General features: G+C 70.6%; 53 protein-coding genes and 1 tRNA gene (1 of these 54 running past the window's edge). 17 read left to right on the top strand and 37 right to left on the bottom strand.

Features of this window, described 5'->3' with window-relative positions; genetic code table 11:
- From Q9G87_RS41320 to Q9G87_RS41305, 4 genes are all read left to right on the top strand, one after another.
- Nucleotides 1-196, top strand: the 3' end of a protein-coding gene (locus Q9G87_RS41320) for a branched-chain amino acid ABC transporter permease (protein ID WP_305922055.1). Its footprint begins 803 nt before the window's first position; 196 of the gene's 999 nt are visible here — the last part of the coding sequence; its start codon lies beyond the left edge, outside the window; its stop codon occupies nt 194-196.
- Nucleotides 197-200: 4 nt separating this feature from the next.
- Entirely contained in the window at nt 201-1,124 is a 924-nt protein-coding gene (locus Q9G87_RS41315; RefSeq protein ID WP_305922054.1) for an ABC transporter ATP-binding protein, read from the top strand.
- Complete coding sequence (locus tag Q9G87_RS41310) at nt 1,121-1,915, top strand: ABC transporter ATP-binding protein (RefSeq protein ID WP_371825905.1); 795 nt, start codon at nt 1,121-1,123, stop codon at nt 1,913-1,915. Before Q9G87_RS41315 ends, Q9G87_RS41310 begins: the two co-directional genes overlap by 4 nt.
- Nucleotides 1,916-1,977: 62 nt before the next feature.
- Nucleotides 1,978-2,394, top strand: a complete 417-nt coding sequence (locus Q9G87_RS41305) for a hypothetical protein (protein ID WP_305922053.1) — start codon at nt 1,978-1,980, stop codon at nt 2,392-2,394.
- A 51-nt stretch (nt 2,395-2,445) separates the two neighbouring features.
- Here Q9G87_RS41305 and Q9G87_RS41300 read toward each other — a convergent pair whose 3' ends face one another.
- Nucleotides 2,446-3,744 (bottom strand): ABC transporter substrate-binding protein, encoded by a 1,299-nt coding sequence (locus Q9G87_RS41300; protein WP_305922052.1) that lies wholly within the window; start codon nt 3,742-3,744, stop codon nt 2,446-2,448.
- A 185-nt stretch (nt 3,745-3,929) separates the two neighbouring features.
- Here Q9G87_RS41300 and Q9G87_RS41295 point away from each other — a divergent pair, with 185 nt between their 5' ends.
- Entirely contained in the window at nt 3,930-4,772 is an 843-nt protein-coding gene (locus Q9G87_RS41295) for a hypothetical protein (RefSeq protein ID WP_305922051.1), read from the top strand.
- A 69-nt stretch (nt 4,773-4,841) separates the two neighbouring features.
- On the opposite strand, the gene Q9G87_RS41290 is transcribed toward Q9G87_RS41295, so the two are convergent.
- Entirely contained in the window at nt 4,842-5,426 is a 585-nt protein-coding gene (locus Q9G87_RS41290) for an ANTAR domain-containing response regulator (RefSeq protein ID WP_305922050.1), read from the bottom strand.
- A gap of 109 nt (nt 5,427-5,535) precedes the next feature.
- On the opposite strand from Q9G87_RS41290, the gene Q9G87_RS41285 reads away from it, so the two are divergent.
- Nucleotides 5,536-5,618 (top strand) — tRNA-Leu (locus Q9G87_RS41285).
- A gap of 30 nt (nt 5,619-5,648) precedes the next feature.
- Here the strand turns inward: Q9G87_RS41285 and Q9G87_RS41280 are convergent.
- Nucleotides 5,649-6,377 carry an SDR family NAD(P)-dependent oxidoreductase gene (locus Q9G87_RS41280; protein WP_305922049.1) on the bottom strand — a complete coding sequence of 243 codons (729 nt, stop codon included), beginning with the start codon at nt 6,375-6,377 and terminating at the stop codon, nt 5,649-5,651.
- A 71-nt stretch (nt 6,378-6,448) separates the two neighbouring features.
- Between Q9G87_RS41280 and Q9G87_RS41275 the strand changes: the two genes are divergently transcribed.
- The 3 genes from Q9G87_RS41275 to dapD all read left to right on the top strand — a co-directional run bounded on the left by Q9G87_RS41275 (nt 6,449) and on the right by dapD (nt 8,802).
- The gene (locus Q9G87_RS41275) at nt 6,449-7,282 is read left to right on the top strand and encodes a LysR family transcriptional regulator (RefSeq protein ID WP_305922048.1); all 834 of its coding nucleotides are present in this window, start codon (nt 6,449-6,451) and stop codon (nt 7,280-7,282) included.
- Between the two features lie 77 nt (nt 7,283-7,359).
- Nucleotides 7,360-7,782, top strand: a complete 423-nt coding sequence (locus tag Q9G87_RS41270; RefSeq protein ID WP_305922047.1) for a pyridoxamine 5'-phosphate oxidase family protein — start codon at nt 7,360-7,362, stop codon at nt 7,780-7,782.
- 54 nt (nt 7,783-7,836) lie between these two features.
- Nucleotides 7,837-8,802 (top strand): 2,3,4,5-tetrahydropyridine-2,6-dicarboxylate N-succinyltransferase, encoded by a 966-nt coding sequence (dapD, locus tag Q9G87_RS41265; RefSeq protein ID WP_305922046.1) that lies wholly within the window; start codon nt 7,837-7,839, stop codon nt 8,800-8,802.
- A 774-nt stretch (nt 8,803-9,576) separates the two neighbouring features.
- On the opposite strand, the gene pyk is transcribed toward dapD, so the two are convergent.
- From pyk to Q9G87_RS41245, 4 genes are all read right to left on the bottom strand, one after another.
- Complete coding sequence (pyk, locus tag Q9G87_RS41260) at nt 9,577-11,007, bottom strand: pyruvate kinase (RefSeq protein WP_305922045.1); 1,431 nt, start codon at nt 11,005-11,007, stop codon at nt 9,577-9,579.
- A gap of 35 nt (nt 11,008-11,042) precedes the next feature.
- Nucleotides 11,043-11,393 carry a DUF2784 domain-containing protein gene (locus tag Q9G87_RS41255; RefSeq protein WP_305922044.1) on the bottom strand — a complete coding sequence of 117 codons (351 nt, stop codon included), beginning with the start codon at nt 11,391-11,393 and terminating at the stop codon, nt 11,043-11,045.
- Nucleotides 11,390-13,066, bottom strand: a complete 1,677-nt coding sequence (locus Q9G87_RS41250) for a S8 family peptidase (protein ID WP_305922043.1) — start codon at nt 13,064-13,066, stop codon at nt 11,390-11,392. The genes Q9G87_RS41255 and Q9G87_RS41250 overlap by 4 nt, the downstream gene beginning before the upstream one ends.
- A gap of 144 nt (nt 13,067-13,210) precedes the next feature.
- Nucleotides 13,211-14,275, bottom strand: a complete 1,065-nt coding sequence (locus tag Q9G87_RS41245) for an aldo/keto reductase (protein WP_305922042.1) — start codon at nt 14,273-14,275, stop codon at nt 13,211-13,213.
- Nucleotides 14,276-14,359: 84 nt separating this feature from the next.
- Here Q9G87_RS41245 and Q9G87_RS41240 point away from each other — a divergent pair, with 84 nt between their 5' ends.
- Nucleotides 14,360-15,253, top strand: coding sequence for a helix-turn-helix domain-containing protein (locus Q9G87_RS41240; protein ID WP_305922041.1), 894 nt, complete (start codon nt 14,360-14,362; stop codon nt 15,251-15,253).
- Between the two features lie 33 nt (nt 15,254-15,286).
- On the opposite strand, the gene Q9G87_RS41235 is transcribed toward Q9G87_RS41240, so the two are convergent.
- Nucleotides 15,287-16,765 (bottom strand): glutamate synthase subunit beta, encoded by a 1,479-nt coding sequence (locus tag Q9G87_RS41235; protein WP_305922040.1) that lies wholly within the window; start codon nt 16,763-16,765, stop codon nt 15,287-15,289.
- A 12-nt stretch (nt 16,766-16,777) separates the two neighbouring features.
- Nucleotides 16,778-21,283, bottom strand: coding sequence for a glutamate synthase large subunit (gene gltB, locus Q9G87_RS41230; protein WP_305922039.1), 4,506 nt, complete (start codon nt 21,281-21,283; stop codon nt 16,778-16,780).
- Between the two features lie 483 nt (nt 21,284-21,766).
- Here gltB and Q9G87_RS41225 point away from each other — a divergent pair, with 483 nt between their 5' ends.
- Nucleotides 21,767-23,386 carry a bis-aminopropyl spermidine synthase family protein gene (locus tag Q9G87_RS41225; RefSeq protein WP_305922038.1) on the top strand — a complete coding sequence of 540 codons (1,620 nt, stop codon included), beginning with the start codon at nt 21,767-21,769 and terminating at the stop codon, nt 23,384-23,386.
- A 21-nt stretch (nt 23,387-23,407) separates the two neighbouring features.
- Here Q9G87_RS41225 and Q9G87_RS41220 read toward each other — a convergent pair whose 3' ends face one another.
- The 16 genes from Q9G87_RS41220 to Q9G87_RS41145 all read right to left on the bottom strand — a co-directional run bounded on the left by Q9G87_RS41220 (nt 23,408) and on the right by Q9G87_RS41145 (nt 40,033).
- Nucleotides 23,408-23,995 carry a hypothetical protein gene (locus Q9G87_RS41220; protein ID WP_305922037.1) on the bottom strand — a complete coding sequence of 196 codons (588 nt, stop codon included), beginning with the start codon at nt 23,993-23,995 and terminating at the stop codon, nt 23,408-23,410.
- 127 nt (nt 23,996-24,122) lie between these two features.
- Nucleotides 24,123-25,811, bottom strand: a complete 1,689-nt coding sequence (locus Q9G87_RS41215; protein WP_305922036.1) for a hypothetical protein — start codon at nt 25,809-25,811, stop codon at nt 24,123-24,125.
- A gap of 170 nt (nt 25,812-25,981) precedes the next feature.
- A complete protein-coding gene (locus Q9G87_RS41210) occupies nt 25,982-26,686 on the bottom strand; it encodes a VIT1/CCC1 transporter family protein (protein WP_305922035.1) in 705 nt (234 codons plus the stop codon).
- A complete protein-coding gene (lgt, locus tag Q9G87_RS60940; protein ID WP_371825904.1) occupies nt 26,683-27,984 on the bottom strand; it encodes a prolipoprotein diacylglyceryl transferase in 1,302 nt (433 codons plus the stop codon). The genes Q9G87_RS41210 and lgt overlap by 4 nt, the downstream gene beginning before the upstream one ends.
- Before the next feature lie 26 nt (nt 27,985-28,010).
- Nucleotides 28,011-28,763: a DsbA family protein gene (locus tag Q9G87_RS41200; RefSeq protein WP_305922034.1), complete on the bottom strand. Its 753-nt coding sequence runs from the start codon at nt 28,761-28,763 to the stop codon at nt 28,011-28,013.
- On the bottom strand, nt 28,760-29,236 hold the full coding sequence (locus Q9G87_RS41195; RefSeq protein WP_305922033.1) for a MauE/DoxX family redox-associated membrane protein: 477 nt from the start codon (nt 29,234-29,236) through the stop codon (nt 28,760-28,762). Before Q9G87_RS41195 ends, Q9G87_RS41200 begins: the two co-directional genes overlap by 4 nt.
- Before the next feature lie 179 nt (nt 29,237-29,415).
- The gene (locus Q9G87_RS41190; protein WP_305922032.1) at nt 29,416-33,345 is read right to left on the bottom strand and encodes an endo-alpha-N-acetylgalactosaminidase family protein; all 3,930 of its coding nucleotides are present in this window, start codon (nt 33,343-33,345) and stop codon (nt 29,416-29,418) included.
- A gap of 152 nt (nt 33,346-33,497) precedes the next feature.
- Nucleotides 33,498-34,292, bottom strand: a complete 795-nt coding sequence (trpA, locus tag Q9G87_RS41185; RefSeq protein WP_305922031.1) for a tryptophan synthase subunit alpha — start codon at nt 34,290-34,292, stop codon at nt 33,498-33,500.
- A gap of 253 nt (nt 34,293-34,545) precedes the next feature.
- Nucleotides 34,546-35,751: a tryptophan synthase subunit beta gene (trpB, locus tag Q9G87_RS41180; protein WP_305922231.1), complete on the bottom strand. Its 1,206-nt coding sequence runs from the start codon at nt 35,749-35,751 to the stop codon at nt 34,546-34,548.
- A gap of 38 nt (nt 35,752-35,789) precedes the next feature.
- Complete coding sequence (gene trpC, locus Q9G87_RS41175) at nt 35,790-36,629, bottom strand: indole-3-glycerol phosphate synthase TrpC (protein WP_305922030.1); 840 nt, start codon at nt 36,627-36,629, stop codon at nt 35,790-35,792.
- A gap of 152 nt (nt 36,630-36,781) precedes the next feature.
- Nucleotides 36,782-37,213 (bottom strand): DUF2752 domain-containing protein, encoded by a 432-nt coding sequence (locus tag Q9G87_RS41170; RefSeq protein ID WP_305922029.1) that lies wholly within the window; start codon nt 37,211-37,213, stop codon nt 36,782-36,784.
- A 48-nt stretch (nt 37,214-37,261) separates the two neighbouring features.
- Nucleotides 37,262-37,780, bottom strand: a complete 519-nt coding sequence (locus Q9G87_RS41165) for a CD225/dispanin family protein (protein ID WP_305922028.1) — start codon at nt 37,778-37,780, stop codon at nt 37,262-37,264.
- 154 nt (nt 37,781-37,934) lie between these two features.
- Nucleotides 37,935-38,582, bottom strand: a complete 648-nt coding sequence (locus Q9G87_RS41160) for a DUF4190 domain-containing protein (protein WP_305922027.1) — start codon at nt 38,580-38,582, stop codon at nt 37,935-37,937.
- A 116-nt stretch (nt 38,583-38,698) separates the two neighbouring features.
- Complete coding sequence (locus Q9G87_RS41155; RefSeq protein ID WP_305922026.1) at nt 38,699-39,277, bottom strand: Trp biosynthesis-associated membrane protein; 579 nt, start codon at nt 39,275-39,277, stop codon at nt 38,699-38,701.
- Nucleotides 39,278-39,286: 9 nt separating this feature from the next.
- The gene (gene hisI / locus Q9G87_RS41150; protein WP_305922025.1) at nt 39,287-39,643 is read right to left on the bottom strand and encodes a phosphoribosyl-AMP cyclohydrolase; all 357 of its coding nucleotides are present in this window, start codon (nt 39,641-39,643) and stop codon (nt 39,287-39,289) included.
- A gap of 48 nt (nt 39,644-39,691) precedes the next feature.
- Nucleotides 39,692-40,033 (bottom strand): STAS domain-containing protein, encoded by a 342-nt coding sequence (locus Q9G87_RS41145; RefSeq protein ID WP_305922024.1) that lies wholly within the window; start codon nt 40,031-40,033, stop codon nt 39,692-39,694.
- A 254-nt stretch (nt 40,034-40,287) separates the two neighbouring features.
- Between Q9G87_RS41145 and Q9G87_RS41140 the strand changes: the two genes are divergently transcribed.
- Nucleotides 40,288-40,689 carry an ATP-binding protein gene (locus Q9G87_RS41140; RefSeq protein ID WP_305922023.1) on the top strand — a complete coding sequence of 134 codons (402 nt, stop codon included), beginning with the start codon at nt 40,288-40,290 and terminating at the stop codon, nt 40,687-40,689.
- A gap of 3 nt (nt 40,690-40,692) precedes the next feature.
- Here the strand turns inward: Q9G87_RS41140 and Q9G87_RS41135 are convergent, their stop codons facing one another.
- Nucleotides 40,693-42,474, bottom strand: a complete 1,782-nt coding sequence (locus Q9G87_RS41135; RefSeq protein WP_305922022.1) for an ABC transporter ATP-binding protein — start codon at nt 42,472-42,474, stop codon at nt 40,693-40,695.
- Entirely contained in the window at nt 42,471-44,300 is a 1,830-nt protein-coding gene (locus Q9G87_RS41130) for an ABC transporter ATP-binding protein (protein WP_305922230.1), read from the bottom strand. Before Q9G87_RS41130 ends, Q9G87_RS41135 begins: the two co-directional genes overlap by 4 nt.
- A 116-nt stretch (nt 44,301-44,416) precedes the next feature.
- On the opposite strand from Q9G87_RS41130, the gene Q9G87_RS41125 reads away from it, so the two are divergent.
- The 3 genes from Q9G87_RS41125 (at nt 44,417) to Q9G87_RS41115 (ending at nt 46,815) form a co-directional block, all read left to right on the top strand.
- Entirely contained in the window at nt 44,417-45,046 is a 630-nt protein-coding gene (locus Q9G87_RS41125) for a TIGR03085 family metal-binding protein (RefSeq protein WP_305922021.1), read from the top strand.
- 185 nt (nt 45,047-45,231) lie between these two features.
- A complete protein-coding gene (locus Q9G87_RS41120) occupies nt 45,232-45,393 on the top strand; it encodes a hypothetical protein (RefSeq protein ID WP_305922020.1) in 162 nt (53 codons plus the stop codon).
- A 60-nt stretch (nt 45,394-45,453) separates the two neighbouring features.
- On the top strand, nt 45,454-46,815 hold the full coding sequence (locus Q9G87_RS41115; protein WP_305922019.1) for a glutamine synthetase family protein: 1,362 nt from the start codon (nt 45,454-45,456) through the stop codon (nt 46,813-46,815).
- A gap of 23 nt (nt 46,816-46,838) precedes the next feature.
- Here Q9G87_RS41115 and hisF read toward each other — a convergent pair whose 3' ends face one another.
- The 9 genes from hisF to hisD all read right to left on the bottom strand — a co-directional run bounded on the left by hisF (nt 46,839) and on the right by hisD (nt 53,012).
- Nucleotides 46,839-47,600: an imidazole glycerol phosphate synthase subunit HisF gene (gene hisF / locus Q9G87_RS41110; RefSeq protein WP_305922018.1), complete on the bottom strand. Its 762-nt coding sequence runs from the start codon at nt 47,598-47,600 to the stop codon at nt 46,839-46,841.
- Nucleotides 47,597-48,007, bottom strand: a complete 411-nt coding sequence (locus tag Q9G87_RS41105; RefSeq protein ID WP_305922017.1) for a Rid family hydrolase — start codon at nt 48,005-48,007, stop codon at nt 47,597-47,599. Before Q9G87_RS41105 ends, hisF begins: the two co-directional genes overlap by 4 nt.
- Nucleotides 48,008-48,027: 20 nt before the next feature.
- On the bottom strand, nt 48,028-48,753 hold the full coding sequence (gene priA / locus Q9G87_RS41100; protein ID WP_305922016.1) for a bifunctional 1-(5-phosphoribosyl)-5-((5-phosphoribosylamino)methylideneamino)imidazole-4-carboxamide isomerase/phosphoribosylanthranilate isomerase PriA: 726 nt from the start codon (nt 48,751-48,753) through the stop codon (nt 48,028-48,030).
- Nucleotides 48,754-49,083: a hypothetical protein gene (locus tag Q9G87_RS41095; RefSeq protein ID WP_305922015.1), complete on the bottom strand. Its 330-nt coding sequence runs from the start codon at nt 49,081-49,083 to the stop codon at nt 48,754-48,756.
- 33 nt (nt 49,084-49,116) lie between these two features.
- Nucleotides 49,117-49,758 (bottom strand): imidazole glycerol phosphate synthase subunit HisH, encoded by a 642-nt coding sequence (hisH, locus tag Q9G87_RS41090; RefSeq protein WP_305922014.1) that lies wholly within the window; start codon nt 49,756-49,758, stop codon nt 49,117-49,119.
- Nucleotides 49,752-49,907, bottom strand: a complete 156-nt coding sequence (locus Q9G87_RS41085) for a hypothetical protein (protein ID WP_305922013.1) — start codon at nt 49,905-49,907, stop codon at nt 49,752-49,754. The genes hisH and Q9G87_RS41085 overlap by 7 nt, the downstream gene beginning before the upstream one ends.
- Nucleotides 49,904-50,497, bottom strand: coding sequence for an imidazoleglycerol-phosphate dehydratase HisB (hisB, locus tag Q9G87_RS41080; protein WP_305922012.1), 594 nt, complete (start codon nt 50,495-50,497; stop codon nt 49,904-49,906). Before hisB ends, Q9G87_RS41085 begins: the two co-directional genes overlap by 4 nt.
- A 125-nt stretch (nt 50,498-50,622) precedes the next feature.
- Nucleotides 50,623-51,723, bottom strand: a complete 1,101-nt coding sequence (locus tag Q9G87_RS41075; protein ID WP_371825907.1) for a histidinol-phosphate transaminase — start codon at nt 51,721-51,723, stop codon at nt 50,623-50,625.
- A complete protein-coding gene (hisD, locus tag Q9G87_RS41070) occupies nt 51,693-53,012 on the bottom strand; it encodes a histidinol dehydrogenase (protein ID WP_305922010.1) in 1,320 nt (439 codons plus the stop codon). The genes Q9G87_RS41075 and hisD overlap by 31 nt, the downstream gene beginning before the upstream one ends.
- A 374-nt stretch (nt 53,013-53,386) precedes the next feature.
- On the opposite strand from hisD, the gene ligD reads away from it, so the two are divergent.
- On the top strand, nt 53,387-54,397 hold the full coding sequence (ligD, locus tag Q9G87_RS41065) for a non-homologous end-joining DNA ligase (protein WP_305922009.1): 1,011 nt from the start codon (nt 53,387-53,389) through the stop codon (nt 54,395-54,397).
- Between the two features lie 26 nt (nt 54,398-54,423).
- Here ligD and Q9G87_RS41060 read toward each other — a convergent pair whose 3' ends face one another.
- Nucleotides 54,424-55,530: an MFS transporter gene (locus tag Q9G87_RS41060; protein WP_305922008.1), complete on the bottom strand. Its 1,107-nt coding sequence runs from the start codon at nt 55,528-55,530 to the stop codon at nt 54,424-54,426.
- A 53-nt stretch (nt 55,531-55,583) separates the two neighbouring features.
- Between Q9G87_RS41060 and Q9G87_RS41055 the strand changes: the two genes are divergently transcribed.
- The gene (locus tag Q9G87_RS41055; protein ID WP_305922007.1) at nt 55,584-56,333 is read left to right on the top strand and encodes an AraC family transcriptional regulator; all 750 of its coding nucleotides are present in this window, start codon (nt 55,584-55,586) and stop codon (nt 56,331-56,333) included.
- The last annotated feature ends 168 nt before the right edge of the window (nt 56,334-56,501 follow it).

The following is a 56,501-nucleotide window of genomic DNA, read 5'->3' as shown; positions in this document are numbered from 1 at the left end:
GTTCTGGGTGCTGCTCGTCCTGGTCTACGGCATCCTGACCGAGGCGGTCGCCGCCGGGTACATCACCTTCATGGACACCAGTCAGGTCGGTGCGTTCCGGTACATCTTCGTCGGTCTCGGCCTCATCCTGTTGCTCGTCTTCCGGCCACAGGGCATCTTCGGTGACAAGAGGGAGATAGCAATCGATGCACGCTGAAGCCATGACCACCGACCGCAAGGCCGCCGCGCTGGCCGTCTTCAAGGACCTGGCCCGCGAGCCCGGAGTGCCCAAGCCGGACCCGATCCTGGTGGTGGACAACGTGGTGCGCCGGTTCGGCGGCCTGACCGCCGTCGAGGTGAACCACGTCGAGATCCAACGCGGCTCCATCACCGCGCTGATCGGGCCCAACGGAGCGGGCAAGACCACGTTTTTCAACCAGCTCACCGGCTTCGACACGGCCGACTCCGGCTCGTGGACGTTCAACGGGCGCTCCATGAGCGGCGTGCCCGCGCACAAGGTGGCCCGCTCGGGCATGGTGCGCACCTTCCAGCTCACCAAGGCGCTGTCCAGGCTGACGGTGCTGGAGAACATGCGCCTGGGCGCCCAGCAGCAGAAGGGCGAGACCTTCTGGCGAGCCCTCGTGCCGAGCTTCTGGCGCGGGCAGGAGGACGAGATCACGGAGCGGGCCGAAGAACTGCTGGCCCGGTTCAAGCTCGACGCCAAGCGCGACGACTTCGCCGGATCGCTGTCCGGCGGCCAGCGCAAGCTGCTGGAGATGGCCCGCGCGCTCATGGTGCAGCCCGAGCTGGTCATGCTCGACGAGCCCATGGCCGGCGTCAACCCGGCGCTGACCCAGTCGCTGCTCGGCCACGTCAAGGACCTGCGTGAGCAGGGCATGACGGTGCTGTTCGTCGAGCACGACATGGACATGGTCCGCGACATCAGCGACTGGGTGGTCGTCATGGCGCAGGGTGCGGTCATCGCCGAGGGCCCGCCGTCGACGATCATGTCCGACGAACGTGTGATCGACGCCTACCTGGGGGCGCACCACGACGCGCCCCTGTCGGACACCGAGCTCGAGGCTCAGCTGCACGAGGCTGAGGCGGCGCTGGAGGCCGAGATCGAAGAGGAGACGCAGAAGTGAACGCCGCAGAGCCTGCCGCCCAGTCGAAGGCGGCCGTCACCGACCGCAGCGCCCACCTGGAGGGCGCCGAGAACGCCGTGCTGCGGTGCGACGAGCTGATCGCCGGCTACCTGCCGGGCGTCAACATCCTCAACGGCTCCGACCTCTACGTCAAAGACGGCGAGCTGATCGGCATCATCGGCCCCAACGGCGCCGGGAAGTCGACGCTACTCAAGGCCATGTTCGGGCTGGTCAACATCCGCAGCGGCACGGTGCTGCTCAAGGGTGAGAACATCACGAACATGAAGGCGCACTCGCTGGTCTCGCGCGGCGTCGGCTACGTCCCCCAGAACAACAACGTCTTCCCCAGCCTCACCATCGAGGAGAACCTCGAGATGGGCGCCTTCCAGGTGCCCGCGAAGTTCAAGGAGCGCTTCGAGTTCGTCGCCGAGCTGTTCCCCGCGCTCAAGGAGCGGCGCAAGCAGCGCGCCGGCTCCCTGTCCGGCGGTGAGCGGCAGATGGTCGCGATGGCCCGGGCACTCATGACCGAGCCGTCGGTGCTGCTGCTCGACGAGCCGTCCGCCGGCCTGTCCCCCAAGCTGCAGGACCTGGTGTTCCTCCAGGCCCAGCAGATCAACAAGGCGGGCGTCACGGTGATCATGGTGGAGCAGAACGCACGCCGCTGCCTGCAGATCTGCCACCGCGGCTACGTCCTCGACCAGGGCCGCAACGCCTACACCGGCACCGGGCGGCAGCTCGCCAACGACCCCAAGGTCATCGAGCTGTACCTCGGCACGCTGGCCAAGGCGTAAATCCCGATCGATACGGCGAAGGGGCTCCCCAGGGGCCCCTTCGCCGTTTTTTAATGAGCGCTGTGAAACGTTTAGCGGCAGTCGCGCTCATGTTGCCCGTCCTGCTCGTCGGCTGCCAGGACGACGAGTCCCCCCGGAAGCAGACAGGGGCGCAGCAGTACAGCACCGGCGGAGACCCCGCCGACAGCCCCTGCGCCCGCGTCGTCTCCGCCATCGGGTACGCCGGCCTCATGCTGGAGCCGAGGGGCCAGGAGGACCGGCAACACTTCGAGGACGCCCTGATCGGCCGCCTGGCGGAGGCCCGCGGCATCACGCTGCAGTTCGGCGACCGGTTGCCCGGCTCGCTCAGCGGGGCCGTGGAGACCGTCAAGACGACGACCGCGGGGCTGTCCAGGAACGACGTGCCACGTGCGCGGCAGGTGGCACTGCTGAAGCGGTACCGGGCGGCCGCCGACCGGATCGTGGCGGGCTGCGAATAGCGAAGGGCCCGGCCGTGGCGGCCGGGCCCTGTTGCTTGCTGCTGGCGTGTACTAGCCGGCGATGTTGCCGGTGCGGTACTCGAGCGCCTTGGTGGCGTACTTGTTGTCCGCGCCGTACTGGTAGATGCCGATGGTGGCGACGGCCGGGTCACCGGCGTCGTTGAACTCGACCGGGCCGCTCACGCCGTCGTAGTCGAAGTCCTTACCGGCCTTCAGCAGGTCGACGCACTCCTTGAAGCTCTTGCACTTGTCGCCGCCCTTGCTGACCTCCGCCAGCTTGGCCGCGATGTCGACGCCCGCGTCGCTCTTGGCGGCCTCGGCGGCCAGCGCGATCAGGTTGGCCGCGTCGTAGGACTCGGGGGCGTAGCTGAAGTCCTCGAGCTTGGGGTTCACCTCGCGGAGCTTCGTCTGGAAGTCCTCCGGAGCCGCGGCACCGGGGATGGTTCCCTTGACGCCGTCAAGGGTGCCCTTGGGCATCTTGAGGTAGTTGGTGTTGGACGTGTTGCCGTCAACCATGTACCACTTGTGCTTGTCGGCCGGCAGGCCCTGCTTGACCAGCTCCTGCACCACCTTGGCGGTCTCCTCGAACCCGATCAGGACGATGCCCTTGGGGTTCTTCGCCTTGAGCTTGGCCACGTCGGCCGAGAAGTCGGCGGCCTTCGGGTCGTAGTCCACGCGCTCGACCACTTCGGCGCCGCCGTCGGTGACGGTCTTCTGCACCTGGTCGGCCAGGCCCGTGCCGTAGGAGTCCTGCATCGCCATGATGCCGACCGTGTCGTTGCCGTCGGCCACGATGAGGTCACCCAGCACGCGGCCCTGCAGCTTGTCCGGCGGCGACGTGCGGAAGAACAGGTTCTTGTCCGCGACCGTAGTCAGCTCGTCGGAGGTGTTGGCCGGCGAGAAGTGCACCACGCCCGCGCCCGTGATCTTGTCGATCACCGACAGCGACACCGACGATGACGCGGCGCCGATGATGGCGTCGGCCTTCTGCGCCAGCAGCTTGTCGACCGACTGCGAGGCGATGTTCGTGGTCGTGTCGCCAGAGTCCGTGTCGAACTTGGCGACCGGCTTGCCGAGCACGCCACCGGCCTCGTTGATCTCCTTGAGCGCCAGGTCGACCCCGGCGAACTCGGGCGGGCCGAGGAAGGCGAGCGAACCGGTCTGGGGCAGCAGCGTGCCGAGGGTAAGAGTGCCATCACCCTTCGCCGCGGGTGCCGATGAGGCGGGGGCCGCAGAACTTGGCGAAGTCTGCGTGGCGGTGTCGCCGCCGCCACCGCCGCAGGCTGTCAGGGCGAGGCTGGTGGCAGCCACGACAGCCAGCGCCCGCCCCACGGGAGCAATGCGGATCATGAAGTGTCTCCTTCAATCAGTTCGGGATCCCTCAGCACCGCTGAGCGTTCCCGATCGAATAACGGAAACGTACAAAACGTTGCGTGTTCCAACCAGATCCTGGGAGGAACTGTCGGCACTTGGATGCGGAGTCGTAATCAGTCCTCAACTTACGGACCTGGGCAAGGACGCTTAAAGTGCATCGAGTGAAGCGTTTTACCCGGGCTTTTGCCGTCGCCATGCTCGCCGCCGGTTGCTCCACGTCCGAGCCACCCTCGCCGCCTCCCGCCACACCGCCCGCCGGCGTATCTGTCTCACTGGTGCAGTGGCGCTCCGACGAACCATTGCACGCGATCCACGTAGCCGTCCGCAATACGACGAACACGCCAGTGTTTTTCGCCGACCTCCAACTGGTCACGCCCTCGTTCAAAACGCTCCCCGCACAAAAAACCGACGCCATCATCAAGCGGACGGAGCGTACGGACCTGCGCATCCCCTACGGCGCCGGCAACTGCCTGCCTCAGGGCCTGCCCGAGGTGCGCCCGGCCACGGTCGTGGCCCACCTCAGCACAGGCTCAGAACAGCCGCACAAGGTGGTCTTCAACGTCCCCCACCCCGACCCGCTGCTGGCCAGACTGCTGCGTGACGAATGCTCCGAATACCTGATCAAGCAGGTGGCCGGCATCGAGTTCGGCCCGGAATGGAAGCAGTCGGGCAAAGCCATGCTGGGCACGCTGGTGATCACCCGCCGCACCCCTGGCAAGGTGACACTGAGCGACATGGGTGGCACCACCCACTACATCGTCACGCCCGAACGGCGGCCGCTCGGGACGCTCGAGGCCGGCGCGCAGCGACTGGAGGTGCCTATCACGCTCACCCCGGGCCGCTGCGACGCACACGCCTTCGCCGAGGCCAAGAAGGCCTTCCTGTTCCCCGTGCGGGCCAGCGTCGACGGAGGCCAGGAACGCGTGGTCATCGTGACGCCGCCCCAGCCGGAGCGGGATCGCCTCATCAAGTGGGCGGCCAAGGTGTGCGGCCTGGAAGGCTGACCATCGGCCGGCCCCGGAGAACCGCAGCCGGCACCCGGTAGGAGCGGATCGCGGCCGCGACGACCCCGCTCAGCTCCGCTCGGCCGCGTCGTCTATAACGATCTGGGCAACCTCACGCATGCTCAACCGCCGGTCCATGGACGCCTTCTGAATCCACCGGAACGCCTGCGGCTCCGTCCAGCCGTGCTGCGTCATCAGCTGACCCTTCGCCCGCTCCACCAGCTTCCTCGTCTCCAGCCGCTCCGACAGGCTCGACACCTCGGCCGCCAGCGCGACCATCTCCTCGTGCCTGCTGACCGCCATCTCGATGGCCGGCACCAGATCCGCCTTCGTGAACGGCTTCACCAGATAGGCCATCGCCCCCGCGTCCCGCGCCCGTTCCACCAGGTCACGCTGGGAAAAAGCGGTCAGGATCAGGCACGGGGCGATCCGCTCCGCCACGATCCGCTCCGCCGCTGAGATGCCGTCGAGCACCGGCATCTTGACGTCCAGGATGACGAGGTCGGGCCTCAGCTCGGCGGCCAGCCGGATCGCCTGCTCACCGTCCCCGGCCTCGCCCACGACGACGTAGCCGTCCTCCTGGAGCATCTCCTTGAGGTCGAGGCGGATCAGGGCCTCGTCTTCCGCGATCACTACTCGCCGCTGCGTACTCACGAGCAGAAGAGTACCGACGTCCGGTACATTGGAGCCACGCTGGCGCCCTGCGGCTGATCAACATTGGCGGTGGGGTGTGCCAACGATCCGGACAAGTCCGGATTTTTCAGCCGGAATGATGGAATGGCAGACATGGACGCCTCAAAAGCGTCTGCTCGAAAGGGCGTGCGGGTTCGAATCCCGCTTCCGGCACCGTAGCGAGCCGCTCTACGTCGGCCCCACTCACCAGGGCACCGTTCCCGCGTCGTCGAAGAAGCCGCCCGTCGGCCCGTCCGGCGGCAAGGTGGCGAGCTTGACGATGACGGCGGCGCCCTCGGCAGCCGTGCGGGTGATCGGGAACGGCAGGTCCTTGGTGAAGTCGGTGGCGCAGGCGCCCGGGGCGGCGGCGTTGACGAGGATGCCGTCCTTGCTGAGCTCCTTGGCGTACTGGACGGTGAGCTGGTTGAGCGCGGTCTTGGACACCGGGTAGGTGGCGGAGGCCGGCAGGCCGGACATGTAGTGCTCGGGGTCGGTGTGGTGGCCGAGGGAGCCGACGCCGCTGGAGACGTTGACGATGCGGCCCGCGGGTGAGCGTCTGAGCAGGGGCAGCAGAGCATTGGTGACCATGAGGACGCCGATGACGTTCGTCTCGAACACCTCCCGCACGGTCGCCGCCGTCGTCGTGCTGGGAAGTCCGAGCAGCGGGCCGGAGATGCCGGCGTTGTTGACGAGCACGTCGAGACGGGGCAGGCCGGCGGCCGCGGCTTCGATCGTGGCCGGGTCGGTGACGTCGAGCACGATCGGCCGAACGTCGCCTCCGGCCGCGCGCAGCCGGGCGGCGGCCTGTTCGCCGCGCGTGCGGTCGCGGGAGCCGAGCAGCACGGTCATGCCCTTGGCCGCGAGTCCTGCGGCGACTTCGTATCCGATTCCCTTGTTGGCCCCGGTCACCAGGGCCGTGGTGTTGTCGGTCATGTCGGGAAGCACATCACCGGAGGTCGTCGCGAGGCCAACACCGGCTGGGTCGCGGGCAATACCCTGAGGGTATGGAGACGCGCGAGCTGGTCTACTTCCTGGCGGTCGCGGAGGAGCTGCATTTCGGGCGGGCGGCCGAAAGGCTGGGGATGGCGCAGCCGCCGTTGTCGCGGGCGATCCAGAAGCTGGAGCGGCGGCTGGGGGTGAGGTTGTTCGACCGGTCCAGTCGCGGGGTCTCGCTGACCGCGGCGGGCGAGGTGCTGGCCAGGGAGGCGGCCAAGGTCCTCGACGCGGCGGCCGCCGCGGCGGCGCGCACCCAGCGGGCCAGCCGTACGGAGCCCTGCTTGGTGGTGGCGCTGAAGCCGGGCGGGGATGGCGGGCTGCTGCCGGACATCCTGGAGGCGTACCGCGCTCATCCGGACGCCGTCGAGGTGGAGCTGGTGTTGTGCGGGGTGGCGGAGCGGGCGCGGCTGGTCCGCGACGGCACGGCGGACGTGGCGTTCCTGCACATCCCGTACGAGGACCTGGCAGGGTTCGACAGCGAGCCGCTCCGGGTGGAGGGCAGCGTCGCGATCGTCCCCCGAGGGCACCGGCTGACGGGGCGGGCGTTCGTGCGCGTGGCCGAGCTCGAGGCCGATCCGGCCCCTTTGTGGCCGAGGCAGCATGCGGACATCAACGATCCCGCGACGTTGATGCAGCTGGTCGCGCTGGGCCGGTTGATCGCGATGGCGCCGGAGTCGGTGACGCCTCACCTCGGGCGCGACCTCGTAGTCGTGCCGGTCCTGGACGGTCCGCCGACGACGGTGGTGCTGGCCTGGCCGGAGCGAACGCGGTCACGGGCGCTCGCGGCCTTCGTGCGCACGGCCTCGGCCGTCGCCGAACGCCTGTCCCCCGCGCCGGCCTGACGACGGGTGGCGGCTTTTCGGGACCGCTCCCACCGGGAATAGCCGACTGGAGATCAACGAATACGGGGGTGGGCGGGATGCCGTTGAGCGTGGCGGAGCGGGAGGCCTTCCTGGCGGAGCCGCACATCGCAGGCCTGGCGGTCGAGGCGGGCGAGGGCCGGGCGCCGCTGGCGGTGCCCGTCTGGTACGACTACAGCCCCGGCGGGGAGCTCCGCTTCCTGACGGACGGCGACTCGGTCAAGGCGAAGCTGATCGCGAAGGCGGGCCGGTTCTCGATGTTGGTCCAGCGGGTCAGCCCGACGTATCGGTACGTGTCAGTGGAGGGGCCTGTCGTGCGTACCGATCCCACGACGCTGGAGGACCTGACCCGCATCTCCGCCCGATACCTGCCGCCGGACGCGGCGGCGGGTTATGTGCAGGGCGCGGACCTGCACGCGCTCGTGACATTCGTGATGCGCCCGGAACGCTGGCTCTCGGCCGACCTGGGCGCCCTTGGCTGACCCACCCCCGGCCTGGTGCTCTCGGGTGAGCCGCGTACCGGTATTTTGGGGCCCGTGACGACTGCTATCGATCCCACCTCGACCGGCGCGTTCGGCGTCGGCCTCGCGACCATCGCCGCCGACGGCACCGTACTCGACACCTGGTTCCCCGCTCCCGAGCTGGGCGAGGCGCCCCTTTCGGGCACCGCGCGGCTGTCCGCCGCCGAGGCCGGTGAGCTGGCCTCGTTGACGGGCCCCGACACGGCGCGGGGCGTGGAGGTGGTGGCGGTGCGCACCGGCATCGCCAAGCTGCCGGAGGCGCCCGTGGACGCCCACGACGTCTACCTGCGCCTGCACCTGCTCTCCGCCCGCCTGATCAAGCCGCACGGGGCCAACCTGGACGGCGTCTTCGGCCTGCTGGCGAACGTGGTGTGGACCAACTTCGGGCCGTGCCCGGTGCCGGACTTCGAGCAGACCCGCCTGCGGCTGCGGGCGAGGGGCGCGGTGACGGTCTACGGGGTGGACAAGTTCCCGCGGATGGTGGACTACGTGCTGCCGTCGGGCGTGCGGATCGCCGACGCCGACCGGGTACGCCTGGGCGCGCACCTGGCCGGCGGCACGACGGTCATGCACGAGGGTTTCGTGAACTTCAACGCCGGCACGCTGGGCTCCTCGATGGTCGAGGGCCGGATCTCGGCGGGCGTCGTGGTCGGCGACGGCTCCGACGTGGGCGGCGGCGCCTCGATCATGGGTACGCTCTCGGGCGGCGGCAAGCAGGTCATCTCGATCGGTGAGCGCTGCCTGCTGGGCGCCAACGCCGGCATCGGCATCTCGCTGGGCGACGACTGCGTGGTGGAGGCCGGCCTCTACGTGACGGCGGGCACGAAGGTCGCCCTCCCCGACGGCAAGGTGGTCAAGGCGGCCGAGCTGTCCGGCGCGAACGGGATCCTCCTGCGGCGCAACTCCCAGTCGGGCGCCGTCGAGGCGGTCCCCCGCACGGGCACCGGCATCGAGCTCAACGCCGCCCTCCACGCCAACTGAGGCGAGCCGGCCAACCCGGCCCCGGGTAGGCACGCCGGCTGCCCCGTGACCGTCTTTCCGGACCACGGCACGGCAGCCGGCCACGTGCGTAAGGCCCCGGAGCAAGGGCGTCGCCGCAAGAAGGCCCAGCCGCCACGCGCAGAGCACACCGACGCAAGGGCAAGAACCTGGCTCAGCACGCCAGGCGCGAGGACTTCGGACGCCGTTCTGTTGACGCAGGCGCCGGCGCGAGAACTTCGGGCACCGTGCTGCGGTCCAGGCGCCGGCACGAGGACTTCGGGCACCGCTCTGTGGCGCAGGCCTGCAGCGCGGCATCGGGGTCGCGCTGTGGCGCCAGGCCGACAGGACGGCACCGGGGTCGCGCCGTGGCGCAGCACGACAGAGCGGCAACGGAGTCGCGCCGTGGCGCAGCACGACAGAGCGGCAACGGAGTCGCGCCGTGGCGCAGCACGACAGAGCGGCAACGGAGTCGCGCCGTGGCGCAAGCCGACAAGACGGCAACGGAGTCCCGCTGAGGCGCAGCACGACAGCGGCGGCTCGCAGCCAGGCAACGCAGCGGAGCTCAGGACCGGCGCGTAGCGGGTAGCGCACTGCGTTGCGGCACCATGAACCGTCCCCGACGGCGCGCCACACGGCCCAGCCGCAGACCACGGTCTTGGTCAAGGTTGCGCCGTCACGGCGGCGCGGCGGTGAAGCTGGTAACCGTCCCCCTGGAGGGCCGGTCACCAGCGTCGGCGGTTGGAGCCCAGGTGGCCTGCCGTAAAAATAGAAGACCTAACTCGCGTGGGACACCGCCGAGCCGATGGTGTGGACGCGCAGGGCGTTGGTGGAGCCCGGGGTGCCGGGAGGCGAGCCGGCCACGATGACCACCTTGTCCCCCTTCTCCAGCCGCCCCAGCGACAACAACGACGCCTCGACCTGCCGCACCATGTCATCGGTGTGATGCACGAACGGCACGTGGAACGTCTCCACCCCCCACGTCAGCGACAGCTGCCCCCGCACGTGGGGGGCCGAGGTGAAGGCCAGCAGCGGGATCGGCGAGCGGTAGCGGGCCAGCCGCCGCGCCGTCTCGCCTGACATCGTGAAGGCCACCAGCGCCTTGGCGCCCACGATGGCGCCCACCTCGGCCGCGGCCCGCGCGATGGCGCCGCCTGTGGTCTCGGGCATGCGCTCCAGCGTGTGGGTGGCCCGCAGGGAGGAGGCCTCGGCGGCGCAGGCGATGCGGTCCATCGTGGAGACGGATTCGATCGGGTAGTTGCCGACCGACGTCTCGCCCGACAGCATGATCGCGTCGGCGCCATCCATGACGGCGTAGGCCACGTCGGAGGCTTCGGCGCGGGTGGGGCGCGGGGCGCTCATCATCGAGTCGAGCATCTGGGTGGCGACGATGACCGGGCGGGCCTTCTCGCGGCACAGCTCGATGATGCGCCGCTGCACGATCGGCACCTGCTCCAGGGGCAGCTCGACGCCGAGGTCGCCGCGGGCGACCATGATGCCGTCGAAGGCCTCGATGATGTCGGGGAGGCGGTCGACGGCCTGCGGCTTCTCGATCTTGGCGAGCAGCGGCAGGCGCACGGCCTCCTGCTCCATGATGTTGCGCACCACGTCGGCGTCGGACGGGCGGCGGACGAAGGACAGGGCGATCATGTCGCAGCCGGTGCGCAGCGCCCAGCGCAGGTCGGCCTCGTCCTTGTCGGTCAGCGCGGGCGCGCTGACGTTGACGCCGGGGAGGTTGAGGCCCTTGTTGTCGGAGATCATGCCGCCGATGACGACGCGGGTGACGACGCGATCGCCGTCGACCCGGGTCACCTCGAGCACGAGGCGGCCGTCGTCGACCAGGATCGTGTCACCAGACCGCACGTCGTAGGGCAGCCCCTTGTAGGTGGTGGAGACCTGCTCGCGGTCTCCCGGCACGTCTTCGGTGGTGATGGCGAAGACGTCGCCGAAGCCGAGCCTGACTGGCCCCTCTTCGAAGGTGCCCACGCGGATCTTGGGGCCCTGCAGGTCGGCAAGCACGCCTACGCCACGGCCGAGATCGGCCGCCACCCTCCTCACGCGGTCGTAGACCTCTCGGTGCAAGTCATGATTGCCGTGGCTGAGGTTGAACCGCGCCACGTCCATGCCCGCGGCGATCAGCTCGCGGAGGCGTTCTTCGGACGAAGTGGCAGGGCCTAGGGTGCAGACGATTTTCGCGCGACGAGTCACGAGTCCTACCTTAATTGGTACAGACCACTTGGCAGTCATTGACGCCGGAGAACGTACCCGACGTAGGAGAACAGCACGAGAACGGCTACCCCCAGGCGTGCCAAGTTCGTGTACTCCTCCGGGTAGATCACGCCCTCGATGTAGTGGTCGATGAAGCCGGACGCCGGCAGCCCTTGCGTCCCGGCCTGCCGCCGCCCCCAGTCCTCGGCGAGGGTCAGCGGGCACTCTACGCTGGTGACGACCGACAACACGCCCCAGGCGACCACGGCGAGGTGGGCCCAGATCGTCCGCCGCCACCGCCACGCCAGGAATCCGCCCACCGCCATGTAGGCGAGGAACAGGAAGTGCACCATCATCGCGGCGTCCGCGACGAGGCGATACATCATGGTTCGAAGGTAGCCGCCTTCCAGGCGTCCACCATGCCTCGTCCGTAGAAACCGTTACGGGATTGCTCTCCTTCGCACATGTGCGTGTCGGTCTGGCCGTAGGACTTGTAGACGTACTGGCGGGGTGTCGGGCACGGCTTCTGGACGGCGCTCTTGTAGAGGAGGTCCTCGACGGTGGCGGGGGCGAGGGACAGCGCCCCGCCGGCGCCAGGCTTGCCGAAGCGGCTGATGAGGATGGCGGCGACGCCGGTGGCGTGGGGGGCGGCCATGGAGGTGCCGTCCAGGTACTGGTAGTAGGCGCACGGTCTGCGCGTGCAGTCCCGTACGACGTCCGCGCCCTTCGGGTTGCCCGAGGCGTCGATCCGGCCGGCGGCGCGCAGCACGCGCTCGGGAGCGGCGCCCAGGATGGACCGGGTGGCCTTGGCGCCCGTGCCGTCGAGCACGTCGCCGCCCGGGGCGGACAGGTCGGTCTGCTCGACGCCGTAGTCGCTGTAGATGGCCTTGCGTCCGGAGGGGCCGATCGAGGAGACGGAGATGACACCGTTGGACTCGGCGGGCACGTTGATGCAGGAGTTGTCGACCCTGCGGACCTTCTGCTCGCCTTCGGGGTAGCCGGGACTCTTGTCGTCGACCGTGGGGCGGCCGAGGTCGGCGGCGCCGTTGCCGAGCGCGGAGACCAGGGTGACGCCCTTGCCGCGGGCGTAGTCGATGGCCCGCTGCATGCCGGTGATGATGGCCTGCTGCTCGAGCTGCTGCTTCCTGGAGTCGGATTTGTTGTTCGTGCAGTTGAACAGCCAGGGGTCGACGAAATAGCTCATGTTGGCGACGTCGACGCCGATGTCGGCGGCGTAGGTGAGCGCGTCGAGGCTGGGCTTGAGGAAGAAGAACCCGGAGTCCTGGCCGGCCCGGATGTTCACCAGCCGCACGTCCGGGGCGACGCCGGCGATGCCGATGCCGTTGATCGGGGCGGCGATGGTGCTGGCCACGTGGGTGCCGTGGCCGTCGTCGTCCTCGTCGACCGGGTCCTTGCAGTCCTTGGCCTCGCACGGGCCGTCCAGCGTCTCGCCGTTGTCGTCCTTGGGCTTGTCGGTGACGAAGTTGCGGCTGAGCTCGCGGTCGAAGTTGGCGGCGATGTCGGGGTGCTTGCCGTCGATGCCGGTGTCGATGACCCCGACCAGCACCTGCCTGCTGCCGGGCACCTTGGCGTTCGCGCGGTCGGCGCCGATCATCCGCATGTCCCACTGGAGGCCGGCGAGCGGCTCGCCGGGGCGGCTCGCGAGGAGCGCCGACGCGTCGGGAAAGGCCGCGGGTCCGGTTCGGCGGGCCGCGGGTCCGGTACGGCGGGCCGCGGTCGAGCCGATGGCCCGATCCGGGGAGACACCTACGATGGCCGGGTCGGTTCCCAGGTCCTCTGCGAAGGTCCTGCCGCCGCCGTCGGCCAGGAGGTAGCCGAGCCTGGGGTCCTCGCCCACGGTGGTGCCGCCCGCCCGCTCGACGGCCTTCAGCGCCTGCTGGTGCCGGCCCGCGGCGTAGAAGACGAGGAAGTCGGCATGCTGGACGGAGGGGCTGGTCGGCTTGCTCTGGGTGCCGCCGCCTGCGGGGGGCGTGGCTGAGCAGGCGGCGAGCGCGACCACGGCAGCCAGTGCCGTCCAGCCAGAGGCGACTCGCCGCATTGTTCCCCCATCCGCCGACTTGCCGCAGAACCTGCATCTTCCCGACAGTCATCGACTGATGCAACTTCGTAGTGAAATTCCGCTCGATCAGGGGCGAAGCGGACCACACCGAGAAGTCCGCTTCGCCCCAGCTCGCGGCCGGGGTCAGCGGGTCAGGTCGATCTCGGCACCGCCGAAGACGACCTGGCGCGGCATGGGCGAGGCGAGGAAGTCGTGCGGGAAGCCGAGCTCGACCCGGCTGGCCTCCTCCAGCGCGGCCAGCTGGCTCTCGGTGAAGCGCACGTCGAGCGCACCCAGGTTGTCCTCGAGCTGCGCCGGCGTACGCGCCCCCACGATCGGCGCCGTGACGCCGGGGTTGAGCGTCGTCCAGGCCAGCGCGACCTGCGACGGCTTCACGCCCAGCTCACCGGCGACCTGCTTGACCACGTCGGCGATGTCCAGGGCCCGCTCGGTCAGCACGCCGTTGGCCGCCGCCACGTTCTTGCGGGTTCCGGATGGGTCGGCGGTACCCTCGCCGGCGTCGAGGTCGGCCCTGGTGTACTTGCCGGTCAGCACCCCGCTGGCCAGCGGCGACCACGGGATCACGCCGAGCCCCATCTCGCGCGCCATCGGGATGAGATCGCGCTCCACCGTGCGCTGGACCAGGCTGTACTCGATCTGCAGGGCGATCAGCGGCGCCCAGCCCCGCAGGTCGGCGATGGCCTGCATGCGGGAGACCTGCCAGGCGGGCGCGTCGGAGATGCCGACATAGAGGACCTTGCCCATCCTGACGAGGTCGTCCATGGCGCGCAAGATCTCCTCGACGGGGGTGGTGAAGTCCCAGGCGTGCAAATAGAGCAGGTCGATGTAGTCGGTGTTGAGCCGGCGCAGGCTCGCCTCCACCGATTGGACCATGCTCTTGCGGTGGTTGCCGCCGGAGTTCGGATCGCCGGGGCGCCTGGCCATGGTGTATTTCGTGGCGATCACCAGCTGCTCGCGCCGGCCCGCTGCGAAGTCGCCGAGCATCGTCTCGGCGCTGCCTTCTGTGTACTGGCTGGCGGTGTCGATGAAGTTGCCGCCGCGGTCCAGGTAGATGTCGAAGATCCGGCGGGACTCGTCCTTGTCCGAGCCCCAGCCCCAATCCGTCCCGAACGTCATGGTCCCCAGGGCCAGCGGCGAGACCCGCAGGCCGGAGCGGCCGAGCAACCGGTACGTGTCAAGAGTCGTCATGGCATCCAGGCTCCTGCGCGGGCGAGCGGCGCGTAAGGGAAGGCTCTTCCTGGGACTGGCCTTCCCAGTCATAGGATTGAACCGATGAGCACCGTGGACCAGACCCGCGAACTGGCGGCCTTCCTGCGCACCCGCCGCGAACGCCTGGATCCCCGTGACGTCGCGCTGCCCGCCCGCCGCTCCCAGCGCCGCACTCCCGGCCTGCGCAGGGAAGAGGTCGCCGAGCTGGCCGGCGTCAGCGTCGACTACGTCATTCGCCTGGAGCAGGGCCGTGGCCTGCGTCCATCGCCTGAGGTGCTGGAGGCGCTGGCCGGGGCGCTGCGCCTCAACGAGGACGAGCGGGTCTACCTGTTCGACCTCGCCCAGCAGCGGCCGACCACGCGCCGCACGGCGCGCCTGCGGGCCACCGCTGACGAGGCGGGCCCGGTCTCCCGGCTCGTGCTCGACCTGTCCCCGCTGCCGGCCATGCTGCTCAACCACCGGTTCGACATCATCGCGTGGAACCCGGAGATGGCGGCTCTGGTGGTCGACTTCGGCGCGCTGCCTTCGGAGCAGCGCAACAGCATGTGGTTGTGCACGCTGCACCCGGGCCTGCGCGACTTCTACCACGATCGGGAGCGCACACTGCGCGAAGGCATCGCGGACCTGCGGGCAGCGTGGGCGGCCCACCCCGACGACACGGCCCTGTCGGAGCTGATCGACGAGCTGACCTCCGGCAGCGAGGAGGTCGCCCGCCTGTGGGCGCTGCGCGACGTCCGCGTGAACGGCCGCGGCAAGAAGCGGCTGCGGCACGCCACGGCCGGCCCGCTGACCGTCGAATACGAGGTGCTGGCCCCGCTGCAGGCTCCGGGGCAGCGGCTGGTCATCTACCGTGCCGCCGACCCGGCGTCCCAGCGCGCGCTGGACGCGGTCACGGCCACGTGCGACCGCGTCAGACCCCTCATGAGCGCCGAAGCCCCGGCGGCCGGACGCGCCTGACGGCGGCGCGCCCGGCGGCCGGGGCAGGCGATATCAGACCAGCGGCCGCGCGGTCGGCAGGATCGGGTACGGCAGCGCCGTCTCCCCGGTCAGGTAGCGGTCCACGCCCGAGGCGGCGGCACGCCCCTCGGCGATGGCCCACACGATGAGCGACTGCCCGCGCCCCATGTCACCGGCCACGAACACGCCGTCGACCTTGGACATGTACGTCTTGTCGCGCGAGACGTTGCCCCGCTTGTCGTAGAAGCCGTCGCCGCCGTCCTCGGCCAGGTCCTGCAGCAGGGCGCCCTTCTCGGGGCCGAGGAAGCCCATGGACAGGGTGACCAGCTCGGCCGGGATCTCCCGCTCGGTGCCCGGGATGGGCTTGAACCCGCTCTGCGGCCCCTCGACCTCGACCAGGCGCAGCGCCCGCACGTTGCCGTCGGCGTCGCCGGCGAACTCGGTGGTGGACACCGCGTAGACCCGCTCTCCGCCGCCGTCGGCCAGCTCCTCGTGGGCGCTCTCCATCTTGAACAGGATGGGGAACGTGGGCCACGGCTGGCTGCCGGGCCGGGAGGCCGGCGGCTGCGGCATGATCTCGAGCTGGGTGACGGACTTGGCGCCCTGCCTGATCGCCGTGCCGATGCAGTCGGCGCCGGTGTCGCCGCCGCCGATCACCACGACGTGCTTGCCCTCGGCCGAGATGGGCGGGACCGCGTAGTCGCCCTCCTGGACCTTGTTGGACAGCGGCAGGTACTCCATCGCCTGGTAGATGCCCTTGAGCTCGCGCCCGGCCACCGTCAGGTCACGCCACTGGGTGGCGCCGCCGGCCAGCACGACCGCGTCGAACTCCGCGCGCAGCTGCGCGGCCGTGACGTCCACGCCCACGTTGACGCTGGTGCGGAACTCGGTGCCCTCGGCCCGCATCTGCTCCAGGCGGCGCTCGATGTGCCGCTTCTCCATCTTGAACTCGGGGATGCCGTAGCGCAGCAGGCCGCCGATGCGGTCGGCCCGTTCGAACACCACCACGTCGTGCCCGGCCCTGGTGAGCTGCTGGGCGGCGGCCAGGCCCGCCGGGCCCGAGCCGACGACCGCGACCTTCTTGCCGGTCTTGACGGCCGGAGGCTGCGGGGTCACCCAGCCCTCGGCGAACGCCCGGTCGATGATCTCGACTTCGACCCGCTTGATCGCCACCGGGTCGGAGTTGATGCCCAGCACGCACGCCGCCTCACACGGAGCCGGGCAGAGCCTGCCGGTGAACTCCGGGAAGTTGTTCGTGGCGTGCAGCCGCTCGATCGCCTCGCGCCAGTCGGTGCGGTAGACGAGGTCGTTCCACTCGGGGATGAGGTTGCCCAGCGGGCAGCCGTTGTGGCAGAACGGGATGCCGCAGTCCATGCAGCGGGCCGCCTGCTTGGTCAGCTTCTCCTGCGAGAAGTCCTGGTAGACCTCACGCCAGTCGCTGATCCGCACATCGACGGGGCGGCGCGCCGGCAGCTCCCGGTCGTGCGTGAGAAAACCCTTGGGGTCAGCCATCGGTACGCCTCCTTAGCCCTGAACCGCGGCTGCCATGACCGCCTCGTCGATGTCTCTGCCTTCGATGCGGGCGGCCTCGGCGGCGGCCAGCACCCTCTTGTAGTCCGTCGGCATGATCTTGCCGAACCTGCCGACCGCCTGGTCCCACTCCGCCAGCAGCTGCTTGGCGACGGGGGACGCGGTCTCCGCGAAGTGCTTCTCGACGGTCTCCTTGAGGAACTCGGCGTCCTCCTCGGTGAGCGCCTCGATGGCGACCATCTCGCGGTTGACCCGCTCGGGCTTGAGGTCCAGCAGGTACGCGATGCCGCCCGACATGCCGGCCGCGAAGTTGCGCCCGGTCGGGCCGAGGACGACGGCCCGGCCGCCCGTCATGTACTCGCAGCCGTGGTCGCCCACGCCCTCGACGACCGCCGTGGCGCCGGAGTTGCGCACGCAGAACCGCTCGCCCACGACGCCGCGGACGAACGCCTCACCGGACGTGGCCCCGTACAGGGCGACGTTGCCGGCGATGATGTGCCCGTCGAGCGGGGCCTCCTCGTGCGGCCGGACGGTGATCCGCCCGCCGGACAGGCCCTTGCCGAGGTAGTCGTTGGCGTCGCCGGTCAGGCGCAGCGTGATCCCGCGCGGCATGAACGCGCCGAACGAGTTGCCCGCCGAGCCGGTGAAGGAGATGTCGATGGTGTTGTCGGGCAGGCCCGCGCCGCCGTACCGCTTGGTGACCTGGTAGCCGAGCATGGTGCCGACCGTGCGGTTCACGTTGCGGATGGGCAGCTCCAGCGTGACCGGGGTGCGCTCGTTGAGCGCGCCCTCGGCGAGCTGGATGAGCGTGTTGTCCAGCGCGTGCTGCAGCCCGTGGTCCTGCTCGATGACCTTGTGCAGCGCGGTGCCGGCGGGCAGCTCGGGCTGGTGCAGGATCGGCGACAGGTCGAGCCCGCTCGCCTTCCAGTGCTCCTCGGCCGCCGTCGTGTCGAGCAGCTCGACGTGGCCGATCGCCTCGTCGAGCGTGCGGAAGCCCAGCTCGGCCAGGTATTCGCGGATCTCCTCGGCGATGAACTCGAAGAAGTTGACCACGAACTCGGGCTTGCCGGTGAAGCGCTTGCGCAGCTCGGGGTTCTGCGTGGCGACGCCCACGGGGCAGGTGTCGAGGTGGCAGACCCGCATCATCACGCAGCCGGAGACGACGAGGGGCGCGGTGGCGAAGCCGTACTCCTCGGCGCCGAGCAGCGCGGCGATGACGACGTCGCGGCCGGTCTTGAGCTGGCCGTCGACCTGGACGACGATGCGGTCGCGCAGGTCGTTGAGCAGCAGCGTCTGCTGGGTCTCGGCCAGGCCGAGCTCCCACGGGGCGCCCGCGTGCTTGAGCGAGGTGAGCGGCGAGGCGCCGGTGCCGCCGTCGTGCCCGGAGATGAGCACCACGTCGGCGTGCGCCTTCGACACACCCGCGGCGACCGTGCCGACACCGACCTCGGCGACCAGCTTCACGTGGACCCTGGCCTCCGGGTTGGAGTTCTTCAGGTCGTGGATCAGCTGGGCCAGGTCCTCGATCGAGTAGATGTCGTGGTGCGGCGGCGGAGAGATGAGGCCGACGCCGGGCGTGGAGTGCCGGGTCTTGGCGATCCACGGGTAGACCTTGTGGCCGGGCAGCTGGCCGCCCTCGCCGGGCTTGGCGCCCTGGGCCATCTTGATCTGCAGGTCGGCGGCGTTGACCAGGTATTCGCTGGTGACGCCGAACCGGCCGGAGGCCACCTGCTTGATCGCGGACCGGCGGGCGGGGTCATAGAGCCGCTCGGGGTCCTCGCCTCCCTCGCCGGTGTTGGACTTGCCGCCGAGCTGGTTCATCGCGATGGCGAGCGTCTCGTGCGCCTCCATCGAGATGGAGCCGTACGACATCGCGCCGGTGGAGAACCGCTTGACGATGCTCTCGACGGGCTCGACCTCGTCGATGGGGATCGGGTTGCCCTTGCGCAGCTTGAACAGGCCACGCAGGGTCATCAGCCGCTCCGCCTGGGAGTCGACGAGGTTCGTGTACTCCTTGAAGATCTCGTAGCGGCGCGTCCTGGTGGCGTGCTGCAGCTTGAAGACCGTCTCGGGGTTGAACAGGTGCGGCTCGCCCTCGCGCCGCCACTGGTATTCGCCGCCGACCTGGAGCCTGCGGTGGGCGTTCTCGGCCCGCGGGTAGGCGTGCCGGTGCCGCTGCGCGACCTCCTCGGCCAGCACGTCGAAGCCGACGCCGCCCAGGCGCGAGGTGGTGCCGGTGAAGCAGGAGTCGATGACCTCCTGGCTCAGGCCGAGCGCCTCGAAGATCTGCGCGCCGGTGTAGGAGGCCACCGTCGACACGCCCATCTTGGACATGACCTTGATGACGCCCTTGCCGTACGCCTTGATCAGGTTGCGCACGGCCTTGTGCTTGTCGAGCTGCAGGACGCCGGTGTCGACCAGGTCCTCGACGGTCTCGATCGCCAGGTACGGGTTGATCGCGCCGGCGCCGTAGCCGATGAGCAGCGCCATGTGGTGGCACTCGCGGGCCTCGGCGGTCTCGACGACCAGGCCGATCTTGGTGCGGGTCTTCTCCTGGATCAGGTGGTGGTGCACCGCGCCGGTCAGCAGCAGCGACGGGATCGGCGCCAGCGTCTCGGACGAGCCGCGGTCGCTCAGCACGAGGATGCGGGCGCCGTCGGCGATCGCCTGGGACGCCTCGGCCCGGATCTCTTCCAGGCGGCGCAGCAGCGCCTCGCCGCCGCCGGCGACCTCGTACAGGCCGCTGATGACGTGCGGGTGGAAGCCGGGCAGGTCGTGCTCGTCGTTGATGTGGATGATCTTGGCGAGCTCGTCGTTGTCGAGCACCGGGTACGGCAGCACGAGCTGACGGCACGAGCTCGGACCCGGGTCGAGCAGGTTGCCCTCGGGGCCGATGGTGCTGGCCAGGGAGGTGACCAGCTCCTCACGGATGGCGTCCAGCGGCGGGTTGGTGACCTGCGCGAACAGCTGCGTGAAGTAGTCGAACAGCAGCCGCGGCTTCTCGCTCAGCACGGCGACGGGCGTGTCGGTGCCCATGGAGCCGATCGGCTCCTGGCCGGCCTTCGCCATCGGCGACAGGATGATGCGCAGCTCTTCCTCGGTGTAGCCGAAGGTCTGCTGCCGCTTGACGAGCGCCTCGTGCGTGGGGATCTCCCGCTGGCGGGCCGGCAGCTCCTCGAAGCGGACGAGGCCCGCGTGCAGCCACTCCTCGTAAGGCAGCTCGGCGGCCAGCTCGGCCTTGATCTCGTCGTCCTCGATGATCTTGCCGCGGGCGGTGTCGATGAGGAACATCTTGCCGGGCTGCAGGCGGCCCTTGCGGACGACGTCTTCGGGCTTGATGTCCAGCACGCCGGCCTCGGAGGCCAGCACGACCAGGCCGTCGGCGGTCACCCAGAAGCGTCCGGGGCGCAGGCCGTTGCGGTCGAGCACGGCGCCGGCGAGGGTGCCGTCGGTGAAGGTGATCGAGGCGGGGCCGTCCCAGGCCTCCATCATCGAGGAGTGGAACTCGTAGAAGGCCCGGCGGGCCGGGTCCATCTCGGTGTGGTTCTCCCACGCCTCGGGGATCATCATGAGCACGGCGTGCGGGAGGCTGCGGCCGCCGATGTGGAGCAGCTCCAGGGCCTCGTCGAAGCTGGCGGTGTCGCTGCCATCCGGGTCACAGATGGGGAAAAGTCGCGAAATATCGCCCGGGATGTGGGCGGAGGCCAGCATCGCCTCGCGGGCCCGCATCCAGTTGCGGTTGCCCTTGACCGTGTTGATCTCGCCGTTGTGGGCGATGTAGCGGTAGGGGTGCGCCAGCGGCCAGCTGGGGAAGGTGTTGGTGGAGAAACGCGAGTGCACCAGGGCGATCGCGGTCTCGTAGCGCTCGTCGGACAGGTCGGGGAAGAACGGCTCGACCTGGTCGGGGGTGAGCATGCCCTTGTAGACGATCGTGCGCGCCGACAGCGAGGGGAAGTAGACGTCCGCCTCGTGCTCGGCCCTCTTGCGCAGGCAGAACGCCAGCCGGTCCAGCTCCAGCCCCTCGTGCCCGTCGGGGCTCGACACGAACAGCTGGGCGAAGTGCGGCATGACGGCCCGGGCGCTCGGCCCCGGCAGCTCGCGGTCGACCGGCACCTCGCGCCAGCCGAGCACGGTGAGGCCCTCTTCGGCCGCGATCTCCTCGATCAGGCCCGTCGCGACGCTCCTGGCCTGCTCGTCGAACGGCAGGAAGGCGATGCCGGTCGCGTACGCACCCGCGGCGGGCAGCGCGAACGGCACGGTGGTGCGGAAGAAAGTGTCGGGGATCTGCGTCAGGATCCCGGCCCCGTCTCCGGTGTCCGGCTCGCTACCCTTGGCCCCCCGATGATCAAGGTTGCACAGCGCCGTCAGCGCCTTGACCACGATCCCATGCCCCCGGCGTCCCGCGACGTCGGCGACCATGGCGACACCGCAGGCATCGTGCTCGTTGGCGGGGTGGTAGAGGCCCTGGGGCTCGGGGAACCCGAGGTGGGCAGCAGGCATTGAATCCCTCCCGTCGTCATCGTCTGTCTCAAAACCGGCTACAGGCGGGGACGACGTTGGCCCTGCTGCATATCGTGGGTAGAGGTTACCGCACCCTGCCGGAATGGTGCCCGCCACGTCCGCATTGCGAACATTCGAACCCGTCCCAGCATCCGAACTCTCTATCCCAAACCTCGGGCGAGGGCGGCGAAATTCCCCAGCTGAGCTGCGATTTACGCCACAGGGAGCGATTTCTTCCCACCATCCGACCGGCCACCGCCAGGCCTCGCACCCCCTGCCCCATCGCTCCCCCTCACCACTGGAGCCATCTTCTCCTCGCTCTTCACCTACGCCCCTTCTTTCTCTTTGACCTCCAGCTCCGGGCCGGGGCGGAACCACAACGGGATGCCGGGATGACACAACCCGTCGGAAGCCGGTGGCCGGGCGGGTCCGCCTGCCCGACGCACAGCAGAGACCGCCCCGCGCCCTCGATAGGGTTGCACCATGGAGCGGGTCGGTGCGGAGCGTGACGGTGCAGGTCAGGACCGGACGGAGCGGGAGGGCCTGGAGCGCCTGCTCGACGCAGCGGGCGCGGACAGCAGGCGGCTGCGGCACGTCCTGGCGCTCCTGTGCGACGGCCAGTGGTGGACGCTGCCGGACCTGGTGAGGGCCGGCGCCACGTCGAGGCGCACCATCGAGACCCTGCTCCGCGAGCTCCACCTGGAGCAGGACGGAGACCGCTTCCGGGTGCCGCTCACCCACACCCCCGACTATCAGGACCTCCTCGCCGTGGCGCCCCCGCCCGAGGACCCGGTGGGCCACATGGTCCCCCATTACGCCCACGTGCTGGAACGCCTCACCGCACTCATCGCCGGCGCCCCACACGCCCGTCACGTGCTCGACCACGTCTCCGCCACGCCGGACACCGTGCTGCGACGCGCGCTCCTGCTCGGCGCCCGCTTCTGGCTCCCGGGCACACGCCTGCTGTGCGTCGGCGACCACGACCTCACCTCGCTGGCCGTCAAACTCGTCCACCCGGAGACGGACGTGACCGTGGTGGACCTCGACGAGCGCATCCTCGCCTACATCGACGACCAGGACCTGGGCGTCCGCACCCGCTGGGCCGACCTGCGCCTCGGCCTGCCGGCCTCGGCCAGGGACCACGACCTGGCGCTCACCGATCCCCCGTACACGCCGGAGGGCATCGGCCTGTTCGTGGCACGCGCCGTAGAGGGCTTGACCGACAACGGGCGGGTGTTGCTGGCGTACGGGGCGAGCGAGCGCACCCCGATGCTGGCCTTCAAGGTGCAGCAAGCCCTGTCCGAGCTCAACCTGACGTACGAGGCGATTTACCCCGATTTCAATCGCTATTTCGGCGCTGAAGCCATCGGCTCTGCCGCTGACCTGTACGTTCTGCGCCCCACCACCAAGACGCGCCCGGCCGTGACATCCCGCCTGAGCCGCCTGACGACCGCCATCTACACTCAGGGCCCGCAGTCCGTCGAAGCCGCCCAGACCACCCCCTCAGCCCCGCAGAAGGCCCATCCAGCCACTCCGCCCATCCCTGACCTGCCGCCGGACTTCGACGCGGACCTGCTGGTAGGCGACTGGCCGAAGGATCTGAACCGGCCCCGGGTCAAGTTTTCGACCTGGCTGGCCAAGCCCTACGCGGCCGCCGTCGACCGTGTGGCGATCGCCGTGCCACCCGGTCTGGAGGCCGCGCTCCCCCGCCTGCTCCTGGCCACCCGCGCCGCCCACGTACGCGTCCTCGGGACCTCTCTCCCGCCCGTCCCCGACGTGCTGGCCAGCGTCTACAAGCTCAGCGCCGACCTCGGTTCACTCGACGCCGTACGCCTCCCGGCACCGGAGGGCGACGCGCCTGGCGTGCTGCGCAGGATCCTGGACAACGGCCACGCCAAGCTGGCCAACACGTGGCGGGAGGGGCTCATCGCGGTGGCCCGCATGCAGGGCACGACGCTCACCAAGAACGAGGCCCGCATTCTCATCCGCGAGGCCGCCCCGTGGTCGGACGACCTCACCCCGCTGGAAGCCCCGCTCCACCGCCTGGCCGCCCTCCCGCAGGCGGTCGCAGCGACGATCTCGGCCCTCACCACGACAACCTGAGAACACTCACCACGCGCCACGTCAGGTGGCGGCGACGATCCGCCCTTGGACCACACGCCCGAGTCCGTCCAGCGCGACGAGGGCGGCCACCAGCTCCTGCGCGGGCACCGGGCCGCCGACCCAGCTCACGGTCACGTAATGACCCATGGCACGGGCCTGAGCACGGCTGCCGGCAGCCTCGAACATGAGGCCCTGCCGTACGAAGCCGTCCTTGCCCAGCGCCGCCACCAGCGCGTCGGCCGCCCGCCCGTCGCTCAGGTTGAAGATGACGAACTGGCCCGCCACCGCACTCCCCCTGTACGTGCCCTGCAGCGCTTGCGTGCACCCCAGGGCGGAGGTGCCCCAGAGGACCTCGTCACAGTCGCTGAACTCCTGCGTGGAGTCCAGGCGCATGGTGCCCAGGGTCTGGGCGGCGGGGGTGAAGACCTCTTGTCTGGTCAGCGGCTCGGAGTCGTTCTGCCGGGTGTCGACGGCCGTGTAGAAGGCGGACGTGGACTCGCTGTGGAACGCGGTCGGCCGGGGATCGTCACGCCGCAACCACAGCCACCCGACCACGGCGATGACCACCACGTTGGCGACCACGACGGAGATGACGACACGTCGGGACATCAGCCGACCGCTCCCCTGCAGCTGACAACATTACGGACCCCCATGGCTCGGCGGGGCGTCGGGACACCGGTGTGACGGCCGCTTGGCCGAGCGGACATGAGACCGCGGACACCTGCCTGGGCGGCCATCAGGAGGACGGTCCCGTGATGGAGACGACACGGCGGTAGACGGCCTTCTCGGCCCCGCGCAGGGCCAGCGTGAGTGAGACGAAGTCGTCCTTGGGGCCGGGCTCGGTGCCGTCGATCCTGCCGAGCCACACCAGGCCGACGTAGTGGCCGAGGGCGTAACCACCCGCCTCGGAGTGCCCGCCTGCGGGGAAGGCGCCCTTGGACGAGGTCAGGGGACGTGCCCAGCCGCCGCGGTAAAGAGTCTTCAACGACTCGACCAGCTCGGCGGCCGACTGGCCGTCTTTCAGGTTGAGGAGGGTGTATTGGCCGACGTAGCGGCCGTCGGAGCTGGCGTAGAGTCCGCGCGCGACCTGGGTGCATCCGGCCTCCGACACCCGTTCGATGAGGTTCTCGCCCCACAGCGCAGCCGCGCAGTCGGTGTCGAGCTGCTTGGCGACGAGCTTGAGCTTGAGCTTCTTGGTCACCGCCAGCTCGCTCTGCGCGAACACCTCCTTCTGCGTGAGCGCCCGGCCGTCCTTGGCCCTGTCGGCGAGGGGGTCGAACAGCTTGGGTGAGCCCCACCCGCGAAACACCTGCGGCAACGCGGTGTCGGACTCCGGCACGGCGCCGGCCTGCCGTTCGGGCGAGTAGTCGCCGATCGACCCGGCGATGGCCACCAGGCCGACCCCGCTCGCCAGCACGCCGACGACCGTGGCGATGATGACGAGCAGCCGCTGCTGCTCCGGGCGAAGACCCCAGTCGGTGAGCAACGGGAACTGCCAGTCGGAGCGTGGGGTACGCCGCCTCTTGCGGGACGCGGCCACACCGGGCCCCTCATCGGCGCTCCTCGCTGATCGGCCACCGGCCTCGATACCGGACATCAACGGGCCGTCATCGTCCCCGACGTCAGCCGACCGACCACCATCGCCCCTGCCCGCCGCCGACCGGCCGCCGTCAGCACCAGCCGACCGGCCGCCGTCGGCACCACGAGACCGGGACCGGCCGCCGTCGGCGAAATGATCCGCCGGCGGCCCACCATCGCCGAAACCGGCCACAACCTGACGACCTTCACCCGTCGACAACCGGCCGCCCTCACCGACGCCCGCCGACGACCGGCCGCCCTCACCGAAACCCGCCGACGACCGGCCGCCCTCACCGACGCCCGCCGACGACCGGCCGCCCTCACCGAAGCCCGCCGACGACCGGCCGCCCTCACCGAAGCCCGCCGACGACCGGTCGGCCTCACCGAAGCTCGACGATGACCGGCTGCGCCTGCCGGCGCGGTACGACGACCGACGGCCCTCGCCCGCATCCCCCAGCGACGCACCGTTCTCGCCACCCAAGGCGGCGGGGTAACCGCGCTGATCGGCATTTGTCGCCGTCCCGCTGCGGGCAGCCGCGGCTCGTTCACCGCGGTCAGCGCTGGTCATCGAATGGCGACCACCGGCCGACGCCGCACCACCATGCCCGACCGGCGCCGCGCCGCCATATCCCGCCGCCGTTGACAGGGGCCCGGCGACCGCAGCGTTGCCGAACCCGCCCGCCGCCTGCTCAAAGCCGCCGGCAGCGCCGCCATGCGCACCCGCCGACCAGCCGCCGTAGTCACCACCCGAACGGCCGCCACCAGCCTGGCCGCCGCCGTCCATGCCCGTTCCCGAACGGCCACCACCACCCGGCGCACCGCCGCCGGGCACACCTCCGACCGGCAAGCCCCCACCAGGCGGAACCCCGACCGGCAAGCCCCCGCCAGCCGGACCCCCGACCGGTGCACCGCCGCCGAGCGCACTACCCCCCGGGACGCTCCCGCTGAGGCCCGTCTCGTCCGTCCCTGGTGCCGGGTGGCCTCCCTTGGGACGGGATCCGGCTCGTCTGCGGGCCATCACAGCCCCGTCGCCCCGATCAGACTGCCCACGCCAAAGGTGACTCCGGCCGCCACTCCGCCCACCACGAGCTGGCGCAGCCCGGAATACCACCAGCTGCGCGCCGTGATGGCCGACACCATCGCACCCGCCGCGAACAGCGCCACGCAGGACACCACTGCAGATACCACCAGCCCCTCGGCCCCGAACACGTACGGCAGCAGCGGGAGCACCGCGCCCACCGCGAAGGCCAGGAACGATGACACCGCGGCCACCATCGGCGACGGCAGCTCACCGGGGACGACGCCGAGCTCGGTGCGGGTGTGGACCTCCAGCGCCCGGTCCGGGTTCTGGGAGATCTGCCTGGCCACCTCGGCGGCCAGTCCCGGCTCCACACCCTTGTCGACGAAGGTCTGAGCCAGCTCGGCCCGCTCGTCGTCGGGGTGGCGGTCGAGCTCGCGCCGCTCGACGGCGATCTCGGCCTGGGCGAGCTCACGCTGGCTGGCCACCGAGACGTATTCGCCGCCCGCCATGGACAGGGCTCCGGCAGCCAGTCCGGCGACGCCGCCGAGGGCGATGACCTTGGTGTTCGCGGTGCCGCCCGCGACACCCGCGATGAGCGCGAAGTTCGACACCAGGCCGTCCATCGCGCCGAACACCGAGGGCCGCAACCAGCCCCCGGTGACGTCGCGATGCTGGTGGTGGGCCTCCGCGCGGCCACTCATCGCGAATTCTTCCCCTTGCTCACGGCTTCAGGTCGGTCGGCAGGCTCGGCTTCCGCACGATCGGCTTCCCCACGGTCGGCAGTGGCGGTGTTCGTGTCCGAAGGGTCGGAAGTGTCCGCGTCCGACACCTCTGAGGCCTCCGAGGGCACAGCGGATTCGGGAGATCCGGGGGCGTCGTCGGACCGGCCGTCCTCGGTCCCGCTGCCCTCAACCTCACCGGCCCCGGGCGTGTCGTCGCCCCGCGTGCCGCTCTCCTCTGCCCCAATCTCCGCCCCGGTCTCAACCGCGGTGTCAGCCGTTGCCTTGCTCCCGTCCTCCCCGGTCGCGTCCCCGGCGTCATCGCTCCGCTCGGCCGCCTCCGCGGCAACGGGGTCGCCGGTGGCGGGGTCGCCGTCCTCGGTGATCGCGTCTGGGGAGTCGGCGTCGGCCTGGTCGGCCGGGTGTGCCGGATCCGCCTCGGTGGCGGACGGCGGCACGACGACCTCCACGCCCTGCTTGTTCCTGGTCGCCCAGAAGTAGACCAGCGCCCCGACGAACAACACGATCGACGTCCACTGGTTGATCCGCAGCCCGAGGAACGTCACCGCGTGATCCACCCCGCCGACCGGGTCGATGCGCAGCCCCTCGATCCAGAAGCGGCCCAGCGTGTAGCCGGCGACGTAGAGGGCGAACAGCCGCCCGTGGTGCAGCGCGAACCGCCGGCCCGCGAAGATGAGTGCGAAGCCGAGCGCCACGTCCCAGATCGACTCGTACAGGAAGGTCGGGTGGTAGAGCACGCCGGGCTCTCCCCCGTGGGCGGCGTCGATCTCCAGGCCCCACGGCAGCGTGGTCGGCGAGCCGTAGAGCTCCTGGTTGAACCAGTTGCCCCACCGGCCGATGCCTTGCGCGAAGGCGATGCCGGGCGCGACCGTGTCGGCCATCGCGCTGAAGGAGATGCCGCGTCTGCGCACGGCCAGCCAGACGCCGAGGCCGCCGAGCGCGATCGCGCCCCAGATGCCGAGGCCGCCCTCCCAGATGAACAGCGCCTGGTAAGGCTCCTTGATCGCACGGCTACCGAAATAGGTCTGCCAGTCCGTGATGACGTGGTAGAGGCGTCCGCCGATGAGGCCGAAGATGACCGCGGGGACGGCGATGTCGACGATCGTCCCCTTCTGGCCGCCGCGGGCGCGCCAGCGCCGCTCGCTCAACCAGACGGCGACGACGACGCCGAGCACGATGCACAGCGCATAAGCCCGGATCGGGATGATTCCGAGATACCAGACCCCCTCAGAGGGGCTGGGAATCGAGGCAAGGGGCATGTCAGGTGAGGGTAGCGGAAGCGAGGCTACTTAGCCGCCTTCGTAATCTGTTCGCGCAGTTGCTGCGGACTGAAGACTACCGCATTGTCCATTTCCGTTCCGTTCAACTTCACCGTCGGCGTATGGGTCAGCTTCTGCTCCTTCATGATCTTCTCACTGTACGACAGCTGTGCCTGGGCGTGCTTGCCCGACGTGACGCACTGTTGGAAGTCCGGCGCGGTCACCCCGGCCTCCTTGCCCCACTGCACGAGCTGGTCGTTCTTGAAGCCTTCGGCGGTCTCGGACGGCTGGTTCGCGAAGAGCAGGCCGTGGAAGGCCATCCACTGCTTGCCGTCCGCGATGCAGCGGGCGGCGTTGCCCGCGCGTACGGAGTTGGACTTGGTCGGCTCCTGAGAGAAGATCGTGATGGGGTGGTAGACGACCTTGGCCTTGCCCTCGGCGGCGAGGTTCTTGAACGTCTGCCCGCTGACCCGCTCGGCCTCCTTGCAGGCCGGGCACTGGAAGTCCTCGTAGATGTCGACGACGGGCTTCGTGACGCCGTTCTGGGCCATCACGACGCTGCCGTCGGGCTGCACGGTGATCGGCGCGAGCCCTGCCGAGGCCTCCTCCGGGCTCGAGGTGGTGGCCGCGTACAACCAGCCGAGCCCGACCGCGGCCACCGCGACCACGCCGGCGGTCACGTACGTCACGATTCGCCGGCGCTTGTCACGCGCCCGTGCGGCGGCCTGCTGCTCCTTGATCTTCTCGCGCGCGGACCGCGTCTTCGAACCCTTGCTCATCGGTCGTCCTCCTCGTCGTCTGCACTGTCGCCCCCCAGGCCGAGGGCTCCGTCGAGCGCGAAGCGGCCCGGCGGGAAACGGACGATCCAGGCGCCGAGCAACACGAGGCCGAAGTCACGCAGGATGTCGAGCAGGTAGGTGGGCTCCTGCCCCTTCCCCAGCTGGCCGCCGCCGCCGAAACAGCCGCAGTCGATCCGCAGGCCGTTCGCCCACGCCCAGGCGATGCCGAACACGAACGCGAACATGAGCAGCCCCGCGATCACGGCGGCCACCCTGGTCAGCAGACCGACGACCAGCAGCACGCCCACGACGATCTCCAGAATCGGCAGGATGTAGCCCACCGGGACGGCGATCGACTCGGGCAGCAGCTGGTAAGCCTTGACCGCCACGACGGAGTCCGACGGGTTGCCGATCTTGAGCGCGCCCGCTGCGATCAACACTCCGCCGAGAACGAGCCGCGCGACGGTCGTCACCCAGGGTATCGCTCTCCTGGCGTTGTGTGATGGTTGCGACGCGGCCACGGGTCACTCTCCTCTGCCTCTGTGCCGGGAGGCGCACAGTATCGGGTTCCATCCGATCATGCCGGGGATAAGCGTCAGCTAAGCGGCTTTTCAATGCCCTGAGCTGGGCTTTCGCGGGGAGATGCCCGGGTTCAGCCGCAGGTGAGCCTGGCCTCCCCCCAGTCTGCGTGGTCGTTGCCGTTTCCGTCGCCCGCGTCGTCGGCCACGAGGTCCACATACCGGGCGCCGGCCAGATCCGCGACGAGCTCGTAGGCCGGGTCGGCGGCCCGCAGCACCGGGCTGCGCGCCCGCTCCACGCCGTCGGCCACCACGCCGAACCGCACTGACCCCCGCGTGGCCTGCACGTCGTCCACGCCGACGAACGCGCTGAACCCCGAGCACCGCCCGTTCAGATAGAAGCGGATCTTGGCGGGGGCGTGCGTGCCGAGCCCCTTGGCGAAGGTCCGCCCGCCGATGACGAGAGGTCCGCCGTCGGCCTCGCCGGTGTCGCCGTTGGACCGGTCGCGCTCGACGGGCCCCCAGCCGTTGTCGGCACTGACCCACTCCAGGTCGCTGGCGTAGGCGTCGGTCTGGGGCGGTGGCGGCAGGGTCCGTACGCGTGCCGAGGCCGTCAGCGTCCTGGCCGCGCCGCCCACCGTGTAGGACACGGTGGCCTTCAGGTCGTAGAAGTCATAGGGGGCGTCGGCGGGCGGGGTGACCTTCCATGTCGTGGTGAGCCGGCCGCCGGGCTCGACGGTCCCGGTCCCGTCGCCGGCGACGGCCCAGCCCTGCGGCGCCTCCAGCGCCACCCGCGTCTCTGTCGCCGCCGTGTCCTCCCGGTTGGTGAACACGGTGGTGACCTCGTTCGCGGCGCCCTGCTCGAACGCCGCCGAGGCGGGCGTCAGCTCCAGCGACCCGCAGGCTGTATCTGATGGTCGCGCTCGCACGGGGCTCCGCTGGTCACGCAAGCTACCGCTCTCCGCCCCAGGCTCACGCTCCGGCGCGTCCTGCGCGGGCCCGAGGTCGGTGACGGAGAAGTCGTCCAGGATGAAGTCGGCCCCGGCCTGCTCGGGCCGGAGCGAGCGCAGCCCGACCCACACGTCGCCGCACCCGCCGACCACCCGCTCGGTGAAGGTGGCCGTGGTCCGCCGCTCGGGGATCGGCGTGCGCCGCGTCTCGACGCTGGCGCCGCCCGCGTCGTAGCCGGTCACCCACTGGTACGTGTCCGCCTGCGCGTTCTGGTAGCCGAACGACACCTCGTAGGCGCGCCCGGGCTCGAATCGCGCGGTCCAGGGCAGCGTGCGGTAGATCAGCCCCTGCCGCTCCTCGTGGGCCTTGAGCGACCAGTCGCCGTTCAGCACGTCGTCGACCGCCTTGCCGTTCCACCCGGCCTGCGTGTACGGCTCGTGCCGCTCGGCCAGGTGGGTGCGCGCGTCGAACGACCCGCCCGCGTCCCCCTTGACGAACGGCCCCCACCCGGGCTCGGCCGACTCGAACGTCTCGACCCGGCCCGGCGGCTCCCGCAGGAACACCCGCACGTCGTCCACCCGCACGTCCCCGGCCGCGTCGGCGGCCGTGATCCGCAGCGTGGCCGCCTGGCCTGCCGCCGTGAACGTGACCTTGACCCGCTGGAAGAAGGTGTCGTGCTTCTCGTCCGAGGCGATGTAGTTCTTGGCCGTGGACCGGTCGATCGTCACCGCCGCCCCACCCGCCTCCAGCGTGGTCGCACGCGTCTTACCCGGCTCGACCTCGACGAACGCCGACGCGGTATACGTGCGGCCCGGCTCCAGACCCGTCAACCGCTGCTCAAGCCGCGCCTGGGCGCCGCCGGCCAGCCGGGCCACCCGATGGCCCAGCCCGTTCCTCTCGACGCTCACAGGCCCGCTGACACGCCATCCATCGAGACGGTCAGAGTTGAAGCCGGGATCACGCACGCCGCTGCCCTGCCCCCACCCGGGATCGGGCAGCTTGGGCGCCTTGCCCGGGTAGAGCACGTACGGAACGCCGGCCTCGGCCCGCAGGGTGATCTTCCCGCCCGCCGGGGTGACCGTGCCCACGGGGACGCGGCCCTGGTCGGTGAGCTTGTAGACGGTCATCGGCCGGTCGGCGTCCCACGTGGTCTCGCCGCCCGCCGGGTTGTAGTGGTAGTACTTCCCCTGCCACGGCAGCAGGTAGGTGCCGCCGTCGAGCACCTTGCGCCCGCCCGCGAACCACTCCCGCCGGCCGCTGCGGTTCGTGCCGCGCACGCCGCCGGTGAAGACGATCTCGTCGGCGTCCCAGTCCATGATCTTGTGGTGCTGCAGGAACTTGGCCGGCAGGTTGTGCTCCCAGATGTTGCGGTAGAAGGCGGTGAAGTCGTTCTCCGCCGTCCAGCCCTCGAACTCGACGATGCGGGCGTTGCCGAGGATCGGGTGCGCGTTCCAGACGTCCTTCTCGTCGTTGCGGATGAACCGGATGATCTGCGAGTTCAGCCCTTTGTTGGTGACCCCGCCGTAGTTGAGGTCGTTGGCCCAGTGGGCCCACAGCGACGACCGTTCCAGTTTGTCCGACCATTCCGTGGTGACCTGCCAGCCTTGCGCGCGCAGCTCCGCGAGCGTGCGGTCGGCGACCCAGCCGAACGGCCGGAACACGTCCACGTACAGCACCGCGAGGTTCCTGTCGGTCTCCTCACGCAGCTGCGCGAACCTTCGGGCGAGCGTCCCCCTGGTGAGGTCGCCGCGCTGGTCGATCAGGTACGCCTGATCGAGCCAGTTCCAGCCCTTGGCGTCCTTGTCGACGAGCTGCTCGCTGAAGTTCTTGGCCTCGGGGTAGGACTCGGTGGCATTGACGTGCACGCCGAACGTGGCGTTCCAGCCCTTGCCGCTCTTGAGCAGCGTGTTGAGGTCCTTCAGGCCGCCGGCGCGGCGGTTGTAGTTGCCGCCGTAGTCGGGGTGCGCCGCGTCGTGACCCTCGGACTGGTAACCCTTGAGCAGCGCCAGCTGGCCGAGCCCGTCGGTGGCCAGCGAGATCCGCTTGACGTCGTCGAGCGTGCGCAGGAACGGGTGCGTCGCCTGGCTGGAGAAGTTGAACGGGATGTGGATCACCACCCGGTCCCTGGTCCGCTCCGCACCGAGCGCCTTGACGCCGATGTCCCGGAAGGCGACCGCGCCGTCCTGCCAGTCCAGCGTTCCGTCGCCGTTGGCGTCAGGGGTGACCACGACCTTGGCCCACGGCGGTTCCTCGGTGAACGGCGAGCCCGCCGCCCGGTGCGTCCACTGCCCGCTCCACACGCCCACCGTGACCGTCCCGGCCGCGTCCTTCCTGGCCTGGTGCCAGAACCTGGCGGCGTCCCGGTCGGTGACGCCCGAGGGGCGGTCATAGGTGGAGTTCGACTCGATGGCCGCGGCCAGCCGGTCGGTGTTCACGATCGCGTACGTCGCCCCGACCGGGGCCGCATCAGGCGCGGTGTCCCCGGTGACCTGGGCGAACACGTCCGCGGTGCGGGTCGAGTTGGGGTCGAGCCTGGTGAACGCGGTGGCGGCGCCCGGCTGCGCGCTCGAGACCGACACCAGGTCGTGGCCGGGCAGGTCGATCGTGCCCACGCGGAACTCCTCGGTGTCGGCCACCGAGTCGATCCTGAACGTCGTCACCCGGCCCTTGACGCCGATGCTCGCTCCCAGCGCGACACCTGGCAGGTCGGGGAAGGTCAGCCGGTAGCGGGCGGTCGCGCCGTCGTTCCCGGACAGCGCCACGGCGGCGGTGCGCGGCTGGCCGTTCAGCACGACGGCGGGCACGCCGGCGCTGCCGCCGAGCCTCGCGCCGCTCGCCACGTCGGTGTAGCCCAGGACGCGCGGGAAGGCCGGGTCCAGCTCCACGCGTAAGTCCGCCGACGCGATCGTGATCGGCTCGGCCACCTGGGCAGGCGCGGGCGGCACGTTCTGCGCCGTGGGGCTGGGCGGCGGCGGGCCGGTCGGCGAGGAGTCAGGGGATGGCAGCTCGTACGTGGGTGACGGAGCCGGCGGGGCCGGGTCGGCGAGCGCCGGGGCGGCCATGGCCGTGGCCGCGAGTGCGAGGGCTGCTAAAACAACGGGACCTTGACGCATAGGTGTCCTTCCGGGTCATGCGTCACACCGTTCGGGAGCCCCGATCATCACCCGGCACGACACCGCCCGCCAAGAACCTACGCGCCAGATCTTTGCGCTGTCTGACAAAATTGGTCAAGCGCGACACCGAGAGGAGCCGCGCTGCGCAAACCTCAGCGGCGCACGCCCTGGGCCATGTCCTTGGCCAGCACGGCGATCGACTCCCGCCCGGCCGCCTCGTCGGGCGCGTCCAGGATGCGCCGGATGAACGCCGACCCCACGATGACCCCGTCGGCGTAGGCCGCCACCTCGGCCGCCTGCGCGCCCGTGCCCACTCCGAGGCCCACGCACACCGGCAGATCCGTGTGCGCTCGCGTCCGCTTGACCAGGCCTTCAGCGGCGACGTTGACGCTCTCCCTGGCGCCCGTGACCCCCATCAGCGACGCCGCGTACACGAAGCCGGTGCAGCAGTCGACGACGGCCTTGATGCGGTCCTCCGTCGAGCTGGGCGCCACCAGGAACACGGTGTCGATGCCGGCGCTCGCCGAGGCGGCGCGCCATCGCTCGGACTCCTCGGGCGTCAGGTCGGGCGTGATCGTGCCCACCCCGCCGGCGTTGGCCAGGTCGCGGGCGAAGCGCTCGGCGCCGTATTTGTCGACCGGGTTCCAGTAGGTCATGACAAGCGTGGCGGCGCCGGTGGCGGCCACGCCCTCGACCGTGCGCATGACGTCGGCGATGCGCGTGCCGTTGGTCAGCGACCTGTGCACCGCGTCCTGGATCGTCGGCCCGTCCATGAGCGGGTCGGAGTAGGGCAGGCCGATCTCGATGACGTCGCAGCCGGCCTCCACCAGGGCCGCGGCGGCGGCGACGTCGCCTCCCTTGGAGGGGAAGCCCGCGGGCAGGTAGCCGACGAGCGCGGCCCGGTTGTCCGCCTTCGCCTTGGCGAACACCGTCTGAAGAGTCGTCATGTCTGTCCGTTCCAAAGGTCTAGTCCCACCATGATGCCCCGCCGTCACGCCGGCCCGAAATCCTCCGCGCCGGCGGGCGTGCGACCCGGCCCGGAGAGCGGCCATCCCGGCCGCCGCCGGTCCCTCGCCCCCGTCGTACGTGGGGCAAGGCCATTCGGGGGTGAGCTCCTCTGCTGAGGGCGGGTGGGATGTGGCGATCCTCGCCCGCCGGTCTCGCCGTGATGAGGAGCGAGCGCGGACTGGCGCGGGCCAGCTAGAGGTTGAAGTATTTCATCGCCGTGCCCATGTCCTTGTCGCCGCGCCCGGAGAGGTTGACCAGGAGGGTCGCCTCCGGGCCGAGCTCGCGCCCGAGCCGCAGCGCTCCCGCCAGGGCGTGGGAGGACTCGATGGCGGGGATGATGCCCTCGGTCCTGGCCAGCAGCGAGAAGGCGGCCATCGCCTCGTCGTCGGTGACGCCGTGGTAGGTCGCGCGTCCCGAGTCCTTGAGCCAGGCGTGCTCGGGGCCGACGCCCGGGTAGTCGAGCCCGGCCGAGATGGAGTGGGACTCGATGGTCTGGCCCTCGTCGTCCTGCAGCACGTAGGTGCGCGAGCCGTGCAGCACGCCGACCGAGCCGGCGGTGAGCGTGAGCGCGTGCTCGCCGCTGTCCAGGCCGTGCCCGGCGGCCTCGTAGCCGTGCAGCTGGACGGCCTCGTCGCCGAGGAACGCGTGGAAGATGCCGATCGCGTTGCTGCCGCCGCCGACGGCCGCGCACACCGCGTCGGGCAGCTTGCCGGTCAGCTCCAGCATCTGGCGGCGGGCCTCGACGCCGATGATGCGGGCGAAGTCGCGCACGATCTCGGGGAACGGGTGCGGCCCCGCCACCGTGCCGAACAGGTAGTGGGTGGTGTCGACGTTGGTCACCCAGTCGCGGAACGCCTCGTTGATGGCGTCCTTCAGCGTCTGCGAGCCGTTCGTCACCGGAACCACGGTGGCGCCGAGCAGCTTCATCCTGGCCACGTTGAGCGCCTGGCGCTCGCAGTCGACGGCGCCCATGTAGATGACGCACTCCAGGCCGAGCAGGGCCGCGGCGGTGGCGGTGGCCACGCCGTGCTGGCCTGCGCCGGTCTCGGCGATCACCCGCTTCTTGCCCAGCCGCTTGGTCAGCAGCGCCTGGCCGAGCACATTGTTGATCTTGTGGGCGCCGGTGTGGGTGAGGTCCTCGCGCTTGAGGATGATCCTGGCGCCGCCGGCCTGCTCACTGAAGCGCGGCACGTCGGTCAGCGTGGTGGGCCGGCCCGCGTAGGTCCGCAGCAGGTGGTCGAACTCGCGCAGGAACTCCGGGTCGCTCTTGGCCTTGTCGTAGACCGCGGCCACCTCGTCCAGCGCCGGGATGAGCGCCTCGGGCACGAACCGGCCGCCGAAGATGCCGAACTTGCCGTGCACGTCGGGGTCGTCCCCGTGCGCGCCGTTGCCCGCCAGGTCCGCGGCGGTCAGGATGGTGCCTTCGTTTGCCACTGCTATCCCTCTGCTGAGTGGTCGGGGCGCGTCGACGGATGGGCGCCGGCGGTCACCAGCGCCTCCACTGCCTTGCGCGGGTCCTTGCCGGTGACCAGGCTCTCCCCCACCAGGACGGCGTCGGCACCGCCCCTGGCGTAGGCGAGCAGGTCGTGCGGGCCGCGGACGCCCGACTCGGCGATCTTGATCACATTATCGGGGATCTTCGGCGCCAGCTTCGCGAAGACCTCGCGGTCGACCTCGAGCGTCTTCAGATTGCGGGCGTTGACCCCGATGACCCGGGCGCCTGCGGCGACCGCCCGCTCGAGCTCCTCCTCGGTGTGCACCTCGACGAGAGGGGTGAGCCCGATCGACTCGGACCGCTCGATCAGCGACACCAGGGCCTCCTGCTCCAGGCAGACGACCATCAGCAGCGCCAGGTCGGCGCCGTGGGCCCTGGCCTCCCACAGCTGGTAGGAGGTCAGGATGAAGTCCTTGCGCAGGATCGGGATGTCGACCCTGGAGCGGACCGCGGCCAGGTCGTCGAGACTGCCGCCGAACTTGCGGCGCTCGGTCAGCACGCTGATGACGTGCGCGCCGCCGGCTTCGTAGTCGGCCGCCAGCGCGGCGGGGTCGGCGATCGCGGCCAGCGCGCCCTTGGACGGGCTCGAGCGCTTGACCTCGGCGATCACCGAGATCCTGTCACCCCCGAGCGCGGCCATCGCGTCTCTGGGCGGCTGCGCCCGCTCGGCCCGCTGCTTGAGCTCGTCCATGGACACGGCCTGCTGGCGTGCGGCGAGGTCGGCGCGCACCCCGTCGAGGATGTCGTCGAGGACACTCGGTCCTTCCGTCCGCTCACTCACGCGCTGGGGTCCCTCCGGTCGACTGTGGGGGTGGCTGAGAGCGCGAAGGGAGCGGAGCTCCCGAGCTGATAGGACATCGCGTCACGTCCGCTCTCCGCCTGTCCTGCGATGGTATCGGCCTCTGTGGGGTCGCCTCACCACAGGGGGCAGGACTAGGGGGCGAGGAACGCCCCGAACGGCAGGTTACGGACAACCCAGTAGACCATGACGACCCCGAGGAAGGCCCACAGCCACGCCGGATGGGCCAGCGTCGTGCGCCTGGGCCTGCCCTGCCAGGCGCGCACCACCCACCTGCCCCACCAGAACAGCAGGAACGGGATCATCACCACCGCGAGCGGGTTGAGTCCGAGCGCCGCCACCGGGTCGAGGTGGGCCAGGGCGTGAATGGTGCGCAGCGTGCCGCAGCCGGGGCAGTAGAGGCCGGTCAGCCACAGGAAGGGGCAGGTCGGGTAGTGGCCGGGCTCGTTGGGATCGACCGCGCCAACGAACGCGAACACGGCGCCCGCCCCGGCCGCAACACCGAGCGGCGCCAGCAGGCCCTTGAGCCGGTCGGTGCCGTGCCGCTCGGTTGTTGCGATGCCCATGGTTTCAGTATCCGCCTTCCCTGGATGCCGATCGTCCCGTACGGGGGCCTAGTAGGAGCCGGACGGCATGCTCGAGGCGGCGATGACGAACACCACGACATAGAAGATGATGATCAGCACCCACCAGATGGCGCCGGCGATCAGGCTCCACTTCCACCACTTCTTGGCCTCCTCGGAGGCCTGCACGGATCCCTGGTAGTCGCCGGCCTGCCACTTCGAGTTGACCTGCGACGACTTGACGATCGACACGATGCCGAGCGGCAGACAGCAGAACAGCGTGGTGAGGATGGCAGGGACCAGGTGGTTGTCCGGCGGCTGCTGCCCGCCGTAGCCGCCACCGCTGGGCGGCTGCTGGCCGTACCCGCCGCCGTAGCCGCCACCACTCGGGGGCTGCTGGCCGTAGCCGCCGCCGTAACCGCCGCCGCTGGGCGGCTGCTGGCCGTAGCCACCGCCACCGCTGGGCGGCTGCTGGCCGTAGCCGCCACCACCGCTGGGGGGCTGCTGGCCGTAGCCGCCGCCGGGCGGCTGCGAGCCGTAGCCGCCATCGCCCTGGTTACCGTAGGTCATCCTATGACTCCTCAATTCGTCATCTTTGTGGCGAGTGCGCGGCAGCCTAGCGAGAAACCATCTCCTACGTGGAGCAACATCCAATTTGCGGACAATTCGTAATCGGACCGCAAGCAGCCCGTCACGGTCCGGCTACGCAAGTGACCGTTACTCGTCAGTAGCCGGCAGAGGATGAGGCGGCTGCGCTGAGGCCGAGCAGAGACAGCCACAGGCCGCCGAAAATGATCCAGCATAGGGCCCACAACACGACCGTGATGTACGAGGTCACCAGGCCCGCCACCGCCATCCCCTGGCCCTCCTCGCCCGTGCGCTTGATCTTGTTGAGCGCGATGTGGCCGAGGATCACACCGGGGAGACTGGTCAATCCGCAGAAAATCAGGCCGATGATGCCCAGGACGAGCGAGGCCACCGCCATGCCGTTGGTCGACCTGGGCTGCTGCGGCGGGCCGTATGGGTTGTAGCCGTAGCCCCCGGGCTGTTGGCCGAACCCGCCACTGGGCGGCATCTGGCCGTAGCCGAGCGGCTCCTGCGGATAGCTGGGCGGCTGCTGCCCATATCCGCCATATCCACCACCGCTCGGAGGCTGCTGCCCATAGCCGCCGCTATTCGGAGGCTGCTGCCCATAGCCGCCACCGCTCGAGGGCTGCTGACCGTACCCGCCGCCGTATCCGCCACTGCTCGGCGGCTGCTGGCCGTAGCCACCCCCGCCATAGCCCCCGCCGCCGGGCGGCTGCTGACCGTATCCTCCGCCGGGCGGCTGCGCGCCATAACCGCCGTTTCCGCCCTGATCCCCGTAGCTCATGCGCCTGGCTCCTAGTGTTCGTGGCGAATTGCAACGGCAGCTTATTGAGGAACGACGGCCAGGCCGACCGAGGTTTCAGAACAGTGGATAGTTCGTAACATTGGGCCTTGCGGCGGCTAACGGGTGGGGTCGTCTCCCCGGTCGAGGGCGTCCCAGAGCGCCTTGTCGTCGTGCGCCGGCGCGGCGGAGCTCGCGCCACTCTCGCCCGCGCGGGCTCCGCCGCGCTCGTAACGGGCGGACATGCCCGCCCACCTGCCGCCGCGCGCGATCGCGACGACTCCCCCGGCGATCATCAGGGCCGCTCCGGCGCCCGCCACGACGGGCCAGAGTGGGGCGATCTCCCAGGGCAGGTGCCCGAGCGAGGAGCGCAGCGCGTTGTGCTCGTGGACCCAGCCGGTCACGGTGGCGCCGTCGAGCGCCGTCCACGTGCCCCAGGCCGCGCCGGCGCCGCAGAGGGCCAGCAGCGCGCCGACGGCGCGGCGGCCCACACCCTTGGTCGCCAGCACGGCCACCACGCCGGCCAGCCCGGCCAGCGCCACGGGTGTCAGGACAGGGCTGAGGTCGCCGCCGGTGGGGGCCGTCGCCGCCGGGTGGGCGACCCGCGCCCACTCCCGCCCGGCGGCCAGCAGCACCAGCAGGCAGCCCAGGACGGTCAGCGCCAGCCAGGCCCACAGCTCCCTGCGGTTGGAATCCATGGAACGCGCCTAGCCGATCGCGGTCTCGAGCTGGTCGGCGTCGAAGCAGGTGCGCTCGCCCGTGTGGCAGGCGGCACCGACCTGGTCGACCTTGACAAGCACGGTGTCGCCGTCGCAGTCGAGGGCCACCGACTTGACGTGCTGGACGTGCCCGGAGGTGTCACCCTTCACCCAGAACTCGCCGCGGCTGCGCGACCAGTAGGTGGCCCTGCCGGTGGTGAGCGTCCGATGCAGCGCCTCGTCGTTCATCCAGGCCAGCATGAGCACCTCGCCGGTGTCGTATTGCTGGGCGATGGCGGCGACGAGGCCGTCGGCGTTGCGCTTCAACCGGGCGGCGATCTTGGGGTCGAGGGACATGGCATCCATTCAACCAGCCCCTTCAACCGGCCCCTTCAACCGGCGCCGCCTCGTGCCTCAGGCCAGGGCCTGGGAGAGGGTGTCGTAGATCGGGAAGAGGGGGGCCAGGTTGGTCCTGCGCAGCCGCCGTAGCACCTGGCCGTCCGGCGCGACCAGCGCCATGCTGCCGTCGCGCGCGCGCAGGTCGGCCAGCTGGCGCACGAGGACCCCGAGCCCCGTCGTGTCGATGAACGTCAGCGCGGTCAGATCCACCACCAGCCGGGGTCCGTGGGTCTCCACCGCCTCGTCGAGGCACCGCCGGACCCGGGACGCGTTGTCGACGTCCACCTCTCCCGCCAGGCTGACCACCACGAGCTCGCCATGTCGGCGTCGCGTCATCTCCAGCACATCCACACTCATGCTCCTCATGCCCCCTGCCCACGCCGGGCGCTCCTGCCCGTGGGCGGCCCCGGCCGAAAAGGTACACCGATCAGCGTCACATCACGGTGGGTTTTGCAGAGAATGCACTACGTGATGGCGTGGCGAGGGGTATTTTCTTCGGCGACGCGTGCTAGGGGGAGGTGCCGCCATGCACGTCGCGGGGTCCGTTCTCGGCCCGGATCCGGGTGGTCACGTCCGCCTGCCGTTCGCCGGGCGGGCGAGGTGCGGCTCACATGTGTAAGCCGATGTGCAGGCAGGTGTGGTGCGCGAGCATCGCGCGCGGGCGGGTCACATTCTTGCGCAGGGCGGTCGCCGAGCACGCCGCCTCCGAGGGGATGACGGGGCGGCGTCTGGAGGACTTCGTGCTGGCGGCCAACGAGATCACCACCAACGCGGTGGTGCACGGCGGCGGGCACGGGCGGCTGCGGCTGTGGGCGTACGGCGGGCGGCTGTGGTGCGAGGTGAGCGACGAGGGGCCGGGGTTGCCGCCGGGATGGCTGGGCGACATGAGCCCGCCCGCGTGGTTCGAGGGCCGCGGGCGGGGATTGTGGCTGACGCGGATGTTGTGCGATCACATCACGATCGTGTCGGGGCCCCAGGGGACGACCGTGACGTTCGCCGCCGTCTGCGAGTGATCGTCACGAGTGGGCGGCGGAGATCCAGGAGGCGTGCAGGTCGGCGTACACGCCCGGCTCGTTCACCAGCTCGGCGTGCGCCCCGCGCTGAACCAGGCGGCCCGCGTCGAACACCAGCACCTCGTCGGCGTTCTCGGCCGTGGACAGGCGGTGGGCGATCGAGATGGCAGTACGGCCGCGGGTCACGCCTTCGAGCGCGCGGGCCAGCCGTACCTCCGTGGCCGGGTCCACCGCTGAGGTGGCCTCGTCCAGCAGGAGCAGGTCGGGGTCGGCGAGGTAGGCGCGGGCCAGGGCGACGAGCTGGCGCTCGCCCGCCGACAGCGACTCGCCCCGCTGGCCGACGGGCGTGTCCAGGCCGGTCGGCAGACCCTCGAGCCAGTCCGCCAGGCCCAGCTCGGTCAGCGCGAGCTCGATCTCCGCGCGGCTGGCCCCCGGCCTGCCGTAGCGGATGTTCTCCTCCAGCGTCCCGTCGAACAGGAACCCGTCCTGCGGCACCATGACGATGCGCTCGCGCAGCGAGGAGAAGCGCACGTCGCGCAGGTCGTGGCCGTCGATCGTGACCCGTCCCGAGCCCGGGTCCATCAACCGCGTCAGGAGCTTGGCGAACGTGGTCTTGCCCGAGCCGGTCTCCCCCACCACCGCGATGCGGGAGCGGGGCGGGATCTCGAGCGTGACCTCGCGCAGCACGGGCGGGCCTGCGGGGTAGGAGAAGTGCACCTCCTCGAAGGCGACGGAGATGGGGCCGCGCGGCAGCTCCACGCCCTTCTCACCGGGGTCGGCCACGTCGGCCGGCGTGTCCAGCACGCCGAGGATGCGCCGCCAGCCGGCGACGGCGTTCTGGGCCTCGTTGAGGACCTCGGTGGCGGTCTGCAGCGGCGACACGAACAGCGTGACCAGGAACAGGAACGCCACCAGCTCGCCCTGCGTGATGTCGCCCGACAGGCCCAGCCGCACACCGAGCAGCACGATGCCGGCGATCGCGACGGCGGCCACGATCTCCGTCAGCGGGAACACGAAACCGACGATGGTCTGCGCCCTGACCTGGGCGGACCTGTTGGCGTTCACGGCCTTGCCGATCCGCTCGGCGGTACGCCGCTCCGACGCGTAGGCCCGGATGACGGCGGCGCCGACGACGGACTCGCTGATCGCGGCGAGCATGTCGCCGGTGCGCTCGCGCACCACCGTGTACGCCCGCGACAGCAGCCGCTGGAAGCGCGGCAGGGCGATCATCAGCGGGATGAAGCACGCCCAGACCACGAGCGTCAGCTGCCAGGAGTAGACGAACATCAGCACGGTCGCCACCAGCAGCTGCCCGAACGCCACGATGATCATCAGCCCGCCCCATTGCATGAAGGTGCTGATCTGATCGATGTCGTTGGTGACGCGTGAGACCAGGGCGCCGCGGCGCTCGGTGTTCTGGGTGAGCACCGACAGGTCGTGCACGTGCCTGAAGCCGCGGACGCGCAGGGTCGCCAGGGACGACTCGGTGGCCTTGTAGAGGCGGACGTTCATGACGTAGCCGGCGAACGCCGTGAGCACGACGGCCGCCGCGCACACGAGGACGGCCGCGGTGATGTACGAGATGTCCGGGGCGCCGCCCTTGAGCCCCGTGTCGATCGTCTGCTGGACCGCGATCGGCACGATGATCTTGCCCACGGTCGCGATGACGGCCAGGACCATCGTGCCCGCGAGCCCCTTGCGGAACTCGGGCGTCAGCGACAGGCCCGTGCGGATGGTGGCCAGCGCCGAGCGGCCGGAGTCGCGCTGGATGCTCTGCGTCGTCATGCGCTGACTCCCTCTTCCTCTCCCGCCAGCACGTCTTCCTCTCCCTTGAGGATCTTTTCGTCTTCGGTCTGGATGTCGATGGCGGCGCGCTCGGCTTCCTCGCGCTCGTAGGCGGTCACCAGGTTGCGGTAGCCCGCGCAGCGGGCCAGCAGCTCCTCGTGCGGCCCGCGGTCCACGACCCGTCCGTGGTCGAGGTAGACGACCTCGTCGGCCAGCGCGATGGTGGCCATGCGGTAGGCGACGACCACGACGGTGGACGCCTCGGCGGCGTCCCGGAGCCCGTACAGGATCCTGGCCTCGACCTGGGGGTCGACGCTGGAGGTCGCGTCGTCGAGCACGAGCAGGCGGGGCCGGCGCACGATCGCGCGGGCCAGGGCCAGTCGCTGACGCTGTCCGCCGGACAGGGTCGCGCCGCGCTCGCCGACGCGGGTTCCGAGGCCGTCGGGCAGCCTGGCGACGAAGCCGTCGGCCTGGGCCAGGCGCAGCGCGGACCACACGTCCTCGTCGGCGCTCTCCAGGCCTAGCGCGACGTTGCCGCGCACGGTGTCGTCGAACAGGAACGTCTGCTGCGGCACCAGCGCCACCGACGCGGCGACCCCGCCGTACGCCAGCTCCCGCAGGTCGACGCCGTCGAGCACGACCTGTCCCGTGTCAGGGTCGACCAGCCGCACGAGCAGCTGCACCAGCGTGGACTTGCCGGATCCGGTGGGCCCGACGAGGGCGACGGTCCGGCCGGCCGGCACGTCGAAGGTGACGTCGTGCAGCACTTCCGCCTCGCCGTAGCGGTACGACACCCCCCGCACCTCCAGCTCGGCGGGCGCCGGGGAGGTCGTGGCGGCATCGCCGTACGCCATGGAGCCCGTCGCCTCCAGGACGGCCTGCACCCGCTCCCAGCCGACGACGCTGCGCGGCAGCTCCGCCAGCACCCAGCCGAGCGCCCTGATCGGGAAGGCCAGCAGCGTGAACAGGTAGGCGACCTGGATCAGGTCGCCGGCGACGATGGAGCCCCCGGACAGACGCAGCGCGCCCACGGCGAGCACCGCCAGCACGCCGATCGTGGGCAGCGCCTCGAGCATCGGGTCGAACAGCCCGCGCACCCGGCCGACGGCGATGTTGGCATCGCGCAGCTCGTGGGCGCGGCGCTGGAATCGCTCGGTCTCCAGGTCCTCCCTGCCGAGGGTCTTGACGACGAGCGCGCCGTCGAAGCTCTCGTGCGCGATCTCGCTGACCTCGGCGCGCAGTTGCTGCGCGCGGGTCGCGAGCGGGCTCAGCTTGCGCTGGTAGACGAGATTGAGCACGGCGATGGCCGGGAAGATGAGGAAGCCGACGAGCGCGAGCACGAGGTCGGTGAAGAGCATCGCGATCGCCGCCGTGACCAGCATGACGACCACGCCGACGGCCATCGGCAGCGGCGCGAGCGGCGCCCAGGCCGCCTCGGCGTCGGCGCTGGCGTTGGACAGCAGCTGCCCGGTGGGGTGCCGGTGGTGCCAGGACAGCGGCAGCCGCAGATACTGCTGGGTGACGTCCCTGCGCGACCTGGCCTGCATGCGATATTGCATGATCCCGGCCAGGATGCGGCGGCCCGCCACGCCGAACGCCTTGAGCAGCGCCGTGCCGATGATGAGGAACACCCCGGTCCACAGCGCCCCCGTGGCCACCCGGCCCTCGGCGAACGAGGGCAGCAGCACGTGCTGCGTGGCCCAGCCGAGCGCCCAGGCCGAGGCCACGGTCATGCCGCCATAGACGGCGCTGGCCAGCACGGCCAGCGTGAAGACCGCCTTCTCGGTGCGAACGGCCACCCCAAGGACCCGTAGTCCTTGGCGCATCACGGCCGAGGTGACCTTGCTCGCCACTCGGTAGGCTCCCCTTCAGCTGACGTCTGTACGCAAGTCACTACATCACCTCTGATCAACCAGTTATTCCCACGGGTAGGGTTGACCACGTGACTCACGCTCGTAGCGAACGCGCCGCGCTCTGCGACCTGCTCGACCGGCTCGGGCCGGACGCGCCGACGCTCTGCGCGGGCTGGACCACCTACGACCTGGCCGCCCACCTGGTGTTGCGCGAGCGCCGGCCCGACGCGATGGGCGGGATCGCGCTCAAGCCCCTGGCCGGCTACACCGCCTCGGTCCAGGACGGGCTCAAGGCCAAGCACCCCTATCCCGAACTGGTCGCCATGGTGCGCAAGCCGGGTGGCGTCTACGGCATGCTGCCGTTCCTCGACGAGGCCGTCAACGCACTGGAGTTCTTCGTGCACCACGAAGACGTGCGCCGCGCGCAGCCGTCCTGGGAGCCGCGCGAGCTGCCCGCCGACCTCGACCGGCTCATCTGGAAGCGGGTCGCGAACGGCGCCAGGCTGATGCTGCGCAAGTCACCCGTGGGCGTGGTCCTGCACCGCCTCGGCGGCGGCGTCGCGCTCGGCGGCCCCCGTCAGGGCCCCCGGGTGGAGGTGACGGGGACGGCCTCCGAGCTGCTGATGTTCTGCTTCGGCCGCCAGGAGCACGCCCGCGTGGAGCTCACCGGCGAGCCCCACGCCGTCTCCCAGCTGCGCGCGGCCTCCCTGGGCATGTAGCCCTCCTGCTCCGGCTCACCCATCGCGGAAACCCGGCGTGGTAAGTGCTCGCGCATCAAGCCAAGCCTTTACCATGGCAGAGGAAAGGAAGCCCCCGGTTAGGATCATGAACATCTTCACAGAGGATGCCAGTGATCGCCCAGATCCGGGTATATACGGCTGGGAATGGACTGCAGGAGGCCCCTATGCAGGTCAAGAAGGTGATCACCTACGCGGCTGTCGCGTTCGTGATCTTCTACCTGTTCACCCAGCCGGACCAGGCCGCCGACGCGGTCAGAGGTGTGTTCGACGGAATCGTCCAAGGAGCCAATCAGTTGGCGACATTCTTTACCAGGGTTCTGGCCTAGCGAGGGTTCTGCCTGTGGCAGACGCTTCCCCGCGCTGCCAGATCGTGCTACGCAGGCAGGATGAGAGATCGCCCTAGCGGCAGCAAGATCAATCAGCTTGATCCGAACGTCCGGCGCATTCTCGAACGCGCCGAGCTCGAGGGCATCGAGCTGATTCGTTTTCTGTACGCCGACCACGGTGGCGTCATTCGTGGTAAAGCGGCTTCCCGATCACGGTTGGCCGAACGGCTCAACACCGGCATCGGGCACACGGTGGCCATGATGGCGATGAACATGCTCGACCAGCTCCAGGACGTCGAGCAGATGGGTCCGGTGGGCGAGGTCCGCATCGTCCCCGACCCTGCCACGTACGTCCCTTTGCCTCACGCACCCGGCGCGGCGGCGATGTTGTCGGATCTGCGGCGGCCAGACGGCTCGCCGTGGGAGGCGTGCGCGCGGACATTTCTCAAGGACGCGATCGCCGAGCTGGCCACGGAGGGTTACACGCTCCAGGCGGCGTTCGAGCCGGAGTTCACTCTGGGCCGCCGCCTTCCCGACCCGACAGGCGGCCCGGACCGGCTGGTGCCGATTGACGATTCGCTCTGCTATGCCAACGCCGGGTTCGACACGGCGCACGACTACACCGTCAAGCTCATCCGCGCCCTGGAGACACAGGGCCTGCGCGTCGAGCACTACCACCCGGAGCTGGGGCCCGGCCAGCAGGAGCTGTCGATCAGGCACGCGCCCGCGCTGCGGGCCGCCGACAACCACGTCCTGTTCAGGGAGACCGTGCGCGGCGTGGCCCTGCGGATGCAGCTGTGGGCCACGCTGGCCCCCAAGCCGCTGGCCGACCAGGCCGGCAACGGCGCCCACCTGCACCTGTCGCTGTGGAACGACACCCGCAACGTCTTCGCCGCCGACGGGGAGGTGCGTGACGGCTTCATCGGCGGCCTGCTCGCCCACCTGCCCGCCCTGACCGCGCTGACGTGCGGCAGCGTCAACAGCTTCCGCCGCCTGGCGCCCCGCATGTGGTCCAGCGCGTACGCGGTGTACGGGCTCGACAACCGGGAGGCCGCCGTACGCGTGTGCTCGCCGATCGGTGAGACCGGTGAGCTGAACCTGGAGCTGAAGCCGTCGGACTCCTCCGCCAACCCGTACCTGTCGCTGGGGGCCGTGATCCACGCCGGCCTGGACGGGATCCGGCGCAAGCTCGACCCGGGGGCGCCCGTGGACGTGGACCCCGACACGCGGCCCGGCCGATACCCGCGCCTGCCGTCGTCGCTGGACGAGGCGCTGGACGCGCTGGAGGCCGACGAACTGCTCATGGAGGCGCTCGGGCCGCTGCGGCGCAGCGCGTACCTGGCCGTCAAGCGGTCGGAGGCGGCCGCGTTCGGCGCGAAGGACGCCTCCTATGAGCTGTTCAACCACCTGCGGGTGTTCTGAACGCCGCAGTGCCGGCCGGCAGGTCAGCGGACGGGGTGGCCCGCCATGCGGAGCGTGTTCTTGACCTCGGAGATCTTGAGCGTGCCGAAGTGGAAGACGCTGGCCGCCAGGACGGCGTCCGCGCCCGCCGCCACCGCCGGCGGGAAGTCCTCCAGACGCCCGGCCCCGCCGCTGGCGATCACAGGAACCCGCACGGCCGCCCGGACCGCCCGCAGCATCTCCAGGTCGTAGCCGTCGAGCGTGCCGTCACCGTCCATCGAGTTGAGCAGGATCTCTCCCACCCCCAGCTCCTCGCCGCGCGCCGCCCACTCCACCGCGTCGATGCCGGTGCCGCGCCGCCCGCCGTGCGTGGTCACCTCGAAGCCGCTCGGTGTGCCCGGCGCACGCCGGGCGTCCACGGACAACACGACGCACTGGGCGCCGAAGCGCCGGGACGCCTCGGTGAGCAGCTCCGGCCGGGCGATGGCGGCCGTGTTGAGCGACACCTTGTCGGCGCCGGCCCGCAGCAACCGGTTGACGTCCTCGACCGACCGCACCCCGCCACCGACGGTGAGCGGGATGAACACCTGTTCGGCGGTCCTGCGTACGACGTCGAGCATGGTCTCGCGCTCGCCGGACGAGGCGGTGATGTCGAGGAAGGTCAGCTCGTCGGCGCCCTCCTCGTCGTAGCGCCTGGCCAGCTCCACGGGGTCGCCCGCGTCGCGCAGGTTCTCGAAGTTGACGCCCTTGACCACACGGCCGGCGTCCACGTCGAGACAGGGAATGACTCTTACCGCTACGGTCATGCTCGCAATGCCTCGATTTCGATCTCGACCAGCATTCTCGGGTCGACCAGGCCGGCCACCCGTACGCCCGTGCAGGCGGGCCGCACCTCGCCGAGCACCTCGGCGATGGCCTGCCCGACGAGGTCGAAGTGGCGCTGCTCGACCACGTAGTAACGGACCATGACGACGTCCTCGCGGGTCAGCCCGCCCGCCAGGACGGCCGTCAGGGCGATGTCGATCGCGGTCAGGCTCTGGTGGTAGGCGTCGCCGACGTGGCGCACCTCGCCGTCGACCGTGGCCGTGCAGCCGGAGACGATCACCCGCTCTCCGACGACCACGGCGCGCGCGTAGCCGTACTTCTCCTCCCAGATGCCACCCGAGAACACCCTCGGCCCGATGCTCTGCATGCTGACGCTACCTACGCTCATCCCGCCCCCTCCCGGCGAAGTCACCCGCGCACCGCGGCAAGCGCGTTTTCCAATGTGAACGCGTGAGCGTAAAGGGCTCTGCCCACGATGGCCCCTTCCAGTCCGTCCGGGACGAGACCGGCGAGTGTGACCAGGTCATCCAGGCTGGAGACGCCGCCGCTGGCGATCACCGGCTTGTCGGTACGGGAGCAGATCCGGCGGTAGAGGTCCACGTTGGGGCCCTGGAGCATGCCGTCCTTGGTCACGTCGGTGACGACGTAGCGGGGGCAGCCGTCGGCCTCCAGCCGGTCGAGCACCTCCCACAGGTCGCCCGCCTCCTCGGTCCAGCCTCTGGCGGCCAGGGTCGTGCCGCGCACGTCGAGACCGACCGCGATCTTGTCGCCGTGCTCGGCGATGATCTTCCGGCACCAGTCGGGGTTCTCCAGTGCGGCGGTGCCGATGTTGACCCGGCGGCAGCCGGTGGCCAGGGCGGCGGCCAGCGAGTCGTCGTCGCGGATGCCGCCGGACAGCTCCACGTTCACCTCCAGCCGGCCGATCACGTCGGCGATCAGCTCCCGGTTGCTCCCGCGGCCGAACGCGGCGTCCAGGTCCACCATATGGATCCACTCGGCGCCCGCCTCCTGCCAGGCCAGCGCGGCGGCGAGCGGCGCGCCGTAGCCGGTCTCGGTCCCGGCCTCGCCCTGGACCAGGCGTACGGCCTGGCCACCGACGACGTCCACGGCGGGCAGCAATACGAGCGACGACATTCAGATCCTCCGGTCGAAGGCAAGAGTCACGACAACAGGTACGAGCAGCACGGACAGGACGAGGACGGCGAAGCTGGCGAAGAACGACCCCCACAGCAGCCAGGTGATCACCTGGACGAGCAGGAACCCGAGCGCCACCAGGGCGTTCTGGGCCCGGTGACGGCGCGCCAGCAGGCCTCCCTGGCGGGAGAAGCGCACCGGGCGCGGCGTGAGCCTGGCGATAAGGGTGCGGCGGCGGGCCAGGCGCGCCTGGCGCTCCTCGTTGGCCCGCATCGCCCGGGCCCGCTCGGCCTCGCGCTCGGCCCGGCGGCGCGCCCGCTCCTTGCTCACCACGCCCGCTCCCGAGCCGGGAACGCCCGGCCCTCACTCAACGGTGCCCAGCCAGTTGCTCAGCAGGGCGGCGCCGGCGTCGCCGGACTTCTCCGGGTGGAACTGGGTGGCCATGAGCGGGCCGTTCTCCACGGCCGCCACGAACGGCACGCCGTGCTCGGCCCACGTCACGATCGGCTCGGCGAACCCGTCGCCGGTGCGCAGCTCCCACTCGCGCACGCCATAGGAGTGCACGAAGTAGAAACGGGTGGCGGCGTCCAGGCCGGCGAACAGGACGCTGCCGGCCGGAGCCTTGACGGTGTTCCACCCCATGTGGGGCAGCACGGGCGCGTCGAGCCGTTCGACGGTGCCCGGCCATTCGCCGCAGCCCTCGGTCTCCACGCCGTGCTCGACGCCCCTGGCGAACAGGATCTGCATGCCGACGCAGATGCCCAGCACCGGACGGCCGCCGGCCAGGCGCCTGCCGATGATCTGCTCGCCGCGGACGCTCTTGAGCCCGCTCATGCACGCCTCGAACGCGCCGACGCCGGGCACGACCAGCCCGTCGGCGTTCAGCGCGGCCTCGAAGTCGGGCGTCACGGTCACCTCGGCGCCGACCCTGGCCAGCGCCCGCTCCGCGGAACGCAGATTGCCCGACCCGTAGTCCAGGACGACGATGTTCTTCTTCGTCACCACCACAGCACCCCCGCCGTGATCGCCATCGCCGCGCCGAGCGCGCAGACGACGGCACCGATTTTGAGTCCCTGCTTGGCCAGGGAGAACACGCCGCCGATCAGGAACAGCCCGACGAACACCATCACGCCGGCGATGAGGTTGTCCGTCATAGGACGCCCTTGGTGCTCGGCACCCCGCTCGCGCGCGGGTCGAGCTCGGACGCCTCGCGCAGCGCCCTGGCCAGGGCCTTGAACTGGGCCTCCACGATGTGGTGCGCGTTGCGCCCGTAAGGGACGTGCACGTGCAGGCAGATCGCGGCCTGGGCGACGAGCGACTCCAGGATGTGGCGCGTCATCGTCGTGTCGTAGTCGGGGCCGATCATCGGCGCCATGCCCTCGGGCTCGGTGTGCACCAGGTAAGGCCGACCGGACAGGTCGACGGTGACCTGGGCGAGCGACTCGTCCAGCGGGCACGACGCGCTACCGAACCGCCTGATACCCGACTTGTCGCCCAGCGCCTCGCGGAACGCCGCGCCCAGCGCGAGCGCGGTGTCCTCGATCGTGTGGTGGGAGTCGATGTGCAGATCGCCCTCGGTCTTGACGGTCAGGTCGAACAGCCCGTGCTTGCCGAGCTGGGCCAGCATGTGGTCGAAGAACCCGACCCCGGTCGCCACCTCGACCCGGCCGGTGCCGTCGAGACCGACCTCCACCAGGACCGAGGTCTCCTTCGTAACGCGCTCGACGCGGCCTACGCGGTTCACAGGCCCTCCTTCGTCGGTCCTGTGAACCGCAGAAGCGCCGTGTTCATTGGTTCGCTCGCTCACAGCAGGCCCTCCTTCGTCGGTCCTGTGAACCGCAGAAGCGCCGTGTTCATTGGTTCGCTCGCTCACAGCAGGACCCCTTCCAGGGCGGCGCGGAAGGCCGCCATCTCCTCGCCGGTGCCGATCGTGACACGCAGCCATTCGGGCGGGCCCACCTCGCGGATGAGCACACCGCGCTCCAGCAGCCCCTCCCACACCTGGCGCCGGTCGGGGAAGCGCCCGAACAACACGAAGTTGGCATCCGAGTCGGCCACGGCCAGGCCCTTCGACCGCAGCCAGGTCACCGTCTCGTCACGCTCGCGCCGCAGCGCGTCCACCGTGCCGAGCAGCTCCGCGCGGTGCCGCAGCGCCACCCGCGCCGCCGTCTGGGTGAGGGTCGACAGATGGTACGGCAACCGCACCAGCAGCAGCGCCTCCACCACGGCCGGGTGCGCGGCCAGGTAACCCAGCCGCGTGCCCGCCATGGCGAACGCCTTGGACATCGTCCTGGTGACGATCAGCCTTGGGTGAGCGGGCAGCAGCGTGAGCGCCGACGGCGTGCCCTCGCGGGCGAACTCGGCGTAGGCCTCGTCGACCACGACCATGCCGGGCGCGGCGGCCAGCACCGCCTCGATCGTCTCGATCGGCTGGGCGGTGCCGGTCGGATTGTTGGGCGAGGCCAGGAAGACGATGTCCGGCCGGTGCTCCTCGATCGCCGCGACGGCCTTGCCGGGGTCGAGCGAGAAGTCCTCCTCGCGGCTGGCCTTGATCCACTCGGTGTTGGTGCCGCCGGTGATGATCGGGTGCATCGAGTAGGACGGCTCGAACCCGATGGCGGTGCGGCCGTGGCCGCCGAACGCCTGGAGGATCTGCTGGAGCACCTCGTTGGAGCCGTTGGCCGCCCACACCTGCTCGGTGCTCAGCCCGTGCCCGAGGTAATCGGCCAGGTCGGCGCGCAGGGCGGTGGCGTCCCTGTCGGGGTAGCGGTTGAGCTCGCCCGCCTGGGCCCGGACCGCCTCGGCCAGGTCGTCGACCAGCTCCGGGGAGGGCGGGTAGGGGTTTTCGTTGGTGTTGAGCCGGACCGGGACGTCGATCTGGGGCGCGCCGTACGGCGTCTTGCCCCTCAGGTCGTCGCGGATGGGCAGATCGTCCAGGTTCACTCGGGGGTCTCCGTGGGCACTCGCCAGTCGAAACGGGCGCGGATCGCGGCGCCGTGTGCGGGCAGGTCTTCGGCGTCGGCCAGGACCGACACGTGGGCGGCGGCGCCGGCGAGCGCCTCGCGGGTGTAGTCGACCACATGGATGCCGCGCAGGAATGACTGCACCGACAGGCCGCTGGAGTGGCAGGCGCAGCCGCCCGTCGGCAGCACGTGGTTGGACCCGGCGAGGTAGTCGCCGAGCGAGACGGGCGCGTACGTGCCGACGAAGATCGCGCCGGCGTTGCGGACCCGCGCGGCGACCGCTGCGGCGCCGGCGGTGTGGATCTCCAGGTGCTCGGCGGCGTAGGCGTCCACCACCTTGAGCCCGTCGTCGAGCGAGCCGACCAGCACGATGCCGGACTGCCGGCCGCCCAGGGCCTCGGCGATGCGCGCGGAGTGCTTGGTCGCCGAGACCTGTCCCGGCAGCTCCTTCTCCACGGCGTCGGCCAGCTCGGGGCTGGTGGTGACCAGCACGGCGGCGGCGATCGTGTCGTGCTCGGCCTGGCTGATCAGGTCGGCGGCCACGTGGACCGGGTCGGCCGTCTCATCGGCCAGGATCGCGATCTCCGTCGGCCCCGCCTCGGAGTCGATGCCGATGCGGCCCTTGAGCAGCCGCTTGGCCGCCGCCACCCAGATGTTGCCGGGGCCGGTGACCATGGTGGCCGGCGGGCACTCCTCGGTGCCGTAGGCGAACATGGCCACCGCCTGCGCCCCGCCGACGTTGTAGACCTCGTCCACGCCGAGCAGCGCGCACGCGGCCAGGATCGTGGGATGCGGCAGCCCGCCGAACTCCTTCTGCGCAGGGCTGGTCACGGCCAGCGACTCGACGCCGGCCTCCTGGGCCGGCACGACGTTCATGACCACGCTGGACGGATAGACCGCGCGGCCGCCGGGGACGTAAAGGCCCACGCGGTCGACCGGCACCCACCGCTCGGTCACGGTGCCGCCGGGCACGACCTGCGTGGTGACCTCGGCGCGCCGCTGGTCGCGGTGGACCAGCCGGGTCCGCCTGATCGACTCCTCCAGCGCCGCCCGCACCTTGGGGTCGAGCTCGCGCAGCGCGCGCTCGATCTCCTCGGCGGGCACGCGAGTAGTGGCGATCTCCACGCCGTCGAACCTGGCGGTCAGCTCCCGTACGGCCGCCACGCCGCGATGGCGCACGTCGTCGCAGATGGGCCGCACCTTCTCCAGGGCGGCCTCGACGTCGAGCTCAGCGCGTGGCAACACGTCGCGCAGGTTGTCCGGCAGGGAACCGCGCATGTCAATACGGGAAATCACCCCCACAGTCTACGGAGTCCGGCCCCTGAATCTCGTTCTGTCCACACTGCGGGACACGGTTCCCCGGTCCTCCCCGGACACTCGACGGCCGCGGGAGGGGGGCAGTCGCCTCCGCCGCACCCGCGGCCGTCGCCGCCCCGGACCGGGCCTGCCGGGGCGGACGCCGTGGCCGCCACGGGGGCGCGGCCACGACCGTGAAGAGCTTTGAGCCATCCCCACTGCCCGCCGGGCGTGTCTGTGTAACATCACACGCCTGAATACTTTATGCAGTCAAATCTTACGCTAAGTTATTTTTGCAGGTGAGTACCCGGCTTGACCATCTGCAGACCGCCATCCACCACTGTCGATCAAGCGGGCGGGGTACGGCATGCACCATGGTGCGCCTGCCGACGTACGCGCCGATGCTGGCCCAGCTCGGCACCCTGGCCTCGGTGCAGGGCCCGGGCTGGGCGGTGGAGATGAAATGGGACGGCGTGCGGGCTCTCGCCTACCTCGAGGAGGGCGCCGTCCGCCTGATGTCGCGTAACGGCAAGAACATCACCCCCGCCTACCCCGAGCTGCAGCTCATGGCCGGAGCCACGGCAGGCCGCGCCGCCGTCGTCGACGGGGAGATCGTGGCGTTCGACGAGGCTGGGCGGCCGAGCTTCGAGGCGCTGCAGCCGCGCATGCACCAGCGCAAGGCTGCCGTCACGGCCGAGCTGGCCAGGGCGGTGCCGGTGACGTTCATGGCGTTCGACATCCTGCACCTGGACGAATCCAGCGTGGTCTCGCAGCCCTACACCGAGCGCAGGGAGCTGCTCGAGGGCACCTTCACGCCCGGCTACCGGTGGCAGGTGCCCACCTGGTTCGCCGACGCCGCCAGGCACGCCTTCGACTCCTCACGGCAGCTCGGGCTCGAAGGGGTCGTGTGCAAGCGGATGGTCTCGCCGTACCGGCCGGGCAAGCGCAGCGGCGAATGGACCAAGGTCAAGAACGTCAGCACCGTCGAGGTCGTGATCGGCGGCTGGCAGCCCGGCGGCGGACGACGCTCGGGAACGATCGGGTCGCTGCTGCTCGGCGCGTACGACGAGCGCGGGCGGCTCCTGTACGTCGGGCATGTCGGCACCGGCTTCACCCAGGCCATGCTGCGTGACCTGCGGGAGCGGCTGGCGCCGCTGGAGCGCCCGGACCCGCCGTTCGACCAGCCCGTGCCACGCGAGCACGCCCGCGACGCGCAGTGGGTCGAGCCGCGCCTGGTCGGGGAGGTCCAGTACGCCGAGGTCACCGGCGACGGCATGTTGCGCCACCCGTCGTGGCGCGGACTCCGCCCCGATCGCGAGCCGGTGGAGGCCGACGCCGCCGAGATCCTGCGCCTGCGGCACGGCGGCGACGCCGCGGCCGGCTGACCGGCAGAGCTCATCGATCAGGGCGCTCACGGGGCGGGCTCCCTCAGCGTGCGGGCCAGCAGCCAGGCCAGGAACGGGAACACGATCAAGCAGGCCAGTGCCGTCCTCAGCGTGGCCGCCTCCGCGACCGCGCCCACCAGAGGGCTGGCCAGGCCGCCCACACTCACCGCCAGCCCCAGGGTCACACCGCTGGCCGTGCCCACCCGGCGCGGCAGGAAGTCCTGGCCCAGCGTCACATGCAGGGAGAACGGGGCGTACAGGGCGATCGACGAAGCGGCGATGAAGACGTAGGCGGCGGGTCCGGGTGCGAGGACCACGCCGGCGACGGCGGGGACGGCCGCCGCGTAGGCCAGGCGCATCGTCCGCACCCGGCCCCAGCGGGCCGCCAGCCTGCCGCCCAGCACGGTCCCGGCCGCCCCACCGGCGAACAACACGAACAGCGCCACCGCGCCCGCCGCCCCGCCACCCATGAAGAGGGCCACGAAGGCGCTCAGGCCGACGTACACGACCGAGCGGAAGACGATCACCAGCGTCAGCCTGGTGAACGACGGCCAGTCGTCGCGGCCCGACACCGGCACCGAGACCCTGGCCTCCTGCCCGGCGGGCGCGAGGATCGCCGGCAGCGTCACCAACGCCCCCAGCACGGCCGGGACCACCAGAAACGGCGAGGCGCCCAGACCCCACACCGCCAGCAACGGCGTCACCAGCACGGGAGCCGAGGCGAAGCCCAGCGTGCCGCCGAGCGAGAACCAGCTCATCCGCACATGGCTGCCGGCGCTGGCGAGCCTGGCCAGCCGCGCCGACTCCGGATGGTAGGCGGCCACGCCCAGCCCGGACAGCGCCACGGCCAGCCAGGTCAGCACGTAGGAGTCGGTGACGCCGCCGGCCGCCACCCCCGCCCCGGCCACCACCATGCTCACCGGGATCAGCCACGGCATCCGCCACCTGTCCGTCAGCACGCCGAACACCGGCTGCACGATCGACGACAGCAGCGTCGCCGCCAGCACCACGCCCGAGACGGCGACGTAGCCGTAACCGCGCTCGGCCACGAGGAACGGCACGAGTGCCGGCACCGCACCCTGGTAGAGATCGACGGTGGCATGACCGGCGGCGAGCATGGGGATCCTGTTCACCCCTCGATCATTTCCCGGTGCCTTCTGGCCCGCTTCCGATAAAATGCCAATCCATGCCGGAAATCCGCCATCTGTCCGAAGCGCCCACCGGGCGGCGGCCGCTCGCGCCCGGCGCCGGCATCGACGCGCACCGGCACGACACCCACCAGATCGTGTACGCCTGCCGCGGCGTACTCTCCGTCACCACGAGCGCGGGCACGTGGGTGGCCCCGGCGAACCGGGCCATCTGGGTGCCGGCGGGCACCGTCCACGAGCACCGCGCCCACGGCGACACCGACCTGCGACTGGTGGGCCTCACCGACAATCCGCTCGCCCTCGACCGTCCCGCCGTCCTGGCCGTCGGCCCGCTGCTGCGCGAATTGATCATCGCCTACACCGATGACGCGCCCGCCGGGACCGGTCCCTCCCGCGCAGAGCGTGGGCGGCTGCTGTCCGTTCTGCTCGACCGCCTCAAACGCGCGCCCGAGCAGCCCTTCCACCTACCGGCCCCGGAAGACCCCAGACTGGTGGCCGTCTGCGCGATCCTGCACCGCGATCCCGCCGACGGCAGCACCCTCGCGCGACTGGCCGCGCAGGCCGGCACCAGCGAACGCACGCTCGCCCGGCTGTGCGGCCGCGAGCTCGGCATGAGTTTCCCGCAGTGGCGCACCCAGCTCCGCCTGCACCACGCGCTGCTGCTGCTCGCCGACGGCCTCCCGGTGACTGCCGTCGCGCACCGGTGCGGGTGGGCGTCGGCGAGCGCGTTCATCGACGTGTTCAGGCGGGCGTTCGGGTACACCCCCGGCCGGGCCTTTACATTGTAGATTCGCTACAATCGTTCCTCGTGAGCAAATCGAAAGGCAAATGAGCCGTGACACGTTAGTTGGAACATGGCCATGGTTATTGGCACTATCCAACTGTGCTGGCCAGGTTCTGCCGCGCCGGTGGATCGTCGAGAGGTCCCTGTCCGGCTGGCTGGTGCGCTCGAGGGG

Origin of the sequence: Nonomuraea turcica (genome assembly GCF_030718205.1) — a bacterium.
Taxonomy (GTDB): Bacteria; Actinomycetota; Actinomycetes; order Streptosporangiales; family Streptosporangiaceae; genus Nonomuraea.
This window is presented reverse-complemented; position numbering and strand designations above follow the sequence as displayed.

Excerpts from the sequence above, each read along its gene's own strand:
- Q9G87_RS41315 (WP_305922054.1), top strand. The coding sequence starts at position 201 with ATGACCACCGACCGCAAGGCCGCCGCGCTGGCCGTCTTCAAGGACCTG.
- Q9G87_RS41300 (WP_305922052.1), bottom strand. The coding sequence starts at position 3,744 with ATGATCCGCATTGCTCCCGTGGGGCGGGCGCTGGCTGTCGTGGCTGCC.
- Q9G87_RS41280 (WP_305922049.1), bottom strand. The coding sequence starts at position 6,377 with ATGACCGACAACACCACGGCCCTGGTGACCGGGGCCAACAAGGGAATC.
- Q9G87_RS41275 (WP_305922048.1), top strand. The coding sequence starts at position 6,449 with ATGGAGACGCGCGAGCTGGTCTACTTCCTGGCGGTCGCGGAGGAGCTG.
- Q9G87_RS41270 (WP_305922047.1), top strand. The coding sequence starts at position 7,360 with ATGCCGTTGAGCGTGGCGGAGCGGGAGGCCTTCCTGGCGGAGCCGCAC.
- Q9G87_RS41255 (WP_305922044.1), bottom strand. The coding sequence starts at position 11,393 with ATGATGTATCGCCTCGTCGCGGACGCCGCGATGATGGTGCACTTCCTG.
- Q9G87_RS41250 (WP_305922043.1), bottom strand. The coding sequence starts at position 13,066 with ATGCGGCGAGTCGCCTCTGGCTGGACGGCACTGGCTGCCGTGGTCGCG.
- Q9G87_RS41245 (WP_305922042.1), bottom strand. The coding sequence starts at position 14,275 with ATGACGACTCTTGACACGTACCGGTTGCTCGGCCGCTCCGGCCTGCGG.
- Q9G87_RS41240 (WP_305922041.1), top strand. The coding sequence starts at position 14,360 with ATGAGCACCGTGGACCAGACCCGCGAACTGGCGGCCTTCCTGCGCACC.
- Q9G87_RS41235 (WP_305922040.1), bottom strand. The coding sequence starts at position 16,765 with ATGGCTGACCCCAAGGGTTTTCTCACGCACGACCGGGAGCTGCCGGCG.
- gltB (WP_305922039.1), bottom strand. The coding sequence starts at position 21,283 with ATGCCTGCTGCCCACCTCGGGTTCCCCGAGCCCCAGGGCCTCTACCAC.
- Q9G87_RS41225 (WP_305922038.1), top strand. The coding sequence starts at position 21,767 with ATGGAGCGGGTCGGTGCGGAGCGTGACGGTGCAGGTCAGGACCGGACG.
- Q9G87_RS41220 (WP_305922037.1), bottom strand. The coding sequence starts at position 23,995 with ATGTCCCGACGTGTCGTCATCTCCGTCGTGGTCGCCAACGTGGTGGTC.
- Q9G87_RS41210 (WP_305922035.1), bottom strand. The coding sequence starts at position 26,686 with ATGAGTGGCCGCGCGGAGGCCCACCACCAGCATCGCGACGTCACCGGG.
- lgt (WP_371825904.1), bottom strand. The coding sequence starts at position 27,984 with ATGCCCCTTGCCTCGATTCCCAGCCCCTCTGAGGGGGTCTGGTATCTC.
- Q9G87_RS41200 (WP_305922034.1), bottom strand. The coding sequence starts at position 28,763 with ATGAGCAAGGGTTCGAAGACGCGGTCCGCGCGCGAGAAGATCAAGGAG.
- Q9G87_RS41190 (WP_305922032.1), bottom strand. The coding sequence starts at position 33,345 with ATGCGTCAAGGTCCCGTTGTTTTAGCAGCCCTCGCACTCGCGGCCACG.
- trpA (WP_305922031.1), bottom strand. The coding sequence starts at position 34,292 with ATGACGACTCTTCAGACGGTGTTCGCCAAGGCGAAGGCGGACAACCGG.
- Q9G87_RS41170 (WP_305922029.1), bottom strand. The coding sequence starts at position 37,213 with ATGGGCATCGCAACAACCGAGCGGCACGGCACCGACCGGCTCAAGGGC.
- Q9G87_RS41165 (WP_305922028.1), bottom strand. The coding sequence starts at position 37,780 with ATGACCTACGGTAACCAGGGCGATGGCGGCTACGGCTCGCAGCCGCCC.
- Q9G87_RS41160 (WP_305922027.1), bottom strand. The coding sequence starts at position 38,582 with ATGAGCTACGGGGATCAGGGCGGAAACGGCGGTTATGGCGCGCAGCCG.
- Q9G87_RS41155 (WP_305922026.1), bottom strand. The coding sequence starts at position 39,277 with ATGGATTCCAACCGCAGGGAGCTGTGGGCCTGGCTGGCGCTGACCGTC.
- hisI (WP_305922025.1), bottom strand. The coding sequence starts at position 39,643 with ATGGATGCCATGTCCCTCGACCCCAAGATCGCCGCCCGGTTGAAGCGC.
- Q9G87_RS41145 (WP_305922024.1), bottom strand. The coding sequence starts at position 40,033 with ATGAGTGTGGATGTGCTGGAGATGACGCGACGCCGACATGGCGAGCTC.
- Q9G87_RS41140 (WP_305922023.1), top strand. The coding sequence starts at position 40,288 with ATGTGTAAGCCGATGTGCAGGCAGGTGTGGTGCGCGAGCATCGCGCGC.
- Q9G87_RS41135 (WP_305922022.1), bottom strand. The coding sequence starts at position 42,474 with ATGACGACGCAGAGCATCCAGCGCGACTCCGGCCGCTCGGCGCTGGCC.
- Q9G87_RS41130 (WP_305922230.1), bottom strand. The coding sequence starts at position 44,300 with ATGCGCCAAGGACTACGGGTCCTTGGGGTGGCCGTTCGCACCGAGAAG.
- Q9G87_RS41120 (WP_305922020.1), top strand. The coding sequence starts at position 45,232 with ATGCAGGTCAAGAAGGTGATCACCTACGCGGCTGTCGCGTTCGTGATC.
- Q9G87_RS41115 (WP_305922019.1), top strand. The coding sequence starts at position 45,454 with ATGAGAGATCGCCCTAGCGGCAGCAAGATCAATCAGCTTGATCCGAAC.
- hisF (WP_305922018.1), bottom strand. The coding sequence starts at position 47,600 with ATGACCGTAGCGGTAAGAGTCATTCCCTGTCTCGACGTGGACGCCGGC.
- Q9G87_RS41105 (WP_305922017.1), bottom strand. The coding sequence starts at position 48,007 with ATGAGCGTAGGTAGCGTCAGCATGCAGAGCATCGGGCCGAGGGTGTTC.
- priA (WP_305922016.1), bottom strand. The coding sequence starts at position 48,753 with ATGTCGTCGCTCGTATTGCTGCCCGCCGTGGACGTCGTCGGTGGCCAG.
- Q9G87_RS41085 (WP_305922013.1), bottom strand. The coding sequence starts at position 49,907 with ATGACGGACAACCTCATCGCCGGCGTGATGGTGTTCGTCGGGCTGTTC.
- ligD (WP_305922009.1), top strand. The coding sequence starts at position 53,387 with ATGGTGCGCCTGCCGACGTACGCGCCGATGCTGGCCCAGCTCGGCACC.
- Q9G87_RS41055 (WP_305922007.1), top strand. The coding sequence starts at position 55,584 with ATGCCGGAAATCCGCCATCTGTCCGAAGCGCCCACCGGGCGGCGGCCG.